This is a genomic window from Pseudomonas sp. MMS21 TM103 (assembly GCF_022132145.1).
Classification (GTDB): domain Bacteria; phylum Pseudomonadota; class Gammaproteobacteria; order Pseudomonadales; family Pseudomonadaceae; genus Aquipseudomonas.
Genome location: NZ_JAJISP010000003.1, coordinates 224597 through 281025, shown reverse-complemented (window position 1 = coordinate 281025; position 56429 = coordinate 224597). Strand labels below are relative to the sequence as shown.

General features: G+C 63.2%; 49 protein-coding genes and 1 riboswitch (2 of these 50 running past the window's edge). Of the genes, 33 read left to right on the top strand and 16 right to left on the bottom strand.

Features of this window, described 5'->3' with window-relative positions; genetic code table 11:
* Positions 1-40 carry the end of a hypothetical protein gene (locus LJY18_RS12395; RefSeq protein ID WP_238042123.1) on the top strand. It extends 248 nt beyond the left edge of the window, so only the last 40 of its 288 coding nucleotides appear in the window; the start codon falls outside the window, past its left edge; its stop codon occupies positions 38-40.
* Between the two features lie 81 nt (positions 41-121).
* Here the strand turns inward: LJY18_RS12395 and LJY18_RS12390 are convergent, their stop codons facing one another.
* Positions 122-1288 carry a 1-acyl-sn-glycerol-3-phosphate acyltransferase gene (locus tag LJY18_RS12390; protein ID WP_238042122.1) on the bottom strand — a complete coding sequence of 389 codons (1167 nt, stop codon included), beginning with the start codon at positions 1286-1288 and terminating at the stop codon, positions 122-124.
* A gap of 110 nt (positions 1289-1398) precedes the next feature.
* Here LJY18_RS12390 and LJY18_RS12385 point away from each other — a divergent pair, with 110 nt between their 5' ends.
* From LJY18_RS12385 to LJY18_RS12370, 4 genes are all read left to right on the top strand, one after another.
* Complete coding sequence (locus tag LJY18_RS12385; protein ID WP_238042121.1) at positions 1399-1581, top strand: CPXCG motif-containing cysteine-rich protein; 183 nt, start codon at positions 1399-1401, stop codon at positions 1579-1581.
* Positions 1581-1841: a putative signal transducing protein gene (locus LJY18_RS12380; protein WP_238042120.1), complete on the top strand. Its 261-nt coding sequence runs from the start codon at positions 1581-1583 to the stop codon at positions 1839-1841. The genes LJY18_RS12385 and LJY18_RS12380 overlap by 1 nt, the downstream gene beginning before the upstream one ends.
* 169 nt (positions 1842-2010) lie before the next feature.
* The gene (locus tag LJY18_RS12375) at positions 2011-2628 is read left to right on the top strand and encodes an SOS response-associated peptidase (protein ID WP_238042119.1); all 618 of its coding nucleotides are present in this window, start codon (positions 2011-2013) and stop codon (positions 2626-2628) included.
* Positions 2629-2826: 198 nt separating this feature from the next.
* Entirely contained in the window at positions 2827-3648 is an 822-nt protein-coding gene (locus tag LJY18_RS12370; protein WP_238042118.1) for a M48 family metallopeptidase, read from the top strand.
* Positions 3649-3762: 114 nt separating this feature from the next.
* On the opposite strand, the gene LJY18_RS12365 is transcribed toward LJY18_RS12370, so the two are convergent.
* The 4 genes from LJY18_RS12365 to LJY18_RS12350 all read right to left on the bottom strand — a co-directional run bounded on the left by LJY18_RS12365 (position 3763) and on the right by LJY18_RS12350 (position 7273).
* On the bottom strand, positions 3763-4206 hold the full coding sequence (locus LJY18_RS12365; RefSeq protein ID WP_238042117.1) for a ketosteroid isomerase-related protein: 444 nt from the start codon (positions 4204-4206) through the stop codon (positions 3763-3765).
* Positions 4207-4311: 105 nt separating this feature from the next.
* Positions 4312-4899, bottom strand: a complete 588-nt coding sequence (locus LJY18_RS12360; RefSeq protein ID WP_238042320.1) for a TMEM165/GDT1 family protein — start codon at positions 4897-4899, stop codon at positions 4312-4314.
* A 109-nt stretch (positions 4900-5008) separates the two neighbouring features.
* Positions 5009-5152: riboswitch (yybP-ykoY riboswitch) on the bottom strand.
* 37 nt (positions 5153-5189) lie between these two features.
* Positions 5190-6188, bottom strand: a complete 999-nt coding sequence (locus LJY18_RS12355; RefSeq protein ID WP_238042116.1) for a class I SAM-dependent methyltransferase — start codon at positions 6186-6188, stop codon at positions 5190-5192.
* A 119-nt stretch (positions 6189-6307) separates the two neighbouring features.
* Positions 6308-7273 carry a 2-hydroxyacid dehydrogenase gene (locus LJY18_RS12350; protein WP_238042115.1) on the bottom strand — a complete coding sequence of 322 codons (966 nt, stop codon included), beginning with the start codon at positions 7271-7273 and terminating at the stop codon, positions 6308-6310.
* A 79-nt stretch (positions 7274-7352) separates the two neighbouring features.
* Here LJY18_RS12350 and LJY18_RS12345 point away from each other — a divergent pair, with 79 nt between their 5' ends.
* The 5 genes from LJY18_RS12345 to LJY18_RS12325 all read left to right on the top strand — a co-directional run bounded on the left by LJY18_RS12345 (position 7353) and on the right by LJY18_RS12325 (position 16761).
* Positions 7353-7982, top strand: coding sequence for a LysE family translocator (locus tag LJY18_RS12345; RefSeq protein ID WP_238042114.1), 630 nt, complete (start codon positions 7353-7355; stop codon positions 7980-7982).
* A gap of 464 nt (positions 7983-8446) precedes the next feature.
* Positions 8447-10129, top strand: a complete 1683-nt coding sequence (locus tag LJY18_RS12340) for a fatty acid--CoA ligase (protein WP_238042113.1) — start codon at positions 8447-8449, stop codon at positions 10127-10129.
* Positions 10130-10361: 232 nt separating this feature from the next.
* On the top strand, positions 10362-12242 hold the full coding sequence (locus LJY18_RS12335) for a DUF1302 domain-containing protein (protein WP_238042112.1): 1881 nt from the start codon (positions 10362-10364) through the stop codon (positions 12240-12242).
* Positions 12243-12273: 31 nt separating this feature from the next.
* Positions 12274-13641 carry a DUF1329 domain-containing protein gene (locus LJY18_RS12330; protein WP_238042111.1) on the top strand — a complete coding sequence of 456 codons (1368 nt, stop codon included), beginning with the start codon at positions 12274-12276 and terminating at the stop codon, positions 13639-13641.
* 381 nt (positions 13642-14022) lie between these two features.
* Positions 14023-16761, top strand: coding sequence for a LuxR C-terminal-related transcriptional regulator (locus LJY18_RS12325; RefSeq protein WP_238042110.1), 2739 nt, complete (start codon positions 14023-14025; stop codon positions 16759-16761).
* Between the two features lie 173 nt (positions 16762-16934).
* Here LJY18_RS12325 and LJY18_RS12320 read toward each other — a convergent pair whose 3' ends face one another.
* The 3 genes from LJY18_RS12320 to LJY18_RS12310 all read right to left on the bottom strand — a co-directional run bounded on the left by LJY18_RS12320 (position 16935) and on the right by LJY18_RS12310 (position 19070).
* Positions 16935-17765: an OmpA family protein gene (locus LJY18_RS12320; RefSeq protein ID WP_238042109.1), complete on the bottom strand. Its 831-nt coding sequence runs from the start codon at positions 17763-17765 to the stop codon at positions 16935-16937.
* Positions 17766-17824: 59 nt separating this feature from the next.
* A complete protein-coding gene (locus LJY18_RS12315; protein ID WP_372866120.1) occupies positions 17825-18241 on the bottom strand; it encodes a DUF4398 domain-containing protein in 417 nt (138 codons plus the stop codon).
* A gap of 484 nt (positions 18242-18725) precedes the next feature.
* Positions 18726-19070 (bottom strand): pilin assembly protein, encoded by a 345-nt coding sequence (locus tag LJY18_RS12310; RefSeq protein WP_238042108.1) that lies wholly within the window; start codon positions 19068-19070, stop codon positions 18726-18728.
* 186 nt (positions 19071-19256) lie between these two features.
* On the opposite strand from LJY18_RS12310, the gene ppc reads away from it, so the two are divergent.
* The 10 genes from ppc (at position 19257) to LJY18_RS12260 (ending at position 30219) form a co-directional block, all read left to right on the top strand.
* Positions 19257-21893: a phosphoenolpyruvate carboxylase gene (gene ppc / locus LJY18_RS12305; protein WP_238042107.1), complete on the top strand. Its 2637-nt coding sequence runs from the start codon at positions 19257-19259 to the stop codon at positions 21891-21893.
* Positions 21894-22138: 245 nt separating this feature from the next.
* Entirely contained in the window at positions 22139-22786 is a 648-nt protein-coding gene (gene adk / locus LJY18_RS12300; protein WP_238042106.1) for an adenylate kinase, read from the top strand.
* A gap of 191 nt (positions 22787-22977) precedes the next feature.
* Complete coding sequence (locus LJY18_RS12295; RefSeq protein ID WP_442964488.1) at positions 22978-24033, top strand: haloacid dehalogenase-like hydrolase; 1056 nt, start codon at positions 22978-22980, stop codon at positions 24031-24033.
* A 127-nt stretch (positions 24034-24160) separates the two neighbouring features.
* On the top strand, positions 24161-24841 hold the full coding sequence (gene tsaB, locus LJY18_RS12290) for a tRNA (adenosine(37)-N6)-threonylcarbamoyltransferase complex dimerization subunit type 1 TsaB (RefSeq protein ID WP_238042105.1): 681 nt from the start codon (positions 24161-24163) through the stop codon (positions 24839-24841).
* Positions 24842-25051: 210 nt separating this feature from the next.
* Entirely contained in the window at positions 25052-25393 is a 342-nt protein-coding gene (locus LJY18_RS12285; protein WP_238042104.1) for a hypothetical protein, read from the top strand.
* Between the two features lie 12 nt (positions 25394-25405).
* Positions 25406-26266, top strand: coding sequence for a DUF72 domain-containing protein (locus tag LJY18_RS12280; RefSeq protein WP_238042103.1), 861 nt, complete (start codon positions 25406-25408; stop codon positions 26264-26266).
* A 331-nt stretch (positions 26267-26597) separates the two neighbouring features.
* Positions 26598-27179 (top strand): TetR/AcrR family transcriptional regulator, encoded by a 582-nt coding sequence (locus LJY18_RS12275; RefSeq protein WP_238042102.1) that lies wholly within the window; start codon positions 26598-26600, stop codon positions 27177-27179.
* Positions 27180-27300: 121 nt separating this feature from the next.
* Positions 27301-28458 carry an iron-containing alcohol dehydrogenase gene (locus tag LJY18_RS12270; protein ID WP_238042101.1) on the top strand — a complete coding sequence of 386 codons (1158 nt, stop codon included), beginning with the start codon at positions 27301-27303 and terminating at the stop codon, positions 28456-28458.
* 24 nt (positions 28459-28482) lie between these two features.
* Entirely contained in the window at positions 28483-29520 is a 1038-nt protein-coding gene (locus tag LJY18_RS12265; protein ID WP_238042100.1) for an NADP-dependent oxidoreductase, read from the top strand.
* A gap of 24 nt (positions 29521-29544) precedes the next feature.
* Positions 29545-30219 (top strand): type 1 glutamine amidotransferase domain-containing protein, encoded by a 675-nt coding sequence (locus LJY18_RS12260; protein ID WP_238042099.1) that lies wholly within the window; start codon positions 29545-29547, stop codon positions 30217-30219.
* 74 nt (positions 30220-30293) lie between these two features.
* Here the strand turns inward: LJY18_RS12260 and LJY18_RS12255 are convergent, their stop codons facing one another.
* From LJY18_RS12255 to LJY18_RS12235, 5 genes are all read right to left on the bottom strand, one after another.
* Positions 30294-31403 (bottom strand): hybrid-cluster NAD(P)-dependent oxidoreductase, encoded by a 1110-nt coding sequence (locus LJY18_RS12255; protein ID WP_238042098.1) that lies wholly within the window; start codon positions 31401-31403, stop codon positions 30294-30296.
* A gap of 63 nt (positions 31404-31466) precedes the next feature.
* Positions 31467-32969, bottom strand: coding sequence for an aldehyde dehydrogenase (locus LJY18_RS12250; RefSeq protein WP_238042097.1), 1503 nt, complete (start codon positions 32967-32969; stop codon positions 31467-31469).
* A gap of 28 nt (positions 32970-32997) precedes the next feature.
* Positions 32998-34326, bottom strand: a complete 1329-nt coding sequence (locus tag LJY18_RS12245; protein ID WP_238042096.1) for an NAD(P)/FAD-dependent oxidoreductase — start codon at positions 34324-34326, stop codon at positions 32998-33000.
* 118 nt (positions 34327-34444) lie between these two features.
* Positions 34445-35335 carry a dihydrodipicolinate synthase family protein gene (locus tag LJY18_RS12240; protein WP_238042095.1) on the bottom strand — a complete coding sequence of 297 codons (891 nt, stop codon included), beginning with the start codon at positions 35333-35335 and terminating at the stop codon, positions 34445-34447.
* A gap of 267 nt (positions 35336-35602) precedes the next feature.
* Positions 35603-36553, bottom strand: a complete 951-nt coding sequence (locus tag LJY18_RS12235) for a LysR substrate-binding domain-containing protein (protein WP_238042094.1) — start codon at positions 36551-36553, stop codon at positions 35603-35605.
* A gap of 238 nt (positions 36554-36791) precedes the next feature.
* Between LJY18_RS12235 and LJY18_RS12230 the strand changes: the two genes are divergently transcribed.
* Positions 36792-38000, top strand: a complete 1209-nt coding sequence (locus LJY18_RS12230) for an aromatic ring-hydroxylating oxygenase subunit alpha (protein ID WP_238042093.1) — start codon at positions 36792-36794, stop codon at positions 37998-38000.
* Positions 38001-38093: 93 nt separating this feature from the next.
* Complete coding sequence (locus LJY18_RS12225) at positions 38094-39035, top strand: DMT family transporter (protein ID WP_238042092.1); 942 nt, start codon at positions 38094-38096, stop codon at positions 39033-39035.
* Positions 39036-39173: 138 nt separating this feature from the next.
* On the opposite strand, the gene LJY18_RS12220 is transcribed toward LJY18_RS12225, so the two are convergent.
* Positions 39174-41210 (bottom strand): NADH:flavin oxidoreductase, encoded by a 2037-nt coding sequence (locus LJY18_RS12220; protein ID WP_238042091.1) that lies wholly within the window; start codon positions 41208-41210, stop codon positions 39174-39176.
* A 275-nt stretch (positions 41211-41485) separates the two neighbouring features.
* Between LJY18_RS12220 and LJY18_RS12215 the strand changes: the two genes are divergently transcribed.
* The 7 genes from LJY18_RS12215 to LJY18_RS12185 all read left to right on the top strand — a co-directional run bounded on the left by LJY18_RS12215 (position 41486) and on the right by LJY18_RS12185 (position 49408).
* Positions 41486-42160, top strand: a complete 675-nt coding sequence (locus LJY18_RS12215) for a TetR/AcrR family transcriptional regulator (RefSeq protein ID WP_238042090.1) — start codon at positions 41486-41488, stop codon at positions 42158-42160.
* A gap of 11 nt (positions 42161-42171) precedes the next feature.
* The gene (locus LJY18_RS12210; RefSeq protein ID WP_238042089.1) at positions 42172-42990 is read left to right on the top strand and encodes a pyrroline-5-carboxylate reductase family protein; all 819 of its coding nucleotides are present in this window, start codon (positions 42172-42174) and stop codon (positions 42988-42990) included.
* Between the two features lie 458 nt (positions 42991-43448).
* The gene (proV, locus tag LJY18_RS12205) at positions 43449-44624 is read left to right on the top strand and encodes a glycine betaine/L-proline ABC transporter ATP-binding protein ProV (protein WP_238042088.1); all 1176 of its coding nucleotides are present in this window, start codon (positions 43449-43451) and stop codon (positions 44622-44624) included.
* Between the two features lie 56 nt (positions 44625-44680).
* Positions 44681-45631 (top strand): glycine betaine/L-proline ABC transporter permease ProW, encoded by a 951-nt coding sequence (proW, locus tag LJY18_RS12200; protein WP_238042087.1) that lies wholly within the window; start codon positions 44681-44683, stop codon positions 45629-45631.
* A gap of 50 nt (positions 45632-45681) precedes the next feature.
* Complete coding sequence (gene proX, locus LJY18_RS12195; protein ID WP_238042086.1) at positions 45682-46707, top strand: glycine betaine/L-proline ABC transporter substrate-binding protein ProX; 1026 nt, start codon at positions 45682-45684, stop codon at positions 46705-46707.
* A gap of 92 nt (positions 46708-46799) precedes the next feature.
* On the top strand, positions 46800-48185 hold the full coding sequence (locus LJY18_RS12190) for an MmgE/PrpD family protein (protein WP_238042085.1): 1386 nt from the start codon (positions 46800-46802) through the stop codon (positions 48183-48185).
* A 185-nt stretch (positions 48186-48370) separates the two neighbouring features.
* Positions 48371-49408 carry a GlxA family transcriptional regulator gene (locus LJY18_RS12185; protein ID WP_238042084.1) on the top strand — a complete coding sequence of 346 codons (1038 nt, stop codon included), beginning with the start codon at positions 48371-48373 and terminating at the stop codon, positions 49406-49408.
* 24 nt (positions 49409-49432) lie between these two features.
* Here the strand turns inward: LJY18_RS12185 and LJY18_RS12180 are convergent, their stop codons facing one another.
* Positions 49433-49819, bottom strand: a complete 387-nt coding sequence (locus LJY18_RS12180; protein ID WP_238042083.1) for a hypothetical protein — start codon at positions 49817-49819, stop codon at positions 49433-49435.
* Between the two features lie 138 nt (positions 49820-49957).
* Between LJY18_RS12180 and LJY18_RS12175 the strand changes: the two genes are divergently transcribed.
* On the top strand, positions 49958-50704 hold the full coding sequence (locus LJY18_RS12175; RefSeq protein WP_442964492.1) for a class I SAM-dependent methyltransferase: 747 nt from the start codon (positions 49958-49960) through the stop codon (positions 50702-50704).
* Positions 50705-50759: 55 nt separating this feature from the next.
* On the opposite strand, the gene LJY18_RS12170 is transcribed toward LJY18_RS12175, so the two are convergent.
* Positions 50760-51398, bottom strand: coding sequence for a TetR/AcrR family transcriptional regulator (locus LJY18_RS12170; protein WP_238042081.1), 639 nt, complete (start codon positions 51396-51398; stop codon positions 50760-50762).
* Between the two features lie 91 nt (positions 51399-51489).
* Between LJY18_RS12170 and LJY18_RS12165 the strand changes: the two genes are divergently transcribed.
* From LJY18_RS12165 to gtfA, 3 genes are all read left to right on the top strand, one after another.
* A complete protein-coding gene (locus tag LJY18_RS12165; RefSeq protein WP_238042080.1) occupies positions 51490-52581 on the top strand; it encodes an efflux RND transporter periplasmic adaptor subunit in 1092 nt (363 codons plus the stop codon).
* Positions 52582-52586: 5 nt separating this feature from the next.
* Positions 52587-55667 carry an efflux RND transporter permease subunit gene (locus LJY18_RS12160; protein WP_238042079.1) on the top strand — a complete coding sequence of 1027 codons (3081 nt, stop codon included), beginning with the start codon at positions 52587-52589 and terminating at the stop codon, positions 55665-55667.
* A 408-nt stretch (positions 55668-56075) separates the two neighbouring features.
* Positions 56076-56429 carry the start of a sucrose phosphorylase gene (gene gtfA / locus LJY18_RS12155; protein WP_238042078.1) on the top strand. 1089 nt of this gene lie beyond the right edge of the window, so only the first 354 of its 1443 coding nucleotides appear in the window; the start codon lies at positions 56076-56078; the stop codon falls past the right edge of the window.

The following is a 56429-nucleotide window of genomic DNA, read 5'->3' as shown; positions in this document are numbered from 1 at the left end:
GGCGTCGCTCGCGCTGTCCTGGGGCAGCACCCAGCTCTGAAATGCCGTCAGGCGGAGGCAGTGCTTTCAAGCAATAGCGGCAGCCCTGGGTTGCCGCTATTGCTTGTCGGATCAAGCATTCCTAGAGCGGCAATCCGGCTTTCACCCGGTATTGGTTGCGCACCGGATTGGCATATTGCAGCACCAGATAAGGCTGCTGTTCGACCGGGCAGCGAGCCAGGCGCTTGTTCCACTCGGCTTCTGCGCGAGCCAGTTCCTCGGCGGGAAACAGCTGTGCGGCGCTGGGTACGTCGAGGGCCGGATCGCGCGCGCTCCACATGGCGTAGGCCAGGTAATGCACGGGGAATAACCGGTACCCGCTGAGAATCTGTCTGTCCATCTCGGCGGCCAGCTGCTTGCTGTCTTCCAGGCCGCGGCTCACTGGCGCACTGAAGTGAATATGCACGCGACCTTTATAGCCGGTAATGCCGAGGGCGATGCTCTGATCGTCTTCGCCCGGCGCTTTGCTGTAGCTGCCGCTGCTGGCGCGGATGAACAGCTCGCGGGCCTTGGCCTGATCGCAGGGGTCGTATTCATAGCTGATCGACACCGGGGTCAGTTTCAGCGCAGCGATCACTTCGGCAAAGGGTTCGTTCTTGCGACTCATGTGGAACATCTTGAGGATCGCCGAGTCGGTGCGGTCGTTGCCGTCCTTGGCGCGGCCCTCGGCCTGGGCGATCCAGATCGACTCGCAATCGGTGCGGATCGAGTGATTGATATAGGCCGACAGCAGTTGGTAGGCCGCGAGCTTCTCGCGGCGGCCGCTGAGCGAGCGATGCACGATAAAGCTCTTGTTCAGGCGCATCAGGTCGCTGACGAACGGCTTCTGCAGCAGATTGTCGCCAATCGCGATGCGCGGGGTCGGCAGGCCGGCGTGGTACACCGCGTAATTGACGAAGGCCGGATCCATGACGATGTCGCGGTGGTTGGCCAGGAACAGGTAGGCACTGCCAGCCTTGAGTTGCTCGACGCCGGAATAGGTGACGCCGTCGGTGGCGCGCTCGATGCTCTGGTCGACGTAAACCTCGACTTTTTCCTGCAGCGCCGCTACCGAGGCGACGTTGCTGAACTCAACTCGCAGTCGATAGGCTATAAGTGGTTTAAGCAGCCAGCCCAGTGCGCCGGTCAGGCGTGGGAAGCGATACTGGGTGAGGATGTCGAGAAATTCGTCGTCTGCCAGCAAGCGCGCCAGAACAGTGGGTACTTCGGAATCGGCGTAAGGTCGGATGGCATCGAATTCGCCCATCATGCTCTCTTGTCGTGGTTGGCTGTGGTTAACAGAATGTTGAGGAGGGTGGTTCCGTGCTTGGGACCAGCGATAGACCGGCGATTATACCTACAAGTCACATGGAGACTGCGATGCTGGAAAGTCAGCTTTATCAATGCCCGTACTGTGGTGAGTCGGTCGAAGCCCTGCTCGACCTTTCCGCTGGTGATCAACAGTACATCGAGGATTGCCCGGTGTGTTGTCGGCCCATTGTCTTCGATTTGCGAACCGACGGCATTGTCTGGACGCTCGATGTGCGTGGAGAAAACGACTGATGCAGCGCATTTACGAGCCGCAGGACGTGCTGGAAGGCGAATTGCTGCAGGCAATGCTGGCCAGTGAGGGCATCCAGGCCCACCTGATCGGCGAGCACCTGCTCGGCGGGGTTGGCGAGCTGCCGGCCTGTGGCTTGCTCGGTCTGCTGGTCGACGATGTACAGGCCGAACGCGCGCATCAGTTGATCGCCACGTACAATATTGCGCAACCGTTGGCCAATGATGAACCAGAGGATTTTCAGGGCGTGCTGCTCTGCTAGTTGCTTCGGCGCGTCGTAGTGGACGTGCAGGCTGCGCCGCGCGCGAAGGTTGAGCCTGTCCAGGCCGCCTGAACGATAGCCTGTGATGCGTCGCCCCTGGTCTTCGCGGGTTTCCCATTCCACAGCCGGCCCTGCCTGGCCCGCTGCCTACCTGTTATCGAGTTGCCTCATGTGTGGACGTTATGCCCTGTTCCGTTGGTCGCCAGCATTCGCGGCCTTGCCCGGATTTCCCGCGGATCAGCAGCCGCAATGGAATATTTCGCCCGGCGCCCAGGTGCTGTTGTTGCGAACCGTCGCGGCTGAGCGCCAGCTGGTTCGCGCCCGCTGGGGGCTGACCCCGCCATGGCTGACGGATCTGTCGAAAACCCCGGCGCAGGCTCGGGCGGAAACGCTGGCCGAGCAGCCGATGTTCCGCGATGCTTTTCGCCTGCGCCGCGGGTTGTTGCCGGCCAATGGTTTTTACGAATGGCGCGGCTCTGCGCGCAAGCGGCCATATTGGCTGACCAGCGAAGATAGCCCGCTGTATTTCGCCGCGCTGTGGGAGGCGTATCCGGTCGAGGGCTGTGTCTATCTCAGTGCGGCAGTGGTGACCCAGCCTGCGGCCAATCAGCGCCGCCCGCTGATCCTCGACGCCGCCTCCCAGGCGCTGTGGCTGGCGGCCGATACACCGCGCGATGAACTTGCAGCGCTGCTAGCCCGTCCGCAACCGTTGCTGCGCGAGCGGGTCCTGGCCAACCTGGTCAATGATCCCAAGCTGAACGCCCCCGAGTGCCTGACACCGGCGTAGCTGCCGTCAATAGTGTGCCGGGGGTGGAACTTATTGCCGGCCGGTCGGCCCTATCAAAGCGGCGTGCGCGACGTGACTGTTTATCGTGCGCAGGGTCTGGCAGCGATAACGACTAGCCGACGTTCTTCCCGCGATTGCCGGTTGCTCGCCCAAGGGGGCAGGCCTAGCATACGTTGCTTAATCGAATGGAGACTCAGCATGAACCAGACGTTGTCCTTTACCGCGCTGGCCGCGGCCTTGCTGCTGGCAGGATGCCAAGCCGTGAACACCACCAGCGGTGGCGCGGTGGGTGTCGAGCGCAAGCAGTACATGTTTGGCATGCTTTCGAGCCAAGAGATCAATCAGATGTATGCGCAGTCCTATCAGAAGACCCTGGGTGAGGCGTCGAGCAAGGGTGTGCTGGACAAGAGCAGCGCCAGCGCCAAACGGTTGCAGGTCATCACCGGTCGCTTGATCAGGCAGGCGCCGATCTTCCGCCCCGATGCCGCGCAGTGGCAGTGGGAGGTCAATCTGATCAAGAGTCCCGAGCTGAATGCCAGCTGCGGCCCGGGTGGCAAGATCCTCTTCTACAGCGGGCTGATCGATAAGCTGCAACTGAACGATGATGAAATCGCCGCGATCATCGGCCATGAAATGGCCCATGCCCTGCGCGAGCATAGCCGTGAAGCCATGTCCAAGGCCTATGGCGTGGGGCTGGCCAAGCAGGGCGCCGGTGCGCTGCTCGGCCTGGGCGAGGTGGGTATGGCCATGGCCGATACCGTGGTGCAGTACAGCCTGACCTTGCCCAACAGCCGGGGCAACGAGAACGAGGCTGATCTGCTCGGGCTGGAACTGGCTGCCCGCAGCGGCTACAACCCGAACGCCGCGATCAGTCTATGGCGCAAGATGGCCCAGGCCAGCAATGGTGCGCCGCCAGAGTTCATGAGCACTCACCCGTCGTCGAGCAGCCGCATCGCGGCCTTGCAGGCGGCAATTCCGAAAGTCATGCCGCTTTACGAGCAGGCCAAGGCCACGCGCTGACAGTGTCTCGGGTGCGTGCCCGCTTCGTATAGAAAGCGCTGTACGCACCGCTGGTCGGGGCCGCTGGGCAGTCCATTGGCGGCGTGACCCTGACCAGGTTGGCGCGGAGCCGACTTACGGCAGGGCTTTTTCCGAGAAGGAGCGAGTGTCCAGGCCCAATTGGGCGCGGAAGCTTTCCATGTCGAACATGGTGCAGATTTCCTGGATCTCGTTGCTCGGCGTCAGCGTCCAGAAGGCCATCGCCGCGATGCTCAACACCTTTTCACTCGGCGGGTAACCCATGGCCGGTTGCTCGATGGTGCCGATCAGGGTGCTCCAGGTGACTACCTTATTGCCTTCGGCAATGCATTCCTCGACCACTACCTGCAAGTCTGGCATGGCCTTGCGGATATCCTGGATCAGCTGGGAGAAGGCCGCGCTGCCCAAGTGGTGGCCGACAAACGAGCTCTTGTAGAGAAAATCCTTGCTGTGCAGCTGTTCGGCCAGGGCCAGGCAACCTTTGTTCCACGACAGGTTGATATGCTGGCAGACCAACTTTTTCCGATCATCCAATGACATGCGCTCTCCTTGGCTTGTTGAGTAAGGTGCGCAAGATACTGCCCACCTTATCTGCCGCTAGATTAGCCAATATATCGCTTTGAGCGCCAGAGGATCGGCGTCAAATCAATACCATAAGTGCCCGCCGAGTTGCAGGGCCTGGTAGCTGGCATAGGCCGCCAATGCGGCGAAGGCGCACGCAGCCAGGCGCCGAATCAGGGTCAGTGGCAAGCGGTCGGCGGCGAAGTTACCGACCAGTACCACCGGGACGTTGGCGATCAGCATGCCCAGGGTAGTGCCGATCACTACGAGCGCAAGGTGAGGGTACTGTGCGGCCAGCATCACGGTGGCAACCTGGGTCTTGTCGCCCATCTCAGCGATGAAGAAGGCGACCAGAGAGGTCAGGAACGGACCGTAGCGCTTGAAGCGCGAGCTTTCATCGTCATCCAGTTTGTCGGGAACCAGGGTCCACAGGGCCACCGCGACGAAGGAGGCGGCGAGCGTCCAGCTCAAGGTCAGCGGGGAAAACAGCCCGGCTACCCAGTTGCCGGTGGCACCAGCCAGGAAATGGTTAGCCAGGGTGGCGACCACGATGCCAAGGATAATGGGTCGAGGTTGGCGAAAGCGCGCGGCCAGCAGCAACGCGAGCAATTGGGTCTTATCGCCGATTTCGGCCAGGGCAACGATCAGGGTAGGGACGAACAGGGATTCCAGCATCAGACTTCCTAACGGGGCGGGTCGACATGGCTATGACACGTACAGCCTTCCCGCCCCGGGTAAGGTGTGCGTGTCATAGGTCTTGTCAAACCCCGTGCGCAGTGTCGCCAGCCAGTGGCTGATGGTTGACACAGCGCCAGCCCATATTGCTGGGCTGAGGGTCGCACGCACCATGGTCGGTGGACCAAGTATGTTGACGCGTGCCGGGCGAGCAGTTGCTCGCGGGAGACTACTCCCCTAGGACGCGGGCATTCTGCCCAACCGCAGCGGATTGGGCAAGCCTGCGCTTATTGCTTGCTCGCACGGTAGATACGAAAGCCCTTGGCGTCGGCCAAGGTATGGCAGGGGCCGAGGTATTGCTCGATCAGCGGCGGATATTTGAGGAAGCTGTTGGCCACCAGGCGCAATTGACCGTGCCGCTCGAGGTGCTCGGCCGCATGGCGCAACAGGTTTTCCGTGGCTTGGTAGTGGGTGTGCACACCCTGGTGGAAGGGCGGGTTGCTGAGGATCGCGGCCAGCCCCATGGGTGCGGCGGCAATCCCGTCGCCACTGATGACGTTGGCCTGCAGGTCGTTGGCCGCCAGGGTCAGGCGGCTGCTGGCCACGGCGAAGGCGTCGACATCCAGCAGGGTCACCTGGCTCTCGGGGTAGCGGCGTTTCAGCGCCGCACCGATTACCCCGGCGCCGCAGCCGAAGTCGAGCAGGTGGCCTGCCGGCAGCTGATCCAGATGTTCCAGGAGCAGGGCGCTGCCGATGTCCAGGCGACCATGGCTGAATACCCCGGGCAGGCTGATCACGTTCAGCGGGCCGTCACTCAGTGGCAGGCTGTAGTGGCGCGCCAGGGTTTCGAGGTTCGGCGTTGCTGGGGCATGTTCGACATGCACTTGCCAGAGCTGGCAATGGCGCGCGCTGTCGAGCTTGCGCGCCCTGCCGAACGCCGCCAGTTGCTTGGCTGCGCGTTCGATGCCGGCACGCTTCTCGCCAACCAGGAACAGCTCGCGCCCGGCCAGTTGTGCCGCGAGCGCACACAGCAGGTAGTCGGTCAGTTCACGGGATTTTGGCAGGAACAGCACCACAGCGGAGAATTCGCCAGCGGGGGGCGTTACCCCGAACTGGCAGCGCCCGGCAAAGCGGGACTCCAGCAGCGCCTGCTCGCCGGCATGCCAGCTCCAGCCCTGGGCTTCAGGCAGGCGGCCGAGCAGGTCGTCGGCCGGCAGGCCGGCAAGCAACAGCGGGCCGCCGAACAGTTCAGCCTGGCGCAGCAGCACTTCGCTTCGCGGGTCCATGGGGGTGGGCTCCTGGGCAAAGCGCGGAGGATAGCAAATCTGGCCAGGGCGTTCAGCGCAATGGGCGGCGAGGGCTTGCTGGCCCAATGGCCCGGCAGGGTTTCCCCATTGCCCGGCGGTTAGTTCACCACCCGGCGCGCTGCACCGTCGAAAAACGCCTGAGCATTTTCCGTCAGCTGGGTGACGATACGCTGCCGTGCTTCGCGGCTACCCCAGGCGCTGTGCGGGGTAACGATCAGGCGTGGGATGTCGGCGGCGAGCAAGGGGTTGCCGTCTGTGGGCGGCTCCTGGGTCAGTACGTCGGTGGCCGCGCCACCCAGATGGCCGCGGCGCAAGGCGTCGGCCAGCGCCTGTTCGTCGACCAGGCCGCCCCGTGCGGTGTTGATCAGGAAGGCGCCGGGTTTCATCAGGCTCAGCTGGTATTCGCCAATCAGGTTGTGGGTGGCCGGGTTGAGTGGGCAATGCAGGGTCAGGGCATCGACCTGCGGCAGCAACTCGTCCAGTGGCAGGCGATCCTGGCGGGGCGGCCGGCCCGGCAGTTGGCCAAGCAGTATGCGCATGCCGAAGGCTTCAGCCAGTCGCGCCACGGCACCGCCCAGTTCGCCGTGGCCGAGCAGGCCGAGGGTCTTACCTTCCAGTTCGACGATGGGGAAGTCCAGCAGGCAGAACTGCTGCGCCTGCTGCCAGCGGCCTTCCCGTACCGCACCCTGATAGTCGGGCAGGCGGGTGGCCAGGGCGAGCAGCAGCATCAGGGTGTGTTGCGCCACCGAAGGCGTGCCATAACCCTGGCAATTGCAGACCAGCACGCCATGCTCCCGCGCGGCGTCCAGGTCGATGTTGTTGGTGCCAGTGGCGGCGATCAACAGCAGTTTCAGCTCGGGGCAGGCGGCGAAGGTCTTGGCGTCCAAGGGCACTTTATTGCTGATCGCCACCTGCGCGCCCTGCAGGCGCTCGATCACTTGCTCAGGGGCGCTCAGCGAGTGCAGCGTCAGCTCGCCGAATAGCTGCTGCAGTGGCGACAAGTCGAGATCACCGAGGTCGAGCGTACTGTGGTCCAGAAAGACTGCGCGGCTATTTTTACTCATCAGCTGTACCTTTTCTGCTGTCGGAGCGGGGCGTAAGGTAAACAGCCTATCAGACCCATAAGCCTGTTGCGGAGCCGTTATGTACTGGACGGAATTTTTCACCGTTGCCTTGATTCACCTGCTGGCGGTGGCCAGCCCCGGGCCGGATTTTGCCATCGTTGTGCGCGAAAGCGTGGCCTTCGGCCGGCGTGCCGGTATCTTTACCGCGCTGGGTGTGGGCACCGGGATTTTCGTGCACGTGGCCTATTCGCTGCTCGGCATTGGTCTGATCGTGTCCCAGTCGATTGTCTTGTTCAACGCCTTGAAATGGCTGGCGGCCGCTTACCTGCTCTACATCGGGATCAAGGCGTTGCGCGCCAAGCCGGTTGATCCGGCCCGCGCCGAACTGAGTCTGGAGCAAGCCGTGCGTTCACCGCGTGCAGCCTTTGCTACAGGGTTCGTCACCAATGGCCTGAACCCTAAGGCAACCCTGTTCTTCCTCTCGTTGTTTACCGTGGTGATCAATCCGCATACTCCGCTGACGGTGCAGGCCGGTTATGGCCTCTACCTGGCACTGGCGACGGCACTGTGGTTCTGCCTGGTGGCGATGTTGTTCAGTCGGCCGCGGGTGCGCGCCGGTTTTGCCCGCATGGGCCACTGGTTCGATCGGCTGATGGGCGCGGTATTGGTCGGCTTGGGCGTCAAGCTGGCGTTCAGCGAGTTGCGCTAGGGGTGCGGCGGGGTGCGGCGCTAGCCTGTTTCTCCACCCCGGTTTCGGCTTGCAACGGTTCGACTGCTACTACCGTCGTGTTGCCGCCCAAGGCGTTGATCTTGGCATGATCCAGGCATCGTTCACCCAGATCAGTATGTTGGTCGTGGCGAAGGCTTGGTTGATCTCGAGCGGATCGACGTCACCCTGTTCCTATCGGGCAACTTCCGTGGGTTACTGATGGCCCGATTGTGGTGCGCGGGTGATCTCTGGGGTGACGATGTTGGTTGTTACGGCCGACTCTGTAAGCGTTCTTGGCAAATAAGTAGTGGCCGTGAACCAGCGTTGGCTTCTGATCCCTCAGAGTGACCAAAATAAGCCGAAAAGTCACACTGTCAAATCATTCTTTTGACTGATTTGCCCGTCTGGCAAGCGCTCTAGAGTCCTGTCACTGAAGAAAATATATCTGCTGACAGGTGCCCATTATGTTGCAAACCCGCATCATTCCGCCCGCGGCGAATGCCCATCAATACCCGCTGCTGATCAAGCGCTTGTTGCTGTCCGGCGTTCGCTATGAAAAAACCCGTGAAATCGTCTATCGCGACACGCTGCGTTATAGCTATGCGACCTTCAATGAGCGGGTTGCACGCCTGGCCAATGCGCTGACGACGGCCGGAGTCAAAGCCGGAGATACCGTTGCGGTGATGGACTGGGACAGCCACCGTTACCTCGAGTGTATGTTCGCCATTCCCATGCTGGGTGCGGTGCTGCACACCATCAATATTCGCCTGTCGCCCGAGCAGATTCTCTACACCATGAATCACGCCGAGGATAAGTTCGTCCTGGTCAATAGTGAGTTCGTGCCCCTCTACAACGGTATCGCTGCGCAACTGAGCACGGTTGAGAAAACCTTGCTGCTGACCGATGCCGAGGAAAAAACCGCCGAACTGCCGGACCTGGTCGGCGAGTACGAACAGCTGCTGGCGGCTGCCAGTCCGAGCTATGACTTCGCCGATTTCGATGAAAACTCGGTGGCCACCACCTTCTACACCACCGGCACCACCGGCAACCCCAAGGGCGTGTATTTCACTCATCGGCAACTGGTGCTGCACACCCTGGCGGCGGCCAGTGTGATGGGCAGTCTCGACAGCGTGCGCCTGCTGGGCACCAACGATGTCTACATGCCGATTACCCCGATGTTCCATGTGCATGCCTGGGGCATGCCCTATGTCGCCACCATGCTGGGCGTCAAGCAGGTGTATCCGGGTCGCTACGAGCCGGAGATGCTGTGCAAGCTGATCAAGGAGGAGGAGGTCAGCTTCTCCCACTGCGTACCGACCATTCTGCAAATGCTGCTCAACACGCCAAGTGCCAAAGGCCATGACTTCGGCGGGTTGAAGATGATCATCGGCGGCAGCGCGTTGAACCGCGCCCTCTACGATGCGGCCAAAGCGCGCGGTATCCAGCTGACGGCGGCCTATGGCATGTCGGAAACCTGCCCGCTGATCTCCTGCGCGCACATCAATGACGAGTTGCTGGCCGGCAGCGAAGATGAACAGGTCACCTACCGGATCAAGGCCGGTGTGCCGGTGCCTCTGGTCGAGGCAGCAATCATGAGCGCCGATGGCACCATGTTGCCGGCGGACGGCGAGTCCCAGGGCGAGCTGGTGTTGCGTTCGCCGTGGCTGACCCAGGGCTATTTTCGCGAGCCGGAGAAAGGTCAGGAACTCTGGGAGCACGGCTGGCTGCACACCGGCGACGTGGCGACCATCGACGGCATGGGGTTTATCGAGATTCGTGACCGGATCAAGGATGTGATCAAAACCGGCGGCGAGTGGATCTCTTCCTTGGCGCTGGAAGACCTGATAAGTCGTCATCCGGCTGTGCGTGAAGTGGCGGTGGTTGGGATCGTGGATCCGCAGTGGGGTGAGCGACCTTTTGCCTTGCTGGTGTTGAAAGATGATCAGGACCTGGATGCCAAGGGTCTCAAGGATCACCTCAAGCCTTATGTCGAGCAGGGTCATATCAACAAGTGGGCAATCCCCGCGCAGATTGCTCTTGTTACGGAAATTCCCAAGACCAGTGTTGGCAAGCTGGACAAGAAACGCATTCGACTGGATATCGCCCAGTGGCAAGCGGCTGGCAGTGCGTTTCTCTCGACCTTGTAATGTGTGGTGGTGATACCTCGCCAGAGTGACTGCATAGTCAAACAAGCGTTTGGCCTGCCAATCGCTCTTCTCCAGCCATTCCTGGCTCGTGGCGGATCGGGCTGTTCCGCCGAAACCTGCGTGCCAGAGTGGCTGGGATGCTGCAAATCATACTTTCGAGGGATCAGGCCGTCACACCCTCTGGCTATAGTCCGCACTATCCATAACAAAAAAGTTACATGGAGTAGTGTCGATGACAAAATCAAAGCAAACCTGGCGCCTGGCAAAACTGCCGCTGGCCGTCAGCCTCGCATCCACCCTCGCCGCACCGGCATTCGGCGTCACCTTCAATATCGGTGAAATCGAAGGTCAGTTCGATTCCGCTCTGTCTGTAGGTGCCAGTTGGTCTGTTCGTGGAGCAGATCCAGATCTGGTCGGCACAGTAAATGGTGGTAAGGCTGCCTCATCGACCAGCGACGACAATCGACTGAACTTCAAGAAGGGCGAAACCTTCTCGAAGATCTTCAAGGGTATTCACGACCTTGAGTTGAAATACGGCGATACCGGCGTATTCGTGCGTGGCAAGTACTGGTATGACTTTGAAGCCAAGGATGAAAGCCGCCTGTTCAAGGACATCGACGACCATAACCGCAAAGAAGCCGCCCAGGCCTCGGGTGCGCAAATTCTCGATGCGTTCGTCTACCACAACTACGACATTGCCGACCTGCCGGGTTCCGTACGTCTGGGCAAGCAGGTGGTCAGTTGGGGCGAGAGCACCTTCATTCAGAACTCGATCAACTCGATCAACCCGGTTGACGCCGCCGCTTTCCGTCGCCCTGGCGCGGAGATCAAGGAAGGTCTGATCCCGGTCAATATGTTCTATGTGGCGCAGAGCCTGACCGACAATCTGTCCATGGAGGCGTTTTATCAGCTCGAGTGGGATCAGACCGTAGTCGATAACTGCGGCACCTTCTTCTCGACTACCGATGTGGTGGCCGACGGTTGCGATAACAATCTGACCGTACCTGGTACCACTCCTGCTGGTGTCGCGGGCATACGGGGGCTGCAGTCGCTTATTGCTGGTTCCGGGGCTGCGTTTGGTGTTGAAAACGAAGGCGCGGTCGTTCCGCGCGGTGGTGACCGTGATGCCCGCGACAGCGGCCAGTACGGTATGGCCCTGCGCTGGCTCGGCGATAATACCGAGTATGGCGCCTACTTCATGAACTACCACAGCCGGACCCCGTTCTTTAATACCAAAACCGCAGACGCCGCGACTTTGGGTGGGCTGGCAGGCACTGTCGGAAATTTGACTAACCCAGACACTGCTGCAGGTGCGGTGTGTTCTGCGTTCGGTGGTTTCCCAGCATGTGCTGGCAGTCCTGCTTTGGGTCCGACGATAACCGCTTTGGCTCCCCTCGTGGCTCTGGGTAATGGCGAATACTTCATCAGCTATCCCGAGGATATCCAGCTGTACGGCCTGAGCTTCTCCACCGTGCTGCCCACCGGTACTTCCTGGGCCGGTGAGGTCAGCTATCGCCCCAATGCACCGATCCAGATCAACAGTACTGCGCTCAACCTAGCGCTGGTTAACCCGCTAAATGGTGGTGCAGCCTCGCCCACCATCGATACAGCACCAGGTGCGGAAAACCAGGGTTATCGCCGCAAGGAGCTGACCCAGGTGCAAACCACCTTCACCCATTTCTTCGACCGGGTATTGGGCGCTAGCCGCCTGACCGTAGTCGGTGAAGTCGGTGCGGCCCATGTCGGTGGCCTTGAGCGTCGCGAAGATCTGCAGTACGGCCGCGACGCCATCTATGGTGCCTACAGCGCAACCAATAACGATGGTTTCGTCACCGCCAACTCCTGGGGTTATCGCGCTCGCGCCATTCTCGAATACCCGAGTGTGTTTGCCGGCGTAAACCTCAAGCCGAGCCTGTCCTGGTCGCATGACGTCGACGGCTATGGCCCGAACGGTCTGTTCAACGAAGGCAGCAAGGCCGTCAGCTTGGGTTTGAATGCCGAGTACCAGAACACCTACACGGCCGACCTGTCCTACACCGACTTCTTCGGTGGCGACTACAACACTGCGATCGATCGCGATTTCGTTGCGCTCAGCTTCGGTATGAACTTCTAAGCGGCCAGGAATTTTGAGGAAGACTCTGTATATGAAAACAACCAAAAGTCTGTTGCAAACCGGCGCGCTGACCCTTTCGCTGCTGGCCTGCAGCGTTATGGCGGCAGTGTCGCCAGAAGAGGCTGCCAAGCTGGGTACCACCTTGACGCCAGTCGGCGCCGAGATGGCTGGTAATGCGGACGGCTCGATTCCGGCCTGGACCGGCGGTTTGCCAACCAATGCCGGCACTGTCGACGCTGCCGGCTTCCTGGCCGATCCGTTTGCTAGCGAGCAACCGCTGTTCACCATCACTGCGGCCAACGCCGAACAGTACAAGGACAAGCTGACTCCCGGTCAGCAGGCCATGTTCAAGCGTTACCCGCAAAGCTACAAAATCCCGGTGTACCCAACCCACCGTTCGGCGAGCATGCCGGACTTCGTGCTGGAAGCGGGCAAGCGCAATGCCGTCAACACCAAGATGGTCGAGGGCGGTAACGGGCTGGAGAACTTCGAGCAGGCCAACCCCTTCCCGATTCCGAAGGACGGTCTGGAAGCGATCTGGAACCATATCACCCGTTACCGTGGTGGCAGCGTCAAGCGTCTGGTGACCCAGGCAACTCCGCAGGCAAATGGCTCCTACAGCATGGTCTACTTCCAGGATGAGTTCACCTTCCGTGGTGCGCTCAAGGAGGCCGACACCAGCAAGCCGAGCAACGTGCTGTTCTACTTCAAGCAGCGGGTAACCGCGCCGTCGCGTCTGGCCGGTAACGTCCTGCTGGTGCACGAGACCCTTAACCAGGTGAAGGAGCCGCGTCTGGCGTGGCTGTACAACGCCGGTCAGCGTCGCGTGCGCCGCGCACCGCAGGTGTCCTATGACGGCCCGGGTACCGCTTCCGATGGCCTGCGTACTTCCGACAACTTCGACATGTTCAACGGTGCGCCTGACCGTTACGAGTGGAAGCTGAACGGCAAGAAGGAAATCTACATTCCTTACAACGCCTACGCGTTGGACTCGCCGAAGCTGAAATATGATCAGGTCATCAAGGCCGGTCATATCAACCAGGACCTGACCCGTTACGAACTGCACCGTGTCTGGCATGTGACCGCGACCTTGAAAGCGGGCGAGCGGCACATCTATGCCAAGCGTGACTTCTTCCTCGACGAAGACACCTGGCAAGCCGCGCAAATCGACCACTATGACGGTCGCGGTTCCCTGTGGCGTGTAGCTGAGGCCCATGCCCAGTACTACTACGACAAGAAAGTACCGTGGTACACCCTGGAAACCCTGTATGACCTGCAGTCCGGTCGTTACCTGGCACTGGGTATGAAGAACGAAGAGAGTCAATCCTACGAGTTCGACTACCCGGCCAAAGAAAGCGACTACACCCCGGCTGCCCTGCGTCAGGCAGGCGTCCGTTAACAGTCGTTGATGCAACAGTGAGAGCCGGCCCCTTGGGCCGGCTTTCTTGTTTTAGTCATGCTCCAGTCGCTGGCCGCCATGGCCAGCGGGGCATTACCCTGCGCCCACCGGCCTCGGCTCTGCGCCACCGATGACCGGGGCATGACCTTGCCTTCTCGGCCACCCTCACGTCCTCCGCCACTGCGCGGGCCTCCTGCATCCACCGCGCTTACCCATGCCGCCTGACACTGCCGCGCTGAACTCGCTCAGCCTGAAGCCGAGTGGCGCGCCTGGTAATGATTTGTGTCCATGTCCACATCCAGGCTTCAATTCGCGCGGTTAAGTCGATAGTCTGCGGAGAGTTCGCGCCTGAACTGGCAATGTCCTAACAAGAGCCGGGAGATGACCGATCTGACGCGTATAGCACCTGCAGTCAGCGATAGCGTCCCTCTGGGCGACAGTCGCTTTTTCCGTCCGCCACTGCCAGCCAGCCATGTGTCGCGGCCGCGTTTGTGTGAGCGGCTGGCCGAGGGCCTGGCGGGGCGGTTGCTGCTGGTCAGCGCCCCTGCGGGTTTCGGCAAGAGCTCGCTGGCCAGCGAGTTCTGCCAGGCGCTACCCGAGCACTGGAACAGCCTGTGGCTGGGCCTCAGTCCGCGGGATAGTGATCCCGGGCGTTTTCTCGAGCGCCTGCTGGCTGGTCTGCAGCAGTTTCATCCGGGGTTGGGCGAAGACGCTCAGGCCTTGTTGCGTATGCGCCAGCGGCACCAACCCTTCGCCTTCGAAGAGTGGCTCGATGGCCTGCTTGAAGAGTTGGGCGAGCGCCTGGTACCGACAGCGCCTTTGTTGCTGGTGCTGGACGATTATCACCTGGCTCAGGGCGCGGTGCTCGACCGCTGCCTGCAGTTTCTGCTCAATCATTTACCCGAGGGCCTGGTCGTTCTGGTGACCAGCCGCCAGCGTCCCGACTGGCACCTGGCTCGCCTGCGCCTGTCACGGCAGTTGCTGGAACTGCAGGAGCAGGACTTGCGCCTGACCGAGGACGAGACCCGCGCGCTTCTTGGCAGCCAGGGGGCTCAGCTCAGTGGCCCGGTTCTGGAGGAGTGGCGTCAGCGCAGTGAAGGCTGGGTGGCCGGCTTGCGCCTGTGGCTGTTGACCCGTCAGCAGGCTGACGATGACAGCCCGGAGCGGGTGCCCCAGGGCGACGAGGGGTTGATCCGCGAGTACTTGCTGGAGGAGGTGATCGAGCAGCAGTCGGCCGAGGTGCAGAGCTTCCTGTTCGACACTGCCTGCCTGGAGCGTTTCTGTGTCGAGTTGTGCGATGCCTTGCGGGAGCAGCATGACAGCGCGGCGATTATCCAGCACCTGCAGACCCATCAGGTCTTTCTGGTGCCCCTGGACGAACAGGGGCACTGGTTTCGCTACCACCACCTGTTCTCCGATCTGTTGCGCTCGCGTCCCGCGAGTCAACGCAGCCAGTCCCAGGCGGCCCTGCATCTGCGGGCCTGTCGCTGGTTCAGCAGCCAGGGCCTGCATGAGGAAGCCGTCGATCAGGCGTTGCGTGCCGGCCAGCCGGAAGTGGCGGCCAACCTGGTGCAGAACCTGTCCGAGGAACAATTGCTCGGCGAGCAGAATGTCGCGCGCTTGCTGCGCTGGAAGATGGACCTGCCCGACAGCCTGCTGGCCAGCACGCCACGCCTGCTGGTGTTGTACGGCTGGGCCCTGGCCCTGGCCTGTCAGTTGGATGCGGCCGACGAGCTGATCCAGCAGTTGGGGCGTTTTTTCCCGGCCCCCAACGCGCAGGAGCAGGATGATCTGTTGGCCCAGTGGCTCGCCTTGTCCGGCATCATCGCCCGCGGGCGTGGCCAGGTGCCTGAGGCGGAACACTATTGCAGCGAGGCCCTGGCCCTGCTCAGCAGCAACCGCTGCGGCCCGCGCCTGATGTGCTTGTTCACCCTGGCCAACCTGGCCATGACCAAGGGCGACCTGTGGCGTGCGCGGGGGCTCAACCGCGAGGCACTGGAGCTGGCGCAGCGGGTCGCTAGTCCCTTGTTCGAGGGCCTGGCGCATGCCGAGCGAGCGCGAGTGCTGCACGCCCGGGGTGAGGTTCAGCGCGCCCTGGTCGAGGTGCGCCTGGGCTTGCTGCGGTTGCAGGGGCTCTCGACCCAGCGCGTGTATTCGGTGCGGGCGCGGCTGAATCTGTACGAAGGCTATCTGCTCAGCGTGTCGCTGAACACCCAGGCCGCCCGCACCAAGTTGCTGGCCGGGATCGGTGAGGCGCGCGCCTGTCGCGACATCAGTCTGCTGGTAGGGTATTGCGTGCTGGCCGGGGTCGAGGGACGTGAAGGACGCCTGAGCGAGGCCTTCGCCCAACTGGCCGAAGCCGAGCGCCTGATGCATGCCTGGGACGTGCCGTCGATCTACTATCTGGCCATGATCACGGTGATCAAGTGCGAGCTGTGGTTGTCCCAGGGCCAGCTGGAGTTGGCCGAAGTCTGGCTACAGCGGCTGGCCGAGACCTATTGCGGCGAAACGCCCGGCGCAGCCCCGGAGTTCCACCCGCAGCTGGCCTTGCATATCGAGTTGCAGCAGGCCGCGCTTGAGCGTTTGCAGGGGCGTCTGGAGGTTGCCGAACGGCGTCTGCGCGCACTCAGTCAGTGCGCCCAGTCCGCATCGGGTCACTTGTTCGTGGTGGCTGCCCAGGTGCAATTGGCCCTGCTGCTCAAGGCTTCCGGGCGCGACCGTGAGGCTGCCAGCTGGCTGACCAGTAGCCTGGATGCTGCGCAGGGTGGTGCTTTTCTGCCTTATCAGGAGTTGTTCGTTCACCAGCCGCAATGGCTGCGCGAGCAATTGATGGCGCGCCCCGGTTGTGCCGTGGCTGCCGAGCTGCTCAAGTACCTGCCCCAGACCGAGGCAGTGACGCTGAGCAGGCGCGATAGCCAGCTGACCGAGGCCTTGAGTTCGCGTGAGTTGGCGGTGTTGCAGCTGATCGCCCAGGGTTGCTCGAATCAGGAAATCAGCGAGCAGCTGTTCATTTCGCTGCACACGGTGAAGACCCATGCCCGTCATATCAACGGCAAACTGGGGGTCGAACGGCGTACCCAGGCAGTGGCGCGGGCCAAGGGCCTGGGGCTGTTGCGCTGAGTCGTGGGGCTAGCCGCCATCCGCTCATTGCAATCTGGCCCAGTCTCTATACGTCTCAGGGCAATGCTGGCGCGTCATCTTCAGCCGATCTCACAGGCAGTGCTGATAAACACCGGCTCTAGAAAAATGCCGCTCCTGGTTAAAGTGAGCGGCATTTTGCTACTGCGTTGTAATCAGCCAGCGTCTGTCGTGCTGCGTGGCGAAACCGGTTGATTGTCGTTGGATATCGTCACCTCGACCCGGCGGTTCATCGAGCGGCCAGACGAGGTGTCATTTCCCGACACCGGATATTCCTTGCCATAGCCTTGGGTGACGATGCGCTCCGGGCCAACGCCCATTTTTATCAGCGCCATGCGTACCGAGTTGGCGCGCAGTTGCGACAGGCTCAGGTTGTAAGCGGCGGAGCCGGTGCTGTCGGTGTAACCCTCGACAATCACCTTGCGCTCCGGGCTTTGTTGCAGGTACTGAGCCAGTTTGTTGACGTTGTTCATGCCGCCAGGCTTCAGTTCCGCACGGTTCAGGTCGAATAGTACATCACCGAAAGTTACCAGCATGCCCCGTTCAGTCTTCTTGGCGTTCAGGCTGTCCTGCAGCTGCTTGATTTGTGCATCACGTGCATCCAGTTGCTCGTCACGGGCGTCGATTTGTGCATCACGTGCATCCAAGCGTGCGTTGGCACGTTCGGCGGCGGCTTTGCCCAGGTTCTGTTCGGCGCTACGCAAGGCGATGGTCTGCCTGGCGACTTCGATGCGCTGGTTGGTCAGGTAGGCCAGTTGATCGACTTTTTGTTCATCCTCGCTGGCGCGGTAGGCTTGTTCGGCCTTGTCCAACATCTCGCCGGCACCCTTGGTTTCCAAGGCTGCGACCTTACTGGCTTGCGGGTTCGACTGCAGCGTGGAGAAATTGCTGCGTGCCCTCTCCAGATTGAGGTTGGGCTGCGAGGAGCAGGCGGCCAGGCCTACGCTCAATGCCAGTAAGGCGGGAATCAGTATTTGAGTACGCATCTTCGGGTAATCCTTTATCTGTTGGCGGAGTCTGTGTTCGGTATGTTTGGCAGCCGGGGTCAAAGGCTGCTGCCACGCATACTTTCCTCGCGCATTTCCTCAACGCCTTGGCGGGCGTCTTTCAGGGCTTTTTCAGCCTTGGCTGCCTGGGCTGTGCGTTCTGCCAGGCGGGCATCCCACTCGGCCTGCTCGGCCAGGCGTTTCGCTTCTTCATAGTTATGGTCGTGCAGTTGCTGCTCGGCTTGCTTCAGCTTCTCTTGTGCGGATTTCATTTCAACGGCTGCGAATTCCGGGCCGCCGGCACTGACCGCAGAGTTGACGGCCGATTTGCTCACTGCGAGTTGCTCGCTAGGTGGATTACCGGCGCAGCCGGCCAGCAACAGGCTGCCGCCAAGGGCGAGGGCGGCGAGTGTCCAGGTTGAGCGTTTGCTAGGTTGCGGCCGGGCAGGGGCGATGATCATGGTATTCAGTTCCATTGGTGGTTTCCTTGCGTGAAGTGGTTCCCATGATGGTCACCAGCCAGCGTTGTGACTGAGGGCGACGGACACGTTTGGATAAGGCGCAACACCCATTCCTCGCGACCGTTGGTCAGTAACGCTACTCAAGTTAGAGTACATTCAGTTAAGAAACGTTCAAAAAAAACAACATAAATAACATGTGTATGCGTATTTATTGGGATGGTTCGACGTAGTGTTTTATTTGTTGAACGCTGTGCGCGCAGGCCCGCCGCTCCAGTTGCTGGCGCATGCAGATATTTCATGGGTTGTGCAAATAGCGAAGGTCGCCTCCAGGCGTTCGCGGCAAGACGCTGCACTCTGCAGCACAGCGTCCCGCTTCGGAGCCTAGGTCGGCGAGCCATTTGGCGCGTAGCAACTGCCCGGCAGATGGGGGCCGCACCGGTTTATCCGGGCTAGTTCAGTAGCGGGCGATCGCAGTAGGCCGAAGTGTTTCCACAGCCGCTCAGTGGTTGGTGCTGTCCTGCTGCTCGCTCAGTTCGTGCAGATACTTGCGTGACAGGGCGAGAAAGCGTGGGGTTGGGCCGATGTCTTCATAGAGCGGATTGCCTTCCTCGTCGGTGGCCACCACCTGACTCCCCTTGACGTACGGCAGGCTGGTTTCCAGATCTTCCAGCGCCGCGCCGATCAGCTCGCCGAGTAGTGCTTCCGGGCTGCGTTTGGGGTACATCTCGGCCAGAGCTGCCAGGCGTGCTGCCGCCTCCACATCGAGATTGATCTGATACAGGTTGCGCGTCATACGGCCCTTGGCATTTTGTTCCCAATGGTGGACAAGCTCGCGAACTTTCATGACTACTTCGTCCTTAACCTGCTCGTGGCAGGTGGTTGTGCAATATGTATTCGGTCACGTCCTTTTGCGACGGGCCTGATTAGAGCCTAGACCGGCCAGGCGCTCTTGTCGGTTCTGCGTCGCACGCTTGTAAGATGTTGCCGTGCTGGGCACTCTTGGGGTTAACGCTTGAGCGGAGAGTCAGTCATGGCAGAAATCGACGCGCGTCTGCGCGAGGATGTTCATCAGCTTGGCGAGCTGCTGGGAAACACCATCAGTGCCCAGCGCGGGACGGTTTTTCTCGACAAGATCGAGCGCATTCGCAAGGGCGCCAAAGCGGCGCGGCGTGGTTCGGCTGCTGGTGCCGAGCAGCTCAGCGCGGGCCTCGAACAGCTCGCCGACGATGAACTGCTGCCGGTGGCGCGGGCGTTCAATCAGTTTCTCAACCTGGCCAATATCGCCGAGCAATATCATCGCATCCGTCGCCGTGACCCTGACGAGCCGGAACCCTTCGAGTCGCGGGTGCTGGCCGAATTGCTGCAGCGCCTGCTGGCCAGCGGCCACGGCGCCGATGCGTTGGCGCGCCAGTTCGGCCGCCTGGACATCGAGTTGGTGTTGACCGCTCACCCGACCGAAGTGGCGCGGCGTACCCTGATCCAGAAATACGATGCGATCGCCGCGCAGCTGGCGGCGGGGGACCATAGCGACCTGTCGGCGGCCGAGCGCGAGCAGGTCGCCGAGCATTTGCAGCGCCTGATCGCGGAGGCCTGGCATACCGAAGAAATCCGCCGCAGCCGACCCACTCCGGTGGACGAAGCCAAGTGGGGCTTCGCCGTGATCGAGCATTCGCTGTGGCAGGCGGTGCCGAATTTTCTGCGCAAGGCTGATCATGCCTTGCATGCAGCCACCGGCATGCACCTGTCGCTGGACGCCGCGCCGATTCGCTTCGCCTCCTGGATGGGCGGAGACCGCGACGGCAACCCGAACGTCACTGCCGCGGTGACCCGCGAGGTGTTGCTGCTGGCGCGCTGGATGGCGGCCGACCTGTACCTGCGTGATATCGATCAACTGGCCGCCGGGCTGTCCATGCAGCAAGCCAGTCCCGAGCTGCTGGCTCGCGTCGGCGATAGCGCCGAGCCTTATCGCAGCCTGCTCAAGCAACTGCGCGAACGCCTGCGTGCCACCCGTAGCTGGGCTCAGGAGGCGTTGCACGGGCCGCTCGCAGCGCCAGCGGCGGTGTTGCAGGACAACCGTGAACTGCTCGAGCCGCTGGAGTGCTGCTTCCAATCGTTGCACGCCTGCGGCATGGGCGTGATCGCCAATGGCCCCCTGCTCGATTGCCTGCGCCGCGCCGCCACTTTCGGCTTGTTCCTGGTGCGTCTTGACGTGCGTCAGGACTCCAGCCGCCACGCCGCGGCGCTCGATGAAATTACCGATTACCTGGGCCTGGGGCGTTACGCCGAGTTGGATGAGGACGCGCGGCAGCAGTTTCTCCTGGCCGAGTTGGACAACCGTCGACCGCTGTTGCCGAGCCACTTCAAACCCAGCGCCGATACTGCCGAGGTACTTGCCACCTGCCGTGAGGTGGCGGCCGCGCCGGCGGCCTCGCTGGGCTCCTATGTGATCTCCATGGCCGGTGCGCCTTCCGATGTGCTGGCCGTACAACTGTTGTTGAAGGAGTCGGGGCTGTTGCGCCCGATCCGTGTGGTGCCGCTGTTCGAAACCCTCGCCGACCTGGACAACGCCGGCCCGGTGATCGACCGACTGCTCAGCCTCAAGGGCTATCGCGCGCGCCTGCATGGCCCGCAGGAAGTGATGATTGGTTATTCCGATTCGGCCAAGGATGCCGGTACCACTGCTGCGGCCTGGGCGCAGTACCGCGCCCAGGAGCAACTGGTGCAGGTCTGTGCCGCGCAGCAGGTCGAGTTGCTGCTGTTTCACGGCCGTGGCGGCACCGTTGGCCGCGGTGGCGGTCCGGCTCATGCGGCGATCCTCTCGCAGCCGCCGGGTTCGGTGGCGGGGCGTTTTCGCACCACCGAACAAGGCGAAATGATCCGCTTCAAGTTCGGCCTGCCGGATATCGCCGAGCAAAACCTCAACCTTTACCTGGCCGCGGTGCTTGAGGCCACCCTGTTGCCACCGCCGACGCCCGAACCGGCCTGGTGCGACGTGATGGACAAGCTGGCCGCCGATGGCGTCACGGCCTATCGCGGTGTGGTGCGCGAGCATCCACAGTTCGTCGAATACTTTCGCCAAGCCACGCCGGAGCAGGAACTCGGTCGCCTGCCCTTGGGCAGCCGCCCGGCCAAGCGTCGTGAGGGCGGGGTGGAGAGCTTGCGGGCTATTCCCTGGATTTTCGCCTGGACCCAGACCCGTCTGATGTTGCCGGCCTGGCTTGGCTGGGAGTTCGCCCTGAGCAGCGCGCTGAAACGCGGTGAAGGTGAGCTGCTGGAGCAGATGCGCGAGCATTGGCCGTTCTTTCGCACCCGCATCGACATGCTGGAAATGGTCCTGGCCAAGGCCGATGGGGCGATTGCCCGGCTCTACGATGAGCGCCTGGTCGAGCCATCCTTGCGGCCCTTGGGTGAACATTTACGCGACCTATTGTCGCAGGCTGTTGCGGCGGTACTGGGTTTGACCGGTCAGTCGCAGCTGTTGGCGCACAGTCCCGAGACCCTGGAGTTCATCAGCGTGCGCAACACCTACCTCGACCCCTTGCACCTGCTTCAGGCCGAACTGCTGGCTCGCTCCAGGCAGCGTGATAGCGAGGCCGACAGCCCGCTGGAGCAGGCTTTGCTGGTCAGTGTCGCCGGTATCGCCGCCGGCTTGCGTAACACCGGCTAGCGGCGGCGGCTCGGGCGTTTTCCGGGTGCCCTGGACGAACTCCAGAAGCACCCGATCGCGGCCTGATGGCGCCTGAAAGGCCCTGGTTTATCCGACTTTCGGTGACTTGTGCGGTGGGGGTGCGCTGTGTATCTTGATCAACCTTTTGGCCGCTTGGCACCTTGCCAGCGCTGCCCGAACCATTCTGAGATTGGCCCCATGAGGCGAGTCCGACGCTTTTTTATTTAATCTTGAGGAGCACATCGATGCGCGTGATTCTGCTAGGAGCGCCCGGTGCCGGCAAAGGTACCCAGGCCGGTTTCATCACCAAGAAGTTTGGTATTCCGCAAATCTCCACCGGCGACATGCTGCGTGCTGCGGTCAAGGCCGGCACCGAACTTGGCCTGAAAGCCAAAGGCATCATGGACAGTGGCGGCCTGGTTTCCGATGACCTGATCATCAATCTGGTCAAGGAACGCATCACCCAGCCCGATTGCGTCAATGGTTTCCTCTTCGATGGCTTCCCGCGCACCATTCCCCAGGCCGAAGCCCTGAAGGAAGCTGGGGTGAACATCGACCATGTAGTGGAAATCGCTGTCGACGACGAGGAAATCGTTGGGCGTATTGCCGGTCGTCGCGTGCATCCGGGGTCCGGGCGCGTCTACCACACCGAACACAACCCACCACAGGTCGCTGGTAAAGACGACCAAACCGGCGAAGAGCTGATCCAGCGCGACGACGACAAGGAAGAGACCGTGCGTCACCGCCTGTCGGTCTACCATTCGCAGACCAAGCCGCTGGTGGATTTCTATCAGAAACTTGCCGCGGCCAATGGCACGCCGAAATACAGCGCCATTGCCGGCGTTGGGAGCGTGGACGACATTACTGCCAAGGTGCTTGCCGCCCTGAGTTAAGTCTTGATCCGCAACTGTTCAACGGCCCGCTTGCGGGCCGTTGTCGTTTCTGGATGTGCAGCAGGCGCGGCGGGGTTCGGTTAAATCAGCGTCGCTCTCAGAACAGTAGCCTTGCCCAGGCAAGCTAGTCTCGAGTGTCTGGTCTATACCAGGTGGACTTATTTCTTCATTGGACGGAAGTAGGAGAACACATGAGAGCTATGCATGCGTGGATGATCGGTCTGGCCATGAGCGTTGCGTCCCTGGGCGCCGCGGCTACCGAACTGCAACACTGGCCGAGCGAAGCCGCCGCCCAACTCGACAGCATGATTGCCGCCAACGCCAATAAAGGCGCCTATGCGGTGTTCGATATGGATAACACCACCTACCAGTTCGATATCGAGGAGTCGCTGCTGCCCTACCTGGAAATGAAGGGGTTGCTGACCCGCGAAACCATGGACCCATCGCTCAAGCTGATTCCGTTCAAGGACACGCCAGGGTTCAAGGAAAGCCTCAATAGCTACTACTACCGCCTGTGCGAAGTCGACAACCTGATCTGCTATCCCTGGGTGGCGCAGATATTCGCCGGTTTCACCTTGCGTGAGCTGAAGGGTTATGTCGACGAGGTCATGGCCTACGGCAAGCCGATCCCGCTCAAGTACTACGATGGCGACAAGGTGGTCGATGGCAGTGTCAATCCGCCCAAGCCCTTCGCCGGCATGCAGGAGTTGTACAACCGCCTGCAGGAAAACGGTATCGAAGTCTATGTGATCAGTGCAGCCAGCGAGGAGCTGGTGCGGATGATCGCCAGTGATCCCAAGTACGGCTACAACGTCAAGCCGGCCAACGTCATCGGCGTCAATATGCTGCTCAAGGACCGCAAGAGCGGCGCCCTGACCACCTCGCGCCTGCAGGTGCAGAAGGGCCGCTACGATCCGGCAAAGAACCTCGGCCTGGAGCTTACGCCTTACCTGATGAACCCGATGACCTGGTACGAGGGCAAGCTCGGCACCATCTTCGGCTGGATCGACCAGTGGCAGAAGCCGGTACTGGTGGCGGGTGACACGCCGCTGTCCGATGGCTACATGCTGTTCAATGCGACCGACACCAGCAAGGGGGGGCTGCGGGTCTGGGTCGATCGCAAGGCCAAATACACCCAGCAGGTCAAGGATTGGCAGGCCTCTGCGGCCAAGCGCCAGGGCGAACTGGGCTTGCCGGTGAATGCCGACAAAAACTGGGTCGTGGTCACGCCCGACCAATTGCACTAGGGGCCTGCGGGGCCAGCCTGCGGGCGGGTTCCGTTGTCCGGCTGCCGCAATGGCAGTCCGGACAGCTGGCAAAAATGCTGGTAAACCGTTTTAATGCCCGCCCACTCGCCAACCTGTCCGAATCACGATGACCACTCTACTGGCCCTGGATACCGCTACCGAAGCCTGCTCCGTCGCCTTGCTGCATGACGGCCAGGTAATCAGCCATTACGAGGTGATTCCGCGCCAGCATGCCCAGCGCCTGTTGCCGATGATCAAGGATCTGCTGGCCCAGGCCGGTGTGCCACTGTCGGCGCTGGATGCGCTGGCCTTCGGCCGTGGTCCGGGGGCCTTTACCGGCGTACGGATTGCGGTCGGCGTGGTGCAAGGCCTGGCATTTGCCCTGGATCGTCCGGTCGTGCCGGTGTCCAACCTTGCCGTGCTGGCCCAGCGCGCGCAGCGCGAGCATGGCGCCAGCCAGGTAGCTGCAGCCATCGACGCCCGTATGGATGAGATCTACTGGGGCTGCTATCGCAGCGAAAACGGGGAAATGCGCCTTGCCGGCGACGAAGTGGTGTCGCCGCCTGAGCAGGTCGCGTTGCCGCCTGACGCCACGGGTGACTGGTTCGGCGCCGGCACCGGCTGGGGCACGTTCGCCGCGCGCATCCCGTTGACCCCCTATGCCCAGGATGATGGGATGCTGCCGCATGCCGAAGACCTGCTCAGCCTGGCGCGCTTTGCCTGGGCGCGGGGTGAGGCTGTGGTGGCGGACGAGGCCCTGCCGGTGTACCTGCGCGACAAGGTCGCCACGCCGAAAGCGCCGCGCTAAGGGGCTAACCCTGCATGGGTGGTGCCCGGGCTAATGGCCAAGGCGCGCCGTCTGTAAGCACCAGCTTGCGGGTGGTCCGCTAGTTCACCAGGACGGGCCGCCTGGATGCTCAGCGTCGGCCCGTTCCACGATTGATTGCCAATCCGTCTGGGCGAGGCTAAATTGCATGCACTTTCACCCATTTGGCTGACCACTGCCGAGCAGTAATAGATGCGCATCGACGGCTCCATACCTTCCTACTCGCCAGATCGCGGGCCTCGTTCGGGCACGGCGGTCACGCCGTTTCGCGAAGCCCAGCGCGAGATAGAGCAGCGTCGTGAGCAACCGGCGGCCCCGGCGAGCAGTCAGGGTTTCGAGCAAACAGCGCAAACCCGTCGGGTACAGGCTGCCAACGCCAGCACCGACAGCCTGCCGGCCCGGGCGCAGAACCTGGGCTACCAATCTGCCGTGAGCAATCGCGCGGCCCAGGCGATTGCCAGCTACAGTGCCACCGCTACCTATTCCAGCGAGCCTGACGCCCAGGAAATACTGGGCCTTGATCTCTTCGCCTGATAACCACCGCTGATGCGTCCCTACTTCCTTGGCTGCCCGTCCTGGAGCGAGCCGGCCTGGCGTGGTTCGCTGTACCCGGACAGCGCCCGCCCGGCGGACTTTTTGCCGCGCTACGCTGAGGTCTTCAATGCAGTCGAGGGCAATACCACCTTCTATGCGCGACCCTCGGCCGCCTCGGTTGCCCGCTGGGCCGCGCTGATGCCCAACCACTTTCATTTTTGCGCCAAACTGCCGCGCGATATCAGTCACGCTGGGGATTTACGCGAACAGCTCGCCGCCAGCGATGACTTTCGCCAGCTGCTGGCGCCCTTGGGGACGCGGGCGGCGCCATTCTGGTTGCAGTTGCCCGCCAGCTTCGGCCCGTCGCGTCTGGCTGAGTTGAGTGCCTTTATCGAGCACTGGGCTGGAGGCGCACTGGCTGTCGAGCTGCGGCATCCGCTGTTCTTCAGCAAGGGGCAAGAGGAGCGGGCGCTCAATCGCCTGCTGCTGGAACGCGGCATCGAGCGGATCAGCCTGGATGCGCGGGCGTTGTTCAGTTGTGTCTCGCAGGAGCCGGCACTGCTGCATGCCCAGGCGAAGAAACCGCGCCTGCCGGTTCGGCCGACGGCGTTTAGCCAGGCACCGCAGCTGCGCTTCATTGGCCACCCCGAACTCGCCGCCAACGACCGCTTCATGGCGCCCTGGCTGGACAAGGTCGCCGCCTGGATCGAGGAGGGGCGTAGCCCTCACGTGTTCCTGCACACCTCCGACAACCGCCTGGCGCCGCAACTGGCCCGGCGTTTCCATATCCAGTTGATGGCCCGTTTGCCGGGGCTGGCGGCGTTGCCTGAGCCCGTCGTCGAACCTGCGCTCGAGCAACTGGGCCTGCTCTGATTGGCAGCCCTGGCAGCTCGATTGCGTCAGTGTGCTGATGGCCATGGATTCATCCTTCCAGCATGACGTTCAGCTCGGCACCTTTCTGGCTCGGGGCCTGCTCGATCCGCCAGGCGTGATGCGCGCGACTGCCGAAGTAGGCGAAGCAGAACCGGGCTTCGCGCGGTCGATGGCAAGATGCCGGGCGCCTTGCTCGATACGACTCGGCCCGCGCAACCCAGTGCGCGGACGTAGGAGGCAGCTGCGAGATAACCGCTTGCGGCCTGGGTGCATCACCAGGAGCAGTTGGGTTGCTAGACGACTGGTCTATTTAGGGTGTATGGTCGCCGCCATGAAAAGCGCCTACGACGATACCCGCCAACACCTGCTCGACACCGGTCACCGCATCATGGCCGGCAAAGGCTTTAGCGGTGTGGGCCTGAATGAGATCTTGCAGACCGCCGGCGTGCCCAAAGGCTCGTTCTATCACTACTTCAAATCCAAGGAGCTGTTCGGTCAGGCCTTGCTCGAGGACTATTTCAAGAAGTACCTGGAGCAACTGGAGCGGCGTTTCGCCGCCGACGGTCAGCCGGCCCGCGCGCGTTTGATGGATTACTGGCAGCAGTGGTTGGGCAGCTACTCGGGCCCCTGCAGTCAACAGCAGTGCCTGGTGGTCAAGCTGAGCGCCGAGGTCGCCGACCTCTCCGAAAGCATGCGCATCACCTTGCGTGATGGTACGGACCGGATCATCGCCAGCCTGGCCGACTGTATCGAGGCCGGCAAACAGGATGGCTCGCTGGTGCATAGCGAGCCCCGGCAAACCGCTACGCTGCTCTACCAGTTATGGCTGGGCGCCAGCCTGCTGGCCAAGCTACACCGCAACAGCCTGCCTATGGAGCAGGCGATGAGCATGACGCGCAAGCTGCTCGACTAACCATTTGCCGCATCCGTACCCGCCCGCATGGCGGGTATTTTTGGCGGCGTCTCTAGACGACTGGTCTAATTAGTTCACTTGAATATCGAACGAATTCGACCCATCGAGGATCACACTACTCATGCTCAATTTCGATTTCTACAACCCCACCCACATCAGCTTCGGCGAAGGCCGCATCGCCGAACTCGACCGCCTGATCCCGGCCAAGGCGCGGGTGCTGGTGCTGTTTGGTGGCGACAGTGCCCGGCGCACCGGGACCCTGGCCGAAGTGCAGGGTGCCCTGGCGGATCGCGAGGTACTGCTGTTTGGTGGTATCGAGCCCAACCCCAGTTACGAAACCCTGATGGAAGCGGTGGCGCTGGTGCGCCGTGAGGCCGTGGACTTCCTGCTGGCGGTGGGCGGTGGTTCGGTGATCGATGGCACCAAGTTTGTCGCGGCGGCTGCCAACTACGCCGGCGAGCCGTGGGAGATCCTCCAGAGCCATGGCAGCAAGGTCACTCAGGCATTGCCCTTCGGCGCGGTCCTGACCCTGCCGGCGACCGGTTCGGAGATGAACAACGGTGGCGTGGTCACCCGCAAGTCCGAGCAGGCCAAGCTGCCATTTCGTAACAAGTTGCTGTTCCCGGTGTTCTCGATTCTCGACCCCAGCAAGACCTTTACCCTGCCGGAACGCCAGGTGGCCAACGGTGTGGTCGATGCGTTTGTGCATGTGGTCGAGCAGTACCTGACTTACCCGGGCGATGCTCCGGTCCAGGACCGCTTCGCCGAAGGCCTGCTGCTGACACTGATCGAGCTCGGCCCCAAGGCGTTGAGTCAGCCGCAGGATTACCAGGTACGCGCTAACCTGATGTGGGTGGCGACTCTGGCGCTGAATGGTCTGATCGGCGCGGGCGTTCCGCAAGACTGGGCCACGCACATGATCGGTCATGAAATCACCGCTTTGTATGGTTTGGATCATGCTCAGACCCTGGCCGTTGTGCTACCGGTCATGTTGCAGCAGCGCCGCGCAGCCAAGCATGCCAAATTGCTGCAATACGCCGAACGGGTATGGGGCTTGAGCAGCGGCAGCGAAGAGCAGCGCATTGACGCAGCCATAGTGCGTACCCGTGATTTTTTCGAGGCCCTCGGGGTGAAAACCCGCCTGGGCGATTACCAACTGGGGCAGGAAGTGGTCGAGCCACTGATCGCTCAACTCGAGGCACACGGCATGACCCGCCTGGGCGAGCAGCGTGATGTCACACCGGCCATCAGCCGCCAGGTGCTGCAAGCCTGCCTTTAATTCACTGCATCGAGGAGTAGGAAAATGACCCAGACTCAAGCTATCAATCGCCAAGTCGTGCTGGCCTCGCGCCCGCATGGCGCCCCCACTGCAGACAACTTCCGGATCGAGCAAACGGCCATTCCCGCTCCGGCTGAGGGCGAAGTCCTGCTACGCACCGTCTACCTGTCGCTGGACCCCTATATGCGCGGTCGCATGAGCGACGCACCCTCCTATGCAGCGCCGGTCGAGGAGGGCGGCGTGATGGTGGGCGCAACCGTGAGCCGGGTGGTGGCGTCCAGAAACCCGGACTATCAGGTCGGTGAGTGGGTCCAGGCATACGCTGGCTGGCAGGACTACGCGCTTTCCGACGGTACTGGCCTGACTCGCCTCGGCGCCACGCCGGAAAATCCGGCCTATGCTTTGGGCATTCTCGGTATGCCGGGCTTCACCGCCTACATGGGTCTGCTGGACATCGGCCAGCCCAAGGCGGGCGAGACCCTGGTGGTCGCGGCGGCCACCGGACCGGTCGGCGCCACTGTCGGGCAGATCGGCAAGCTCAAAGGCTGCCACGTGGTCGGCGTGGCCGGCGGCCCGGAGAAGTGCCGGCATGCGGTCGAAGTGCAGGGCTTCGATGCCTGCATCGACCACCGTGCGCCGGACTTTGCCGAGCAACTGGCCAAGGCCTGCCCCAAGGGTATCGATATCTATTATGAAAACGTCGGCGGCAAGGTCTTCGATGCAGTACTGCCCCTGCTCAATACCTCGGCGCGCATCCCGGTGTGCGGCCTGATTGCGCACTACAACGCCACGGCACTGCCCGAGGGGCCCGACCGCATGGGGTTGCTGATGCGCACAGTGTTGACCAAGCGCCTGAAGATTCAGGGCTTCATCATCTTCGACGATTACGGACACCGTTATGGCGAGTTCGCGCGCGACATGAGCGCCTGGCTTGCTTCTGGCCAGATCAACTACCGCGAGGACATGGTGGACGGCCTGGAAAATGCTCCACAGGCCTTTATCGGCCTGCTCGAGGGCAAGAACTTCGGCAAGCTGGTGATCCGTGTTGGCGCCGATAACTAACCCATAGCAAGGAGAAAGCACAGCATGAAGATCCTGATGGTTTTGACGTCCCACGATCAACTCGGCAATACCGGTAAGAAAACCGGTTTCTGGCTGGAGGAGTTCGCCGCGCCCTATTACGTGTTCAAGGACGCCGGTGCCGAGCTGACCCTGGCTTCGCCCAAGGGCGGGCAACCGCCGCTGGACCCGATGAGTGACGAAGCAGACGCGCAAACCCCGGCCACAGAGCGCTTTCGCAGCGACCCTGATGCGCAGGCCGCGTTGGCCAATACCCGGAAATTGGCGGGCATCCGCGCCGACGACTATGACGCGGTGTTCTACCCGGGTGGCCATGGCCCGCTCTGGGACCTGGCCGAAGATGCTCACTCCATCGCCCTGATCGAAGCCTTCCAGGGCGCCGGCAAACCGGTCGGCGCGGTGTGCCACGCCCCGGGTATTTTTCGCCATACCAAGGGCGCCGATGGCCAGCCACTGGTCAAGGGCAAGCGCGTTACCGGCTTCAGCAATAGCGAGGAAGAAGCGGTGCAACTTACCGATGTGGTGCCGTTCCTGGTCGAGGACATGCTGCAAGCCAGCGGCGGCCAGTACTCCAAGGCAGGCGACTGGCAGAGCTACGTGGTGACCGATGGCTTGCTGCTCACCGGGCAGAACCCGGCCTCGTCCGAAGACACGGCCAAGGCGCTGCTCGCCCTGCTGTGATCGCCTAGGCGTCAGTGATTGGTTGCCGGAGAGGGGACGCTTGGCTGCTCCGGGCTGTTTGCCCGGAGCAGCGCCTAATAGCCCACCTCGACATCGCCCGATACGCGGGTGCAACAGCTCAGCACATAGCCGTCGGCGATCTCCTCCTCGGTGATGCCGCCGTTATGGCTCATCACGGTCTCGCCGGTTAATACGCGTACCTTGCAAGTGCCGCAGATGCCCATGCCACAGGCCTTGGGAATGGTCAGGCCAGCGCTGGCGGCGGCCTCGTAGAGCGTCGTGCCAAGTTCGGCTTGCACCGATTTGCCGGAGTCGCTGAAGGTCACCCAATGGTTGACCTGCGGCTCGTCGGCCTGGGCCAGGGCCACGGCGGCCTGCACCTCGGCGCTGGCAATATCCTCGGCCGGGGTCTCGCCGAAGGACTCCTCGTGGTAGCGCGCCATGTCGTAGCCGGCGTCGGCGAGCAGGCGCCGCATCGCGCGCATGTAGGGTGCCGGTCCGCAGCAGAACACCTCGCGGTCGAGGAAGTCCGGGGCGATCAGCTGCAGCATCTCGCGACTGAGATAGCCGCGGTAGCCGCCCCAGATCTGCCCGGTTTCGCTGCGCTCGCAGATCAGGTGCAGCTTGAAGTTGTCGATGCGCGTGGACATGTAGTCCAGTTCCGCGCGGTAGATGATGTCGGCCGGGGTGCGCGCACTGTGGGCGAACACCATGTCGACTTCGCTGTTGGTGTTGAAGAACCAGCGGGCCATGGACATCACCGGGGTGATGCCGACGCCGCCGGACAGCAGCAGCACCTTCTCCGCGGGAAAATCGATGCAGTTGAACTGACCGACCGGGCCGTGCACGGCGATCACGTCGCCTTCGCGCAGGTGGTCGTGCAGCCAGCCCGAGACCAGGCCGCCCGGCACCCGCTTGACCGTGATGGAGAAGCTGTAGGGAATCGAAGGCGCGCTGGAGATGGTGTAGGAGCGCATCAGCTGTTCGCCGTCGATCTCCAGTTCCAGGGTGACGAACTGCCCCGGCTTGAAGAAGAACAGCACCGGCTCCTGCATGCTGAAACAGTAGGTGAGGACATCTTCGGTTTCGCGGATGACCTTGAGGCAGCGCACCAGGTGGCGGCCGTTGGCCCAGGTCTGGGTGTTGACCGGGTTGAGGTATTCGCTGCTGGTGAGGCTGCTCATGGGCGTTCTCGGTATCAAGGACACGGCCCGGCAGTTGGGCTGCCGGGCTGGGTCGGGTCGGGTTCAGGTCAGCTGGATCCAGGTGGTCTTCAGCTCGCAGTACTGGTCGTGGGCGTAGATCGACTTGTCGCGACCGCCGAAGCCGGACTGCTTGTAGCCGCCGAACGGGGTGCAGATATCACCCTCGGAGAAGCAGTTGACCGACACGGTGCCGGCGCGAATGGCCGCGGCCACCCGGTGGGCGGTGTTGATGTTGGCGGTCCACAGCGAGGCGGCCAGGCCGTAGCAGGTGTCGTTGGCGATGGCGATGGCCTGTTCCTCGGTGTCGAAGGCGATCACCGCCAGCACCGGGCCGAAGATCTCCTCCTGGGCCACCGAGGCGGCGTTGGAGTCGACTTCGAAGATGGTCGGCGCGACGAAGTAGCCGCCGCTCTGCTGGTGCAGGCGCACGCCGCCGGTGACCAGCTTGCAGCCTTCGGCCTTGGCCTGCTCGATATGCCCGAGGACCTTGTCCATGTGCGCCTGCTCGATCAGCGCGCCGAGGCGCACGGCCGGGTTCAGCGGATCGCCGGTGACCCAGTCTTGTAGCTGGCTTTGCATTTCCTCGAGCAGGGCGTCCTTGATCGAGCGATGGACGATCAGCCGCGAGCCGGCCGAGCAGTTCTCGCCCATGTTCCAGAACGCCGCGCTGAGTACGTTGCTGGCCACCGCGGCGAGGTCGTCGGCATCGCCCATGACCACCTGCGGGTTCTTGCCGCCGCACTCGAGCACCACGCGCTTGAGGTTGCTCTTGGCCGAGTATTCGAGGAACAGCCGGCCGACCTCGGTGGAGCCGGTGAAGGCGGTCATGTCGATGTCCGGGTGCAGGCCGATGGCCTTGCCGGCGGTGTGGCCCAGGCCCGGCACCACGTTGAGCACGCCGGCCGGGATGCCGGCTTCGAAGGCCAGTTCGGCCAGGCGCAGGGTGGCCAGCGAGGTCAGCTCGGCGGGCTTGAGGATCACGCTGTTGCCGGTGATCAGCGCCGGGCCGAGCTTCCAGCCGGCCATCATGCAGGGGAAGTTCCACGGCAGCACCGCGCCGACCACGCCGATCGGCTCGCGCCTGATCATGCCGATGTTGCCGGGAGCGGAGGGCGACAGGCTGTCGTACAGCTTGTCGCCGGCCTCGGCGTGCCAGCGGATGGTCGCGGCGGTGTCGGGAATGTCGATGCCGAAGCACTCGCCGACCGGCTTGCCGGCTTCCAGGGATTCCAATACCGACAACTCCAGGCGATTGGCATCGATCAGGTCGGCGAAGCGGATCATCACGGCCTTGCGCTCGGCCGGCGCCAGGCGCGACCAGACCCCGGCGTTGAACGCGGCGCGGGCGGCCTGTACGGCGGCGTCGACATCTTCGGCGTCGCAGGCGGCCACCTCGCTCAGGACCTGACCGGTGGCCGGGTTGAGGGTGCTGAAGGTGGCGCCGGAGCGGGCGGCGACGAACCGACCGTTGATGAAGGCCTGGTTGCGGTATTCCAGGCGCTCGAGTTGCTGGTCGATGGCACTGCGGGTGAGGGTATCGGTCATGGTTCTTCTCCTGAAGGTTGAGGCAATCTCAGAGTTCTACGCCGGCGGTCCACTCTTTCCAGGCGAGGGAGGAGCGCACGCCGATCCCGAGAAAAGGCTCCGGCGGATTGCGGCAGGGTTTCGGTTGTTCAAGCATGATGCTCAGCAGGTCGCTGTCGATCCCCAGGGCGTATTCGGCAATCAACTTGCCGGCGATGGTGCCGCGGGTCAGGCCCAGGCCGTTGCAGCACACCGCACTGAACACCCCGGGGGCGATCTGGCCGAACTGCGAGCCGGCGTTGCGCGACAGGCACAGGGCACCGCCCCAGGTGTATTCGAACTCGATGCCGGGGAGCATCGGAAAGCGGTTCTCGTACGAGCGCCGATGCGCCCGCTTGACCCGCTCCAGGGTGCTGGCGCTGGCCTGCACCTGGGGGTTGTAGGTGAAGGAGTTGCGCACGCAGATGCGCCCGTTGGCCAGGCGGCGCACGGTGGTGCCCAGCGGATCGGCCGGAATCAGCCCCCAGCTCTCCTCGCCGCCCAGGCGCGCCAGTTCTTCCCTGGTCAGCTGACGGGTCATGCTGGCGTAGGTGTAGATCGGAAGCAGGCGGCCCTTGAAGCCGAGCTGGCCGAAGTTGGCGGCGTAGGCGTTGTTGGCCAGTACCAGGCGTGGCGTCTTCACGCAGCCCTGGGCGGTGGTCAGGGTATGCACCTTGCCGACTTCGATGTTCAGCACCGGGCTGTCTTCGAACAATTGCACGTTCTCCGGCAGGGTCTGCCCGAGCCCGCGGGTCAGCGCCGCCGGCTGCACCAGGACGCAGCCGGGGGCATGCATGCCGGCCTGGTAAAAGTCGCTGCCGGTGATCGCCTTCATCTGCCCGGCGTCGAGCAGGCGATAGGGCTCGCCCAGCGCCGACAGGCCCTTGGCGAACGACTCCAGGGCATGCACGCCGCGGGCGTTGGCCGCGCCGTGCAGCTTGCCCTGTTCGCGCCAGTCGCAGTCGATGCCGTGGCGCTGGACGATCTCGCGGGTGTAGTCGATCGCGCCGCGGCTGAGGCGGATGATCTTGTGATCGGCCTCGTGGCTGCTGGTGTAGCTGTGCGAGGTCAGGTCGTGGGGCAGGTCGACCATGAACCCGGAGTTGCGCCCGGCGGCGCCGAAGCCGACGCGCTTGGCGTCGATCAGCACCACCGAGGCGTCCGGCTGCAGTTCGGCCAGGCGGCGGGCGGCCGCGAGACCGGCGAGGCCGGCGCCGAGCACCACCCAGTCGGCCTGCACGCTGCCACGCAGCGGCGTGCTCGGCGGCGCGGGCGGCAGGATTTCGTACCAACCGCAGCGACCGTCGTCCTGAGGCAGGAAGTTGCATTGCAGTTGCATGGATACTGCCTCCGGGCTTGGCGGCTTAACAGGCCGTTGAAAAAATGTAGCGAGCGATGGCTAGGCGAGCCTGATTTCAACGCTGCATAGCCAAGCGCAGTCGTTTTGCAGCGGCCTGTCAGCCGCGATGGGCGATCAGTTGCTCATAGGTCTGCTTGAAGACGGCCAGTTCGGCCTCGTTCAGCGGCAGCAGCGGGCGACGGGTCGGGCCCACCGGCATACCGGCCAGCTCGCAGCCGGCCTTGATGTACTGGCAGAACTTGCCGCCCTGCTCCAGCAGGTTGAGCATCGGCAGCAGGCGCTGCGCCAGCAGGCGGCCCTTGAGCATGTCCTGCTCGACCACGCAGGCCTGATACAGGGCAACGTGCTCGGCGGCGAGGAAGTTGGAAGCCCCGCAGGTCCAGCTGCGTGCGCCCCAGGTGAAGAACTCCAGCACCTGGTCATCCATGCCGCAGCTGGTCTGCAACTGGCCGGCGTACTCCTGGGTCAGGGCGTGCATACGCTCGATTGAGCCGGTGCTTTCCTTGATCGCCTGGAAGTTCGGGCGGCCCTTGAGCGCATCGATGAACTCGAAGCTCATCGGCGTGCCGGTCCGCGCCGGGAAGTTGTAGAGCATGATCGGCAGGTTCAGGGCGTCATCCACGCACAGGGCATGGGCGAGCAGTTCGTCCTGGGTCGGCTGGCAGTAGTAGGGGGCGGCCAGCAGGATGCAGTCGAAGCCGGCGGCCTTGGCGTATTGACCCAGGTCCAGGCATTCCTCGGTGCTGGTGGCGTTGATGCCGGCCATCAGCGGGATACGGCCCTTGGCCTGGGTGGCGATGGCGTCGAACACCTGTTTGCGTTCAGCGTTGCTCAGGGCGTAGTACTCGCCCGTGGTGCCGCCGATGATCAGGCCGTTCACGCCGTGCTCGATCAGCGTACCGACTACCTTGGCCAGTGCCTCGAAGTCAATCGCGCCTGCGGCGTTGAAGGGCGTTACCACGGGAGTCCAAACACCATCGAAGTTCATACGGTCACCTGATTGCAAAGGGTTGAATATGTTGTCAATTTCGAGAAAAAGAGTAAGGGGGTTTTCAATCGGGCAACAAGAAACATTTAGGGGCGGTAATTAATAATCAAAGGTTATGGATGGGCGCCGGACACAAACTGCAGGCATAAAAAAACCTGCCGGTGGCAGGTTTATTGACGAGCAAAGTTTCACCAGTAAAGGGGCGTAATTAAGTGGCAGTTCAACTATGCATAACTGAACGTGCCGGCAAACAATAACTTCAGGTAATCAAAGCTGTTGCATCAGCCAGTCGCGCAGGCGGCAACAGGCTTCGTCATCTTCCTTGTCCTCGCTGAAGGTCAGGTAGTGCAGACTTTCCTTGTGCACCACTTCCTCGCTGACCGGCCGCACCAGCAGACCCTGCTCGACCAGGTGGCCGACCAGGTGCTGCCAACCCAGCGCCACGCCCTGATGACTCAGCACCATCTGGATCAGCATGTTGTAGTCGTTGGCATTGAAGAAGTGCGGGCTGTCATGGGCGCGGGCTTCGATATCGATGTTGTGGAAGGCCAGCCAGACCCCCCAGTCGACGTGCTCGGCGACCTGGGAGCGACCATAGGGGCTGAGGTTGAGCAGCACGCTGTCGCGCAGGCCTTCGAGGCTGCTCAGCTTTGGGTGTTGCTCGAGGTAGTGCGGCGTACAGACCGGGTAGATGACGTCATGGAACAGCGGCGTACTGCGGTAGCCCTCGTGCACCTTGGCCATCTTGGTGATGAAAATGTCGGGCCGCACGCCCGGCTCCATCGACAGGAAGTTCTGCGTGGTGATCAGGTTGAGGTCGATAGCCGGGTTGGCGCTGAAGAAGCTCGGCAGACGATGCGCCAGCCACAGGGCGGAAAACGCTGGCGAGCAGCACAGGGTCAGCACCCGCTTGCCGGCCTTTTGACTGCGGATGCGCTCGGCGGCCTGGGCGATGTTGACGAAGGACAGCTGCACCGCGTCGTAGAAGATCGTGCCGGCAACGGTCAGTTCCACGGCCCGGCCGGCGCGGGTGAACAGTTCGGCACCGAGGTAGCTTTCCAGTTCGCGAATTTGCCGGCTGATGGCGGCCTGGGTCACGCACAAGGCCTCGGCGGCGCGAGTGAAGTTCTGGTATTTGGCCGCCGCTACGAAGGATTTGACCGCGCGCAGCGACGGCATCTTGAGCAGGGACTGATCGGGTTCGGTATGTATGACCATAACAACAGGTATTCAATATCCTGAATAAAAAGTCGGTTCTGTCGACTATGACCGCGCACTAGACTTCAGTTAATCGGCGATAGCAGTTCAAGGGGTTTATGCGTGGCTCGGAAATATAGCCGAAAGCACCCGCGTGCAATAGCCCCGGTCGCCTGAGTCCAACCCGGCGAGGGTTTCCCAATAACGCCGCGGTTTAAACAATGTCGGCACAATTAACTGGATAAGTGGTGGAGTGTATATGAACAAAGCAGCGGTGGCAGGCCTCATCCAGCAACGTAAGCCGCGTCATGCGCTGCCGAGTGCGCTCTATAGCGATGTCGATGTCTATCGTCAGGATCTCGAGCAGATCTGGCACAAAGAGTGGATTTTCGCCGGGCACACCTTCGAGCTGGAAAAGCCGGGTCAGTACCTGACCCTGCAGATCGGCGACTACCCGGTGATCGTGGTGCGCGGTGCCGACGGTCAGGTTCGCGCCCTGCACAACGCCTGTCGCCATCGCGGTTCCAAGGTCTGCAGCGAGCACAGCGGCAAGGTCGCCAAGCTGGTGTGCCCGTACCACAAGTGGACCTTCGAACTGGACGGCAAGCTGATCTATGCCGGCAACATGGGCGAGGACTTCGACAAGACCGAGTACGGCCTCAAACCGGCCCACTGCCAGGTGGTCAACAGCTACATCTATGTCTGCGTGGCCGAGCAGGCGCCGGACTTCGAGAGGTTCCGCGCTGCGGTATCGCCCTTCATCGCCCCGCACAACCTCGACGACTGCAAGGTGGCCTTCGAGTCCGATCTGGTGGAGAAGGGCAACTGGAAGCTGGTGTTCGAGAACAACCGTGAGTGTTACCACTGCGACGGCACCCATCCGGAGTTGCTCAACTCCTTCGTCGAGAACCTCTCAGTGGCCGGGGTCGGCGGCACCGAGGATCCCGAACTGGTCGCCCACTGGGATCGCTGCGAGGCCGCCGGCCTGCCCAGCCGCCTGGTCATGGACGACGCCGGGCAGTTCCGCATGACCCGTATTCCGTTGTCGGCCGGTGCCGTCAGCTACACCATGAACGGCAAGCCGGCGGTGGCCCGGCGCCTGGACACCAGTGGCGAGGAGAACATCGGCGCGCTGCTGTATTTCAACTACCCCTCGACCTGGAACCATTTCCTCGGCGACCACGCCCTGAGTTTCCGCGTGCTGCCCCTGGGCCCCAACGAGACCCTGGTGACCACCAAGTGGCTGGTGCCCAAGGATGCCCAGGAAGGCCTCGATTACGACCTGGAAACCCTGACCCGGGTGTGGCTGGCCACCAATGACCAGGACCGTCGCCTGGTCGAGGGCACCCAGGCCGGGGTCAACTCGCCGGCCTATCAGCCGGGACCCTATTCGGCCATCGCCGAGAACGGGGTGTGCCAGTTCGACGACTGGTACTGCGCGACCATGGCCCGCAAGTTGGCCGAGTGACGTCGCCAAGCAAATAGCCGACGGTCCCGCATAACCCCCAAGGTTATGTGGGGCTTACTCTTGCCCGATCCTCGATCATCAGGTGTTGCAACCATGCACAGTGCGTCTCCCCTTGTTCTGCACGATGGCTACGCCCGGGGCTTCATGCTGGTGCTGTTGTCGGCCTTCTGTTATGGCCTGCAGCCGCTGTTCGCCCAGTACGCCTATGCCGGTGGCGCCGACCCGGTCGGCCTGCTGCTGGTGCGTTTCGTCTTCGCCGCCTCGATCCTGCTGCTGTTCCTGCGCCTGCGCGGCATGCGCCTGCCGCGCGGGCGGCTGGCCGGGCAGAACCTGCTGGTGGGCGTCGGCTATGGGTTCGCGGCGCTGGGCTACTACAGCGCCAGCCGCTCCACCTCGGTGAGTCTGGCGGTGATCCTGATGTTCTCCTTCCCGGCCTTCGTCACTGCGCTGTCGATAGCCTACCTGGGCGAGCGCACCAGTCCCTTGAAGCTGCTCAGCCTGGTGCTGGCGCTGGGCGGGGTGCTGCTGGCCACGGGCCTGAGCTTTCAAGGCGAGATGAGCGGGGTGCTCTGGGCGCTGTTCTCCGCCTTGAGCTATGGGTCGGCGATCGTCTATGGCACCCACAGCATTCGCCATGAACAGCCGCTGGCCTCGGCGGCCATGGTACTGCTGGGCTGCGCCCTGACCTTCGCCCTGGCCGCGCTGTTCTTCGGCGCAACGCCACCTTCCGGGGCGCCGGCCTGGTGGGCGACCCTGGGCCTGGCCCTGTTCGCCACCATACTGCCGGTCGCCGCTTTTCTCGCCGGCTCGCCGCATATCGGCTCGTCCTCGGCGTCGACCCTGTCGACCCTGGAGCCGGTGGTGGCGGTGACCATTGCCGTGCTGCTGATCGGCGAGCACATCAGCGCCGGCATGCTCGGCGGTGGTCTGATGGTGGTGGCGGCGGCGATCATCCTGTCCCGTCAGGGTGGCACCCTGCCGGAGCCGAGCCTGATCCCGCTCCCGGTTCCAGAGGAACCAGACGATAGACTCTAGTTACTGGTCGCCGGGTACGGCCATGACTGCTAGCGCCATGGGTGGCTGAGGCAAGTCGGCAGTAAATCGCTAGAAAAAAGCCCCGACACTGTCGGGGCTTTTTTATCCGGCGGGGCGAGAAATCCCGCGCGGCTGGCCTCAGAGATCCTTGACCAGGCGCAGGGCGTCGTAGATGGCTGCATGGGTGTTGCGCGCGGCCACCGCATCGCCGATGCGGAACAGCTGAAACTCGCCGTCCGGTTTGTCGTCGCGGGTCTGCGGCTGGCCGACGATCAGGTCGGCGTACTCCACCGCGCCGAGGTTGCGCGAGAACGGCTTGAGCGCCAGGTACAGCTCGTCCATCGGCCGGGTGCCGTGGTTGACCACTACCTGGTCGATATGGCGCTGCTTGCGCACACCACCGTAGTCGCTGTCGATCTGCGCCACCAGGGTCTGGCCTTCGCGGGCCACCGAGGCCAGGCGGTAGGTGACGGTGAAGGTGGTGTCGAGCTTCTGCAGCGAACGCATGTAGGGCACCAGGTTCATCGCCATGACTTCCGGGGCGAAGCTGCGGTCCGGGGTCATGATCTCCAGTTTGGCGCCGCTCTGGGCGATGAACTCGGCGGCCTGTAGCGCCGTGTGGTCGCCGGCGTCGTCGAACAACAGCACATTGCTGCCCGGTTTGACGTCGCCGGAGATGATGTCCCAGGCCGACACCACCAGCTCGTTGCCGGCTTCGAGCACTTCTGTGTGCGGGTAGCCGCCGGTGGCGATGATGACCACGTCGGCCTGCTCGGCGCGAATGGTCTCGGCCTCGGCCCAGCTGTTGTAGTGGAAGGTCACGCCCAGGGCCTCACACTGGGCCAGGCGCCAGTCGATGATGCTGAGCATCTCGCGCCGGCGCGGGCTCTGCGCGGTCAGGCGGATCTGCCCGCCGGCCTGGGCGGCGGCCTCGAATACCACCACCTCATGACCGCGCTCGCCGGCCACCCGGGCGGCTTCCAGGCCGGCGGGGCCGGCGCCGACGATCACCAGCTTGCGCCGCTGGGCAGCCTTGGGAATCTCGTGCGGCATAGTCGTTTCGCGGCCGGTGGCGGCGTTGTGGATGCAGTAGGCGGCGCCGCCCTGGTAGATGCGGTCCAGGCAGTAGTTGGCGCCGACGCAGGGGCGGATGTCCTGCTCGCGGCCCTCGATCAGCTTGCGCACGATGTGCGGGTCGGTCATGTGCGCGCGGGTCATGCCGATCATGTCGACCTTGCCCGAGGCGATGGCGTGCCGCGCGGTGGCGATGTCCGGGATCTTCGCCGCGTGGAAGGTGGGGAAGTCGGTGGCCGCGCGGATCTGCCCGGCGAAGTCGAGGTGCGGCGAGTTGGCCATGCCCTGGATCGGGATCACGTCGGTCAGGCCGGCGTCGGTATCGATGTGGCCCCGAATCACATTGAGGAAGTCGACCATGCCGCTTTGCTTGAGGCGGTGCGAGATGTCCAGGCCTTCCTCGGCATTCAGGCCACCACTCAGGGTCTCGTCGGCGGTGTAGCGCACGCCGACGATGAACTCGTTGCCGACGCGCTGGCGCACCGCGCGCAGCACGTCGAAGGTGAAGCGCAGGCGGTTGTCCAGCGAGCCGCCGTAGGGCGCATCCAGCTCGTTGGTCAGCGGCGACCAGAACTGGTCCATCAGGTGGCCGTAGGCTTGCAGCTCGATGCCGTCCAGGCCGGCGGCCTGCATGCGCTCCGCCGCGTCGGCATAGTCCTTGATGATGCGCTCGATGTCCCAGTCTTCGATCTGCTTGGGGAAGGCGCGGTGCGCCGCCTCGCGGTTGTGCGAGGGCGAGACCACCGGCAGCCAGTCGCCCTTGTCCCAGCGGGTGCGGCGGCCCAGGTGGGTGAGCTGGATCATCACCGCGGCGCCATGCTCATGGCACTCGTCGGTGAGGTCCTTCATCCAGCCGACCACCTCGTCCTTGTAGGCGAGGATGTTGTTGAACACCGGCGGGCTGTCGCGCGATACCGCCGCCGAGCCGGCGGTCATGGTCAGGGCCACGCCGGCCTTGGCCCGCTCGACGTGGTAGGCACGGTAGAGCGCCTTGGGCATGCCGTCCTCGGGATAGGCCGGCTCGTGCGAGGTGGTGATGATCCGGTTGCGCAGGGTCAGGTGCTTGAGCTGGTAGGGCTGAAGCAGCGGGTCATTGGACATGGTCGGGGCTCCATGGGGTAAGGGCTCGAGCCAGCAGGCGGGCCTAATGTACACAGGTGTCAATTAAGCTGACTCAGTTGTACATTGCTCGCAAGCCTGCATGTCGCTTATGGCTATCCGCTGTCGCAAGTGCGGCGATCGCCGGGCATTGGCGGGGACTTGTCAGCGGGGAAGGGTGGCCGTCTCGCCGGGTGAATGTACAGTGGTGTCGTATGGCTGGACGCAGATGAACACTCTGCGTTGTGCGCAGGCTCGTCGGCCGCTACCATCGGCCCATGAACGAATCCACGAAATCAAGCGATAGCGGCTGGCGCGGTTCAGCCGATGGCTGGCTGGAGGCGGCTTACGACGGCCTGATCGAATCAGGGGTCGAGGCCGTGCGCATCCTGCCGCTGGCGAAGAAGCTGAAGCTGTCGCGAACCAGCTTCTACTGGTTCTTCAAGGACCGTGAGGAACTGCTGGCGGCGCTGCTGGAGCGCTGGCGGGTGAAGAACTCCGACAACCTGGTCGGCCAGACCCAGGCCTATGCCGAGAGCATCGCCGAGGCCATTCTCAATGTCTTCGATTGCTGGCTGAACCCGGCGCTGTTCGATTCGCAGTTCGAGTTCGCGGTGCGAAGCTGGGCGCTGCAGGAGCCCCGGGTGGCCGCCCAGGTCGAGACGGCCGACAAGGCGCGCCTGACGGCATTGGCCGGCATGTTCGTGCGCTTCGGCTATGAGCCCTTGCCGGCCGACGTGCGGGCCAGGTCGCTGTATCTGACCCAGATCGGCTATATCAGCATGAACAGCCGCGAGGACATGCAGGTGCGCATGCAGCGCATTCCCGAGTACGTGAAGATCTTCACCGGGCAGATTCCGCACGCCCGCGAACTGCAACGCTTCTATGCCCGCCACGGCTACGCCGTGGCGGAGCCGCTGCTGGTTTCGATCGGCCCCAACGAATCAGCCTGAGAGGTACGCGCATGTTCAGTGAACTGAGGGTCGGCATTGTCGGCGGTGGCGGCTGGCTGGGGCGTTCGATCGGCGCCGCCATGCTCGAGAAGGGCGTGCTGGCGCCGGCCGGCTTGATTCTTTCCAGCCGCAGCGGGCGGGTCGAGGGCTTCGACGCCTGGCCCGAGGTTCGGCTGACCATGGATAACCGCCAGCTGGCGCAGCAGGCCGACATCATTGTGCTGTCGGTGCGTCCCGAGCAGTTCGCCGCGGTCGAGATCGAGGCGACGGACAAGCTGGTGATCTCCTTCATGGCCGGGGTTTCCCTCGACACCCTGGTGGCACGCAGCGGCAGCCGCCGGGTAATTCGCGCCATGCCCAATGCGGCGGCCGAGATCGGCCAGTGCTACACGCCCTGGTTCGCCAGCGAGCAGGTCACGGCTGCCGACAAGGCCTTCACCCAGGCGATGTTCGAGAGCTGCGGCGGCGCCGACGAGGTGTTTGCCGAGGCCGATCTCGACTACCTAACTGGGCTGGTCGGCTCGGGCGCGGCCTACCCGGCGTTGCTGGCCGAGGCCATGTTGGCGCACGCCCTGGCCAGAGGGCTGCCGCGCCAGGTGGCGGAAAATGCAGTGCGTGGCGTGGTGGTGGGGGCGAGCCAGCTGCTCGGTCGCGACGGCATGCCGCCGGCCGCCATGGTCCAGGCCATGCTCGACTATCGCGGCACCACGGCGGCGGGCCTGCAGGCGATGATCGATACCGGCTTCAAGCAGGCGGTCGACGCCGGGCTGGAAGCTGCCGCAGCTGCCGCGTTGCGCATGCAAAGCCGTTATTCCAAGGCCTCGAACTAGACCACTGGCTGGCGTGCCCGATAGGGTTCCGCCGGCCATGCCGGCACCGAGTTTTCAAGCCTGAGGGGCAGCCGTCGGCCCAGTTGGCCGGCCGTTTCGCCTGCCACTCGATCCCCTTGCAGGCCGATACAACCCTTCTATTGCGCGCCTTCTGGCCCAGGCACCAAATCCGCCCTGGTCGCCTTCAGCTGCTCGCCCGCCCGTGAGCCTGCGGCTCAACCAATAACATCAAGTTATGGTTTGCGCCGAGCAAATGTCGTTGGACGCTAAAACCGCCAATCTCTAATTTAAACCCATAAGAAATCGGCACTTGCAGCGTGTGTGCCGAGTGGGATTTAGGCGGTACAGCGTCTATTTGAGTGGCTGCCGTTCATTAAATTGTCCAGTTTCAAAAGGCATGGTCGCCAACCTTGAGTTCGACCGCTGCCGATTGAGCGCAGATATAAGAAGAGGACGTTATGACCCAGGCTGACGAGATTCTCTCGGTCAAGCATGTATTCAAGGTATTCGGCGCACAGCCGGAAGTTGCCATGGATATGCTACGCAAAGGCGCAGACAAGGACGAAATTTTCCAGAAGACCGGCCAGGTAGTGGGCGTGTTCGACGCCAGCTTTTCGGTCAAACGTGGCGAAATCTTCGTCATCATGGGTCTGTCCGGTTCCGGCAAGTCGACCATGGTGCGCCTGTTCAACCGGCTGATCGAACCCACCTCCGGCAGCATCCACCTCAATGGCAGGGAAATCACCGGGCTGTCCGACAAGGAGCTGCTAGACGTACGCCGCAATGAAATGAGCATGGTGTTCCAGTCCTTCGCCCTGATGCCACACATGAGCGTGCTGGAGAACGCCGCCTTCGGTCTGGAAATTTCCGGACTCGGCGAGCAGGAGCGCAGGGCCCGAGCGATCGAGGCGCTGCGCCAGGTCGGCCTGGCCGGGCACGAGCACAGTTACCCGCACCAGTTGTCCGGCGGCATGCAGCAGCGCGTCGGCCTGGCCCGGGCGCTGACCAACGACCCGACCATCCTGCTGATGGACGAGGCCTTCTCCGCGCTGGATCCGCTGATCCGCAGCGAGATGCAGGGCGAACTGATCCGTCTACAGGCCGAGCAGCAGCGCACCATCATATTCATCTCCCACGACATCGAAGAGGCCATCCGCATCGGCCATCGCATTGCGATCATGGAAGGCGGTCGGGTGGTGCAGATCGGCACACCGCAGGAACTGCTGTGCAATCCGGTCAACGAGTACGTCGAGAACTTCTTCCACGGCTTCGACAGCTCCCGGGTGCTGCTGGCCGGTGATGTCGCCGTGATGGATCCCGCGGCTGTGTGTAGGGTCAATGGCCATGCGCCGGGCTTCCAGGCCGGTGTTCCGTTCGGCTACCTGATCGACGAGCGTGACCAGTTGTTGGGCGTGATCGAGCCCGAGGCCTTGAACGGCAATGCTGCCGAATTGCAGCGCCTGGAGCTGCTCAGGTTGGATCAGCATCAACCCATCTACGTCGATACGCCGCTGCACGAGGTGCTCAATGTGGTGGCCTCGGTACCTTACCCGGTACCGGTTCTCGACCATGGCGGTGCCTTCAAGGGCACCATTTCCAAGAATCTGCTGCTGCAGACCCTGAGTCGCCACTGAGTGGCAGCCAGCCCTGGCAGCATCCCCTCCAGCAGAATCGAAGAGCAGGTATCCGTATGTCCGACTTCAGTTTTCTCGACCCGTTCCAGACCCTGACCATTCCCCTGGGCGATTGGGTGGAAAGCACCCTGAATTACCTGGTGCACAATTTTCGCGAGTTCTTCCGTGCCATCCGCTGGCCCATCGACCAGGTGCTCAACGGTTTCGAATTCACCCTGCAGAGCATTCCGCCGTCGATCGGCATCCTCTTGTCCTCGCTGCTCGGCTGGCAGGTGGGAGGCGCGCGCATGGGCTGGTTGTGCGCCATTACCCTGACCCTGCTGGGGTTGGTCGGGGTCTGGTCGGAGGCCATGACTACCCTGTCGCTGGTGCTCACCTCGGTGTTCTTCTGCGCATTGATTGGTGTGCCGCTGGGCATTCTCTCGGCCCGTAGCGACCATCTGGAAAGAATCGTGCGGCCGATCCTGGATGCCATGCAGACCCTGCCGGCGTTCGTCTATCTGGTACCGGTGGTGATGCTGTTCGGTATCGGCAACGTCCCCGGCGTGCTGGTCACCATCGTCTTCGCCGTACCGCCGCTGGTGCGCCTGACCAACCTGGGCATCCGCCAGGTACCGGAAGACAAGATCGAAGCGGCGCGTGCCTTCGGCTGCACGCCATGGCAAATGCTCAAGCGCGTGCAACTGCCGCTGGCTGCGCCGACCATCATGGCCGGCGTCAATCAGACCCTGATGCTGTCGCTGTCGATGGTGGTGATCGCCTCGATGATCTCGGTCGGCGGCCTGGGGCAAATGGTCCTGCGCGGCATCGGCCGTCTGGACATGGGCCTGGCCACGGTCGGCGGCGTCGGTCTGGTGCTGCTGGCGATCTTCCTCGACCGCCTGACCCAGGCCATGGGTGAGCGCAGCAACGCCGACCCCAGCCTGCGCTGGTACCACAGCGGTCCCATCGGTCTGGTGCTGCGCCTGTTCGGTAGCCGCCCGCAGACGGCCAAAGCCAGTTCCTGAAACCTGCCCGTACGTTAGCCCGAGAAGAAAACCACAAGAGGTAAGTAACGATGACTTTGCACACCCGTGGATTCACCCAGAAGCTGCTGCATTGCGCGGCAGTTGCATCCCTGAGCCTGTTGCCGCTCTGCAGCCAGGCCGCTTCGGCCGAGAAACCGGGCGAGGGGGTGGAGGTAACGCCGATTTTCCCGAGCATCGCCGAGGAGCGTTTTCGCGGCGAGGTGGCCATCGCCGGCCTGCGCGAGTTGGGCTACGACGTGCAGGAGCCCAAGGAGACCGAGTACGCGACGATGATGGTGGCACTGGCCTACGGCGATGCGGATTTCTCCGTGCACCTGTGGGACAAGCTGCACGACACCTTCTACCAGAAGGTCGGCGGCGACGACACCCTGGTCAAGGCCGGCGACGTGATCCCGGGCGTGCTGCAGGGCTACCTGATCGACAAGAAGACCGCCGAACAATACAACATCAAGTACCTGACCGACCTGAAGAAGCCGGAGATCGCCAAGCTGTTCGACACCAACGGCGACGGCAAGGCCGACCTCACCGGCTGCAACCCGGGCTGGGGCTGCGAACTGGTGATCGACCATCACATGAAGGCCTATGACCTGGATAAGAGCGTCAGCCACAACCGCGGCTCCTACTTCGCCCTGATGGCCGACACCATCGCACGCTATCAACAAGGCGAATCGATCCTCTACTTCACCTGGGTGCCGCAGTGGATCGCCGGCGTGCTGGTCGAGGGCAAGGACGTGGTCTGGCTGGAAGTGCCGCATACCGACCTGCCGGGCGGCGACAATACCGTCAACACCAGCTTCAACGGCAAGAACCTCGGTTTCGCCGTGGATACCGTGAAGGCCGTGCTGAACAAGGACTTTGCCGAGAAGAATCCGGCGGCTTTGAAGTTCCTCTCCCAGGTGCAGATCACCACCGACGACGAAAGCGCGCAGAACCTGAAGATGCAAAACGGCGAGAACAGCATGAAGGACATCAAGCGCCATGCCGCCGACTGGGTCGCCGCGCACCGCGAGCAGTTCGATACCTGGCTGGCCGCTTCCCGCGCCGCCGCCAACTGAGTCCTTCGCTCAGTCTGCAACCCCTTTGTTGGCGCCCCTAGTGGGCGTCTTTTTTATCCCGTTGATTCGAGTCTCGTCTGTGGAGAAGCCGCATGTCGCTCTATTCGTTCGTCCGTGATTTCAGGTTCAGCCAGGCTCCGGCCCACACCCGCGAGCTGCTGCAGACCTGCCTGCTCGATATCCTCGGGGTCGCCGCCGGTGCCCGCGACAACCAGACCAGCCAGATCCTTCGCCAGTACGCGGTCGACCACTACCCGGCCGGCGCCCTGGCCAGCCGCCTGCTGTTCGACGGCCGCCCGGTGCATCCGCTGGGTGCCGGCTGGGCCGGTGGCTTCAGCGTCGACAGCCTGGACGCCCACGAGGGCCACTTCACCTCCAAGGGCCATGCCGGCGCCACCGTGGTGCCGGCCGTGCTGGCGCTGGTCGACGCCTGTCGCCAGCAGGGCCGGGCGATCAGCGGCGAAGAGCTGCTCAGCGCCCTGTGCATCGGCTACGAGACCGCGCTGCGCGCCGGCGCCGCGCTGATGGCCACCGCCCCCGAATACCATGCCTCGGGCTCCTTCTCCGGGCTCGGCGTGGTCTGCGCCGGCACCCGTCTGCTGGGGCTGGACGAGCAGACCTTCCGCCATGCCCTGGGCATCGCCGAGTACTTCGGCCCGCGCTGCCCGATGATGCGCCTGGTCGATCATCCCTCGATGCTCCGTGATGCCCACGGCGCCGGTGCCCATGCCGGACTCAACGCCCTGCTGCTGGCCCAGGCCGGGGTCACCGGGGCGCCGGCCGAGACGGTCGAGACCACGGCGGTGGCCGCCCAGTGGCACGACCTCGGCCAGCGTTGGGAGATCGACGCGCAGTACTTCAAGCCCTGGCCGGTGTGCCGCTGGGCGCAGCCGGCGCTGACCGCGATGACCGCGTTGCTGGCCGAGCACCCGCAGATCGCCGGCGAGACCGTCGAGCACATCCAGGTCGAGACCTTCCACGAGTCCATGCGCCTGCAGGGACACACCCCGGCCAACGCCGACGAGGCCCAGTACGCCCTGGCCTTTCCGCTGGCGGCCCTGGTGGTGCGCGGCCAGGTCGGCCCGCTTGAGGTGACCGGCGCGGCGATTCACGCCGAGGACATTCTCGCCGTCAGCCGGCGCATCGAGATTGTCGAGGCCGACGACCTGTCGGCGCGCTTCCCGGGCGAGATCCTCTCGCGGGTGACGATGTCGCTCAAGGACGGCCAGCGCTTTACCAGCCCGATCACCGCGGCCAAGGGCGACCCGGCCACGGCCATGAGCCAGGCCGAGTTCCGCGCCAAGTTCCACCTGCTGGCCGGCGTCAGCCTGAGCGAGCCACGGCGCCTGGCCATCGAGCAGGTCATCGCCGAACTGCCCGGCAGCGTCAGCTGTGCCGCCTTGTTCGAGTTGCTGTTCGTTGCAGAAGAGGCCGCGCCTGTGCCTGCTCCGCCTCGGCAGGAGGCGAACGCCTTATGAAGTTCGCTCACAACGTCACGCCGAGCACTGGCGCCGCCACGGCCGCTGTGTATGGCCGAGCCGGACTCAGGATGACGGCGAGCGGCTTGTCGCCGCCGTCATCGGCTGGCGTCGCCCATTGCTAAAGGTAATGGCTATCTAGGGTTTAATATGGACTTGAAATTTTGACGCTTGAGAGTTGCCAGATGAGATCTTCGTTCGAGAGCGTATTGAAGGACAAGAACCGCATGCACCTCGACAAGATGCAGCGTGACGAGCCTGTGATGGCCGTGCATCGGGTTGCCTTCGTGCTGCTGGATAATTTCTCGATGATGGCGTTCACCGGTGCCGTCGATGCCTTGGTCACGGCCAACCTGATGAGTGCCATGCCGCTCTACGAAGTGCTGGTGGTCGGTGGCACAGAGGATGTGGTGGTCAGCGACCTGGGCATCGCCATCTCGGCGGGCTGTCGTCTGGCCGATCTGAAAGAGAAGGAGCAGCAGCTGATCGTGGTGTGTGGTGGCTTTCGCGTGCAATTGCAGGCCAATCCGCTGCTCAGAACCAAGCTGCGCTCGGCCGATGTTGCCGGGGCCGTGCTCGGCGGGCTATGGAACGGCGCCTACTTCCTCGCCGAAGCGGGGCTGTTGGACGGCTACGACTGTGCCTTTCACCCGGACGGCCGGGCCATGATGACCGAGCTGTTTCCCAAAGTGAGGTTGTCCAGTCACGCTTTCGTCCTGGATCGCCAGCGGATCGGTTGCGCCGGCGCCAACAGTTCGCTGGGCATGATGCTCGAAGTGGTCAAGCGCGATTGTGGCGATAGCCTGGTCCACGCTGTGGAGGAAGTGCTGAGCTGCGACAAGATGCAGGAGGTCATGGACGTGTCGGTAGTGGCCGTCGACTGCGATCCCACCCTGCCGCAGCACCTGAAACTGGCGCTGGAGCTGATGCACAACAATATCGACGAGCCACTGACGGTGGACGAGATCGCCGCTTGCGTAAATATCTCCAGGCGCCAGATCGAACGCCTGTTCTGCCGTTACGTCCAGGCGACGCCCTCGCGCTATTACCTGGAGCTGCGCCTGACGCGTGCGCGCCAGTTGCTGCAGCAGACCAACAAATCCCTCACCGATATCGCCGTGGCCAGTGGCTTTGTCAGCATCTCGCATTTCCGGCGCTGTTTTCGCGAGTTCTTCGAGATTTCGCCGGGGCGCTTTCGGGCTACCGCACAGGGTCGACGTTGAGCGCAGCCGGGCCTCCAGCCGCGCTTACGCCAGGGTCAGCGGGTAGCGCAGCGGCTCGGGTGTTGTGGGCGCGCTCTGGCTGCCGGCGCTGTACGCGTCGGCGAGCAGCATCAGGGTCAAGCGATCGACTCTCTCGGGCTCGGCGTTGAGTCTCAGGCTCAGCTCGAGCTGACGTTGTGCGATGAACTCCTGAAAACCACTGTCTTGCTCGATACCCGCGGGCGCGACTTCCGTACCCACCTGCGGTTCGCCTGCGGCCTCGGCGGTAACCAGCGGCTGCTGGCCCGAGCTGACCCGGCTGAACAGGATCTGGAAATCCAGGTAGGCGCGAATGTCTGCCGGGCTGCTGCGGCTCGGATTGCTGCCCTGGGTCGTCAGTGCGGTGCTGGGAGCGGAAACGCCATTGATCATAAGGAACTCGGTGCGGCCACGAGGGGCCAAGTCTGGCAAAATGCCGCGCACCTGGTTATCGGCCGCCTGGCGGCCGGGTTGAACATTTTCCGAGCATATTTCCCGATGAGTAACCCCCGGCCTAGCGCCACAATTCGTATGGAAGCCCTGGCCCCGCATCTGGCCGGGCAAGCGGCAGTCTGGGCCGAGCGCCTGGCGTTGCCACAAGATGGCGAGGCGCAATTTGCCATGCAACTGGGCGAGCAGGGGCTGCAACTGGTCGAACTGGGGCCGCAGGCGCCGGGGCCTGTGCGGGTGGATTTCGTCGAGGGCGCGGTGGCGCATCGCCGGCTGTTCGGCGGCGGCACCGGGCAGATGATCGCCAAGGCGGTGGGCGTGCAGCCGGGCGTGCGGCCACGCGTACTGGATGCCACCGCCGGGCTCGGTCGCGATGCGTTCGTCCTGGCCAGCCTGGGCTGTGGCATGACCTTGATCGAGCGCCAGCCGCTGATTGCTGCCCTGTTGGAAGATGGCCTGGCCCGCGCCGCGATCGATCGGGATGTGGGGCCGATCGTGGCGCACATGCGCCTGCTGACCGGCAACGCGATCGAGTTGATGAGTGACTGGCAGGGCGAGCCGCCGCAGGTGATTTACCTCGACCCGATGTTCCCCCATCGCGACAAGAGTGCGCTGGTGAAAAAGGAAATGCGCCTGTTCCGTCCCTTTGTCGGCGACGACCTGGATGCCCCGGCGCTACTCCAGGCCGCGCTGGCCCTGGCCAGCCACCGGGTGGTGGTCAAGCGCCCGCGCAAGGCGCCGGTGATCGACGGCAGCAAGCCGACTTATGCGCTGGAAGGCAAAACCAGCCGCTATGACATCTATGCGCTGAAGAAGCTGCAGGCCTGAAGCGGGCTCAAGACGAGTGCGCGCAACCCGCTCCTGCAGCGCCCCGGGCCCATCCTCAATCGGGCCGATAGGCGCGCACGAACATGCCGACCGCGGCCTCGACATGCTGTTCGGCGGCTTCACCCTGTGGCGGGCTGGTGCAGCCGATCAGCAGGCGGAAGTTGGCGCCGCCCTTGATCAGGCTGAAGAACTGGTCGGCGGCGCGGGACGCATCGTCGATGCGCAGCTGGCCGGCCTGACCGGCCTTGCTCAGCAGGCGCGCCATCTCGTCGAGCAGGCGTTGCGGCCCGGCTTCGTAGAACATCTGCGACAGCTTGGGGTTCTGGCAGGCCTGGGCCACCATCAGCCGGTGCATCTCCACCGACTCGCGGCTGTTGATCAGGGTGTGGAAGCCATGGCCGATATTCAGCAGCACGGCCTCGATGGGCGTGCCTTGCGCCAGGTCGAAGAACAGTTCGGGTAGCTGCTCCTGGCACTTGGCCTTCACCGCCGCGGAGAACAGGGTCTCCTTATCGGTGAAGTGGCTGTACACCGTCAGTTTGGACACCCCGGCTTCGGCGGCGATGGCGTCCATGCTGCTGCCATCGTACCCCAGACTCAGGAACAGGCTTTTCGCCGCCTCCAGGATGGCCTGGCGCTTGATGAGGTCTTTTGGGCGGCCTGGGCCGCTGGCTGGTAACAACTTGTTTGGCATTGGCTGCTTTTAATACTGGACTGGTGAGTTTGCTATTCCTACTATACCCGCCAGTACAATTATTCCAAACCTTCTCGAAAGGTCATCCATCATGTTTCGCCATGCCTTGATTGTCAGTCTCATCGCTCTGCTTGCTGCCTGTGGTAAGGGTGAGCCGGTCGAGCAGTCTATCCGTCCCGCCATGGTGGTGCAGCCGCAACCGGCGACTGAAATGATGGATGCCTATGCCGGAGAGGTGCGCGCGCGTTTGGAGCCTGAACTGGCCTTCCGCATCAGCGGCAAGGTCGCCAAGCGCCTGGTCGAGGTGGGCAATCATGTGCGCAAGGATCAGCCGCTGGCCGAACTGGATCCGCAGGATGTACGCCTGCAGCTCGAGGCCATGCGCGCGCAAGTTGCCGCGGCCGAGGCCAACCTGCAACTGGTAAAGGCCGAACGTGACCGTTACAAGACCCTGCTGGGGCGCAACCTGGTCAGCCGTTCGCAATACGACAACGCGGAAAACCTCTACCGCTCGGGCGTGGCGCGCCTCAAACAGGTCAAGGCCGAGTTCGAGGTGGCCAGCAATCAGGCCGGTTACGCCGTGTTGCGTGCCTCGCAGGATGGCGTGATTGCCCGGCGCATGGTCGAGGTCGGTCAGGTGGTGGCGGCGGGGCAGTCGGTGTTCACCCTGGCCGTCGATGGCGAGCGTGAAGTCTCGATCAGCCTGCCCGAGCAAGCCTATGAGCGTTTCAAGGTCGGCCAGCCAGTGGCGGTCGAACTCTGGTCGCAGCCGGATCAACGCTTCCCCGGGCAGATTCGCGAGATATCCCCGTCGGCTGACGCGCAGTCGCGCACCTTTGCCGCACGCGTGGCCTTCAGCGCAGGCGAGGTGCCGGCCGAGCTGGGCCAGAGTGCCCGGGTATTCATCGCCCACAACGGCGAAGTGCCGCTGTCGGTGCCGCTGTCGGCGTTGTCCGCGGAAAAAGGCCAGCCCTACGTCTGGGTGGTCGACCCCGAGGACTCCAGGCTCAAGCGCACGCCTGTGCGCATCGGTGCCTATGCCGAGAACAGCGTGCCGGTGCTCGATGGCCTGCAGGCGCAAGACTGGGTAGTCGCCGCCGGCGTGCAGGTGCTGCGCGAAGGCCAGCAGGTGCGTCCGGTCGACCGTAATAACCGCACGGTCAAGCTGGCAGCCAAGGAGTAGCCTCGATGGATTTCAACCTGTCCGCCTGGGCGCTGCGCAATCGTCAGATCGTGCTCTACATCATGTTGTTGCTGGCGGTGGTCGGCGGTATTTCCTATACCAAGCTGGGCCAGAGCGAAGATCCGCCGTTCACCTTCAAGGCTATGGTGGTGCGCACCAACTGGCCGGGCGCCAGCGCCGAGGAAATCGCCAGCCAGGTCACCGAGCGCATCGAAAAGAAGCTGATGGAGACCGGCGAGTACGAGCGGATCGTGTCCTTCTCGCGACCTGGCGAATCCATGGTGACCTTCGTCGCGCGCGACTCGATGCATTCCGAAGAGATTCCCGACCTCTGGTACCAGGTACGCAAGAAGGTCGGCGATATTCGCCACACCTTGCCCCCTGGTATTCAGGGGCCGTTCTTCAATGACGAGTTCGGCACCACCTTCGGCAATATCTATGCACTGACCGGCGCAGGTTTCGACTACGCGGTGCTCAAGGACTATGCCGACCGCGTGCAGCTGCAGCTGCAGCGGGTCAAGGATGTCGGCAAGGTCGACCTGCTCGGTCTGCAGGACGAGAAGATCTGGATCGAACTTTCCAACACCAAGCTGGCCACCCTCGGACTGCCGCTGGGCGTGGTGCAGCAGGCGCTGGAGGAGCAGAACGCCGTGGCGGCGGCCGGCTTCTTCGAAACCATCTCGGACCGCGTGCGCCTGCGGGTCACCGGTAGTTTCGAGTCGGTCGAGGACATCCGCAACTTCCCGATCCGGGTGGCCGAGCGGACCTTCCGCATCGGCGATGTGGCCGAGGTCAAGCGCGGCTTCAACGACCCACCCGCACCGCGCATGCGCTTCATGGGTGAAGACGCCATTGGCCTGGCCGTATCGATGAAGGCTGGCGGCGACATCCTGGTGCTGGGTGATGCCCTGGAAATCGACTTCGCCCGCCTGCAGGAAACCCTGCCAGCCGGCATGCAGCTGCGCAAGGTCTCGGATCAACCGGCGGCGGTGAAGGCCGGCGTCGGCGAGTTCATCCGCGTGCTCACCGAGGCCGTGATCATCGTCCTGCTGGTGAGCTTTTTCTCCCTCGGCCTGCGCACCGGCCTGGTGGTGGCGCTGTCGATTCCGCTGGTGCTGGCGATGACCTTCGCCGCCATGTACTACCTGGGGATCGGCCTGCACAAGATCTCCCTCGGCGCGCTGGTGTTGGCACTGGGGCTGATGGTCGACGACGCGATCATTGCCGTGGAAATGATGGCGATCAAGATGGAGCAGGGCTACGACCGCATCAAGGCGGCCAGCTATGCCTGGACCAGCACCGCCTTTCCGATGCTCACCGGTACCCTGATCACCGCCGCCGGCTTTCTGCCGATCGCCCTCGCGCAGTCCGGCACCGGCGAGTACACCCGCTCGATCTTCCAGGTGGTGACCATCGCCCTACTGGTGTCATGGATCGCCGCGGTGATGTTCGTGCCCTATCTGGGCGCCAAGCTGCTGCCGGACCTGGCCAAGCTGCATGCGGCCAAGCATGGCAACAGCGCCGAGGGGTATGACCCCTACGCGACACCCTTCTATCAGCGGGTGCGGCGAACCGTGGAGTGGTGCGTGCGTCGGCGCAAGACGGTGATCCTGCTGACCCTCGCTCTGTTCATCGCTTCGATAGTGCTGTTCCGTTTCGTGCCGCAGCAGTTCTTCCCCGCTTCCGGGCGTCTGGAGCTGATGGTCGACCTCAAGCTTGGCGAAGGCGCCTCGTTGAGCGCCACTGCAGAGCAGGTCACGCATCTCGAGCAACTGCTCAATGGCCACGAGGGCATCGACAATTATGTGGCCTATGTCGGCACGGGCTCGCCGCGCTTCTACCTGCCGCTCGACCAGCAACTGCCGGCCGCCAGTTTTGCCCAGTTCGTGGTGCTGGCGAAAAGCATCAAGGAGCGTGAAAAACTCCGCAGCTGGCTGATCACCACCCTGAGTGAGGAATTCCCGACCCTGCGTACGCGCGTTTCGCGCCTGGAGAACGGCCCGCCGGTCGGCTATCCGGTGCAGCTGCGGGTCTCCGGCGAGCATGTCGACGAGGTTCGTGCCCTGGCCCGCGAGGTGGCGGACAAGGTGCGCGACAACCCGCATGTGGCTAACGTACACCTGGACTGGCAAGAACCGAGCAAGGTGGTGCGCCTGAATATCGACCAGGAGCGTGCACGTGCCCTGGGCATCAGCACCGCCGACCTGTCGCGCTTTCTGCGCAGCTCGCTGACCGGCTCGTCGGTGAGTCAGTACCGCGAAGGCAACGAGCTGATCGAGATTCTGCTGCGCGGCACCCTCAGCGAGCGTCAGCAACTCGGTCTCTTGCCGAGCCTGGCGATACCCACCGACAGCGGTACCAGCGTGCCCTTGTCGCAGATCGCCATCCTCGAATACGGTTTCGAGGAAGGGGTGATCTGGCACCGCAACCGCTTGCCGACCGTCACCGTGCGCGCCGACATCTACGGCAAAGAGCAGCCAGCCAGCCTGGTCAAACAGATCCTGCCGACCCTGGAGCCGATTCGCGCGGCGCTGCCCGATGGCTACCTGCTGGAAGTCGGCGGCACGGTCGAGGACTCGGCGCGCGGGCAGCAATCGGTCAATGCCGGGGTGCCGCTATTTATCGTGGTGGTGCTGACCCTGCTGATGCTCCAGCTGAAAAGCTTCTCGCGCTCGGCCATGGTGTTCCTCACCGCGCCGCTGGGCCTGATCGGCGTGACCCTGTTCCTGCTGATATTCCGCCAGCCGTTCGGCTTCGTCGCCATGCTTGGCACCATCGCCCTGTCCGGCATGATCATGCGTAACTCGGTGATCCTGGTTGACCAGATCGAGCAAGACAGAAGCGCCGGCCTGGACAGTTGGAACGCCATCATCGAGGCCACGGTGCGCCGCTTCCGGCCGATCGTGCTGACTGCCCTGGCGGCGGTGCTGGCGATGATCCCGCTGTCGCGCAGCGTGTTCTTCGGGCCGATGGCGGTGGCCATCATGGGTGGCCTGGTCGTCGCCACGGTGCTGACCCTGTTGTTCCTGCCGGCACTCTATGCCGCCTGGTTCCGGGTCAAGCAAGAGCCGGGCCCGACGGTTTAACCCGCCCGCTGAGCCGAGCAACGCCGTTCACTTGGCTCAGGTGAGCGGCGTTTTTTGTAGGGCCTCTTTGGGTATGCAGGTTCTGCCAGGCCGAAGGGTCGACACCGCCCCTTTAGGTAGCCGGATAAGTCGCCGAACGCGCTGCAATCCGCCAGGCATTCGCCGATGGCGCTGGCGCTACAAATCCCTCTGTTAGCCCCGTTCTGCGGCGCGCCGAACCGATGCTGGCGGGCGCTGTCCGCCCACATCCCGGGCTCAAGCTGTTACCGTTGTTGCAGGCAGTTGCCGGCAGGCGTGGTCTTTTGCGCGTGAATCCGTTGCGTTGCAGGCCTGATTCCTGCGCTGGTTTGTCTTCTGCTGCTCATTGCATGGGTTGCACTAAATTGCATGAATTCAGGGAGACTTCGCATGTCATTGAAAAATACCGTCCACTTGATCGCCTATCCCAACCGCATCGGTTCGGATCTGGCTGACCTGGCCAATTTCGTCGAGCACAAGCTCGGTCGCGCGGTGGGCGGGGTGCATGTTCTGCCGCCCTTTCCGTCGAATGCTGACAGTGGTTTCTCACCGCTGACGCACAAGCGCATCGACCCGGCGCTGGGGGATTGGGCAGACATCGAGCGCCTGACCGCGCACTACGATGTCTGTCTGGATCTGGTACTCAATCACCTGGCCGATGACTCGCCGGAGTTCCAGGACTACCTGCAAAAGGGCAAGGCCTCGGAGTGGGCCGAGATGTTCGTCGATGTCGACAGCCTGGGC

Bases quoted from the DNA above. Each gene is read 5' to 3' on its own strand.
- LJY18_RS12285 (WP_238042104.1), top strand. From the start codon at position 25,052: ATGCGCATCGACGGCTCCATACCTTCCTACTCGCCAGATCGCGGGCCT.
- LJY18_RS12310 (WP_238042108.1), bottom strand. From the start codon at position 19,070: ATGAAAGTTCGCGAGCTTGTCCACCATTGGGAACAAAATGCCAAGGGC.
- LJY18_RS12390 (WP_238042122.1), bottom strand. From the start codon at position 1,288: ATGATGGGCGAATTCGATGCCATCCGACCTTACGCCGATTCCGAAGTA.
- LJY18_RS12330 (WP_238042111.1), top strand. From the start codon at position 12,274: ATGAAAACAACCAAAAGTCTGTTGCAAACCGGCGCGCTGACCCTTTCG.
- LJY18_RS12355 (WP_238042116.1), bottom strand. From the start codon at position 6,188: ATGGACCCGCGAAGCGAAGTGCTGCTGCGCCAGGCTGAACTGTTCGGC.
- LJY18_RS12345 (WP_238042114.1), top strand. From the start codon at position 7,353: ATGTACTGGACGGAATTTTTCACCGTTGCCTTGATTCACCTGCTGGCG.
- tsaB (WP_238042105.1), top strand. From the start codon at position 24,161: ATGACCACTCTACTGGCCCTGGATACCGCTACCGAAGCCTGCTCCGTC.
- LJY18_RS12165 (WP_238042080.1), top strand. From the start codon at position 51,490: ATGTTTCGCCATGCCTTGATTGTCAGTCTCATCGCTCTGCTTGCTGCC.
- LJY18_RS12385 (WP_238042121.1), top strand. From the start codon at position 1,399: ATGCTGGAAAGTCAGCTTTATCAATGCCCGTACTGTGGTGAGTCGGTC.
- LJY18_RS12235 (WP_238042094.1), bottom strand. From the start codon at position 36,553: ATGGTCATACATACCGAACCCGATCAGTCCCTGCTCAAGATGCCGTCG.
- LJY18_RS12315 (WP_372866120.1), bottom strand. From the start codon at position 18,241: ATGGAACTGAATACCATGATCATCGCCCCTGCCCGGCCGCAACCTAGC.
- LJY18_RS12220 (WP_238042091.1), bottom strand. From the start codon at position 41,210: ATGTCCAATGACCCGCTGCTTCAGCCCTACCAGCTCAAGCACCTGACC.
- LJY18_RS12280 (WP_238042103.1), top strand. From the start codon at position 25,406: ATGCGTCCCTACTTCCTTGGCTGCCCGTCCTGGAGCGAGCCGGCCTGG.
- LJY18_RS12170 (WP_238042081.1), bottom strand. From the start codon at position 51,398: ATGCCAAACAAGTTGTTACCAGCCAGCGGCCCAGGCCGCCCAAAAGAC.
- ppc (WP_238042107.1), top strand. From the start codon at position 19,257: ATGGCAGAAATCGACGCGCGTCTGCGCGAGGATGTTCATCAGCTTGGC.
- proX (WP_238042086.1), top strand. From the start codon at position 45,682: ATGACTTTGCACACCCGTGGATTCACCCAGAAGCTGCTGCATTGCGCG.
- LJY18_RS12185 (WP_238042084.1), top strand. From the start codon at position 48,371: ATGAGATCTTCGTTCGAGAGCGTATTGAAGGACAAGAACCGCATGCAC.
- proW (WP_238042087.1), top strand. From the start codon at position 44,681: ATGTCCGACTTCAGTTTTCTCGACCCGTTCCAGACCCTGACCATTCCC.
- LJY18_RS12365 (WP_238042117.1), bottom strand. From the start codon at position 4,206: ATGTCATTGGATGATCGGAAAAAGTTGGTCTGCCAGCATATCAACCTG.
- LJY18_RS12160 (WP_238042079.1), top strand. From the start codon at position 52,587: ATGGATTTCAACCTGTCCGCCTGGGCGCTGCGCAATCGTCAGATCGTG.
- LJY18_RS12295 (WP_442964488.1), top strand. From the start codon at position 22,978: ATGAGAGCTATGCATGCGTGGATGATCGGTCTGGCCATGAGCGTTGCG.
- LJY18_RS12180 (WP_238042083.1), bottom strand. From the start codon at position 49,819: ATGATCAATGGCGTTTCCGCTCCCAGCACCGCACTGACGACCCAGGGC.
- LJY18_RS12370 (WP_238042118.1), top strand. From the start codon at position 2,827: ATGAACCAGACGTTGTCCTTTACCGCGCTGGCCGCGGCCTTGCTGCTG.
- LJY18_RS12335 (WP_238042112.1), top strand. From the start codon at position 10,362: ATGACAAAATCAAAGCAAACCTGGCGCCTGGCAAAACTGCCGCTGGCC.
- LJY18_RS12190 (WP_238042085.1), top strand. From the start codon at position 46,800: ATGTCGCTCTATTCGTTCGTCCGTGATTTCAGGTTCAGCCAGGCTCCG.
- LJY18_RS12255 (WP_238042098.1), bottom strand. From the start codon at position 31,403: ATGAGCAGCCTCACCAGCAGCGAATACCTCAACCCGGTCAACACCCAG.
- LJY18_RS12270 (WP_238042101.1), top strand. From the start codon at position 27,301: ATGCTCAATTTCGATTTCTACAACCCCACCCACATCAGCTTCGGCGAA.
- LJY18_RS12240 (WP_238042095.1), bottom strand. From the start codon at position 35,335: ATGAACTTCGATGGTGTTTGGACTCCCGTGGTAACGCCCTTCAACGCC.
- LJY18_RS12175 (WP_442964492.1), top strand. From the start codon at position 49,958: ATGGAAGCCCTGGCCCCGCATCTGGCCGGGCAAGCGGCAGTCTGGGCC.
- LJY18_RS12250 (WP_238042097.1), bottom strand. From the start codon at position 32,969: ATGACCGATACCCTCACCCGCAGTGCCATCGACCAGCAACTCGAGCGC.
- LJY18_RS12210 (WP_238042089.1), top strand. From the start codon at position 42,172: ATGTTCAGTGAACTGAGGGTCGGCATTGTCGGCGGTGGCGGCTGGCTG.
- LJY18_RS12375 (WP_238042119.1), top strand. From the start codon at position 2,011: ATGTGTGGACGTTATGCCCTGTTCCGTTGGTCGCCAGCATTCGCGGCC.
- LJY18_RS12340 (WP_238042113.1), top strand. From the start codon at position 8,447: ATGTTGCAAACCCGCATCATTCCGCCCGCGGCGAATGCCCATCAATAC.
- LJY18_RS12230 (WP_238042093.1), top strand. From the start codon at position 36,792: ATGAACAAAGCAGCGGTGGCAGGCCTCATCCAGCAACGTAAGCCGCGT.
- LJY18_RS12215 (WP_238042090.1), top strand. From the start codon at position 41,486: ATGAACGAATCCACGAAATCAAGCGATAGCGGCTGGCGCGGTTCAGCC.
- LJY18_RS12325 (WP_238042110.1), top strand. From the start codon at position 14,023: ATGACCGATCTGACGCGTATAGCACCTGCAGTCAGCGATAGCGTCCCT.
- LJY18_RS12320 (WP_238042109.1), bottom strand. From the start codon at position 17,765: ATGCGTACTCAAATACTGATTCCCGCCTTACTGGCATTGAGCGTAGGC.
- proV (WP_238042088.1), top strand. From the start codon at position 43,449: ATGACCCAGGCTGACGAGATTCTCTCGGTCAAGCATGTATTCAAGGTA.
- LJY18_RS12350 (WP_238042115.1), bottom strand. From the start codon at position 7,273: ATGAGTAAAAATAGCCGCGCAGTCTTTCTGGACCACAGTACGCTCGAC.
- LJY18_RS12225 (WP_238042092.1), top strand. From the start codon at position 38,094: ATGCACAGTGCGTCTCCCCTTGTTCTGCACGATGGCTACGCCCGGGGC.
- LJY18_RS12380 (WP_238042120.1), top strand. From the start codon at position 1,581: ATGCAGCGCATTTACGAGCCGCAGGACGTGCTGGAAGGCGAATTGCTG.
- LJY18_RS12245 (WP_238042096.1), bottom strand. From the start codon at position 34,326: ATGCAACTGCAATGCAACTTCCTGCCTCAGGACGACGGTCGCTGCGGT.
- LJY18_RS12260 (WP_238042099.1), top strand. From the start codon at position 29,545: ATGAAGATCCTGATGGTTTTGACGTCCCACGATCAACTCGGCAATACC.
- LJY18_RS12275 (WP_238042102.1), top strand. From the start codon at position 26,598: ATGAAAAGCGCCTACGACGATACCCGCCAACACCTGCTCGACACCGGT.
- adk (WP_238042106.1), top strand. From the start codon at position 22,139: ATGCGCGTGATTCTGCTAGGAGCGCCCGGTGCCGGCAAAGGTACCCAG.
- LJY18_RS12265 (WP_238042100.1), top strand. From the start codon at position 28,483: ATGACCCAGACTCAAGCTATCAATCGCCAAGTCGTGCTGGCCTCGCGC.